The following is a 57,671-nucleotide window of genomic DNA, read 5'->3' on the forward strand; positions in this document are numbered from 1 at the left end:
TCTTGCTGTGACACCTGCGACAAACAGTTCAATGAGTTTATTTTGTTTATGCTGACTTAAGCGACTTTTTCTCATTGGTTTATTCTAACCTAAATGGGATTTTTAGTCGTTATCTAGTACAGCCCCTTATTAAATTTACTCAAAAATAAATATAGTGAATTAACTGTAGAAAATGAAAAAGTCATTCTTGCTGAAATTCAACAGAAAAAAGAGCAAATTATTGCGAAAAGTGGTGTGTTGGAAATGGTGAAGGTGAATGAAGAAATTGAAGATATTGGCGGTTTAGAAAAACTGAAAGCGTGGTTGCAAGATCAAAGCTATATCGTCAAAAATCTTCAAGCTGCAAAAGAGTTTGGCGTAAAAGCTCCAAAAGGGACATTAATTGCAGGGATGCCAGGTTGCGGCAAATCATTGACCGCAAAAGCGGCTGCAGCATTATTCCAACAACCGTTGTTACGTTTAGATATTGGCTCGTTGCTTGGTAAATATGTGGGGGAAAGCGAAACCAATATGCGTAAGGCGTTGGCAATGACGGAAAGCATTAGCCCGTGCGTGTTATGGGTAGATGAACTCGAAAAAGCTTTTGTGGGAATGACGGGCAACAATGCCTCTGAAGTCAGCTCTCGTCTATTGGGTTATTTCTTAACGTGGCTACAAGAGAAAACTGCACCAGTATTTATTATCGCAACTGCCAATGATATTACCGCACTTCCACCTGAATTATTACGCAAAGGGCGTTTTGATGAGATTTTCTACGTAGGTTTCCCAACCAAAAAAGAGCGGAAGAAAATTATTGAAATTCATCTTGTCAAAGCTAAACAAGATGCAAGCCAATTTGATATTGAGGACTTAGCCAAAGAATGTCGAGACTATGCGGGTGCTGATATTGAAAATGCGATTTTTGAAGCCGTAAAAAAAGCCTTTATTCAGCAAGGGGAACTTACTCAAGAGTTATTATTAGAGGCGATTCGTAATACCACACCATTACGTAAAACATTAAAAGATAAAGTTGGTGAATATGAGAAAAAATTTGATGAATTGTATTTATCGCCAGCGTCGAAAAATGATGGCCTAAGTATTGCTCAAATGGTAAAAATGGCAAAAGATCCGAATTATATGATTAGATTGAAAGTAGCCAATGATGAAAATGTAACGGAAGAAATTCTTGAAGAACTATCAATTGATGAAGTTTTTGAGGTTCGTGAAGCTGTTTTCAAAAATATAAATTGTTCAAAACAAGTATTAGATGCTCAATTATCTTCAAATTTAACTGATAATAAATTATTAAATGCTATATATTCTAATAAGAATGTATCGTTTGCTTTAGCATTAGATAAATTGACCGAATATGATTCTACATTGTCTCGAGTTAATGATTTATTTAAAAATAATGATATGGATTTATTAGAAAATCAGCAAGCAGTGTTAAAACACGGTGGAAATTATGCAAGTCAATTATTAGCAGAGTACAAAAATATTTTACCAGAAATCTCTGAAAAATTAGCTGAGCATAATGATCTTAAAGTGAGAAGGGTTTTAGCTAATAATCAAAATATTTCAGTAAAAGCAACAGAAATACTTTCTAAATACGATGATTGGGAAATTAAAAAGAGTGTAGCACAACACTTAAATATCTCCCCTAAAGCCTCTGAAAATTTGGCAAATGATGAATATTGGTATATTCGTTACTTATTAACTCAAAATCCTAATCTTGCGCAAGCAGTTGCAATAAAATTAGCTAAAGATCAGACCATAGAGGTTAGAAAAGGATTAGCTCAAATTAAGCATATTTCAAATGATGTAGCTAATATTCTTGCTATAGATAGTAATGACAATGTTAGAATGATTTTAGCAGCTAATATAAATATTTCGGAAACATGTAAAGTAACCTTGGCTAAAGATCCTAATTCATCAGTAAAAGAAGAATTAATATTGAAACAATATCTTTTAAAGAATATTGAGGGACTTTTATCAAAAGATAGCTATTATGTAAGAATGAAGTTAGCTGCTAGCCCAAATGTTTCAACAGAAATTATGAATATTTTATCATCCGATGATGATAATGTTAGAGCAGGTTTAGCCTCAAACCCAAGTATTACAGAAGAAGTTTCTAAAATATTAGTTTCTGATAATGATTGGCGTGTTAGAAGTAATTTAGCCTCAAACTCGAGTATTACAGAAGAAGTTTCTAAAATATTAGTTTCTGATAATGATTGGCGTGTTAGAGGTAATTTAGCCTCAAACTCGAGTATTACAGAAGAAGTTTCTAAAATATTAGCTTCTGATAATGATAGTTATGTTAGACGTAATTTAGCCTCAAATCCAAGTATTACAGAGGGAGTTTCTAAAATATTAGTTTCTGATAATGATAGTGATGTTAGACGTAATTTAGCCTCAAACCCAAGTATTACAGAAGAAGTTTCTAAAATATTAGCTTCTGATAATGATAGGTATGTTAGAAGTAATTTAGCCTCAAATCCAAGTATTACAGAGGAAGTTTCTAAAATATTAGTTTCTGATAATTATAGTGATGTTAGACGGAATTTAGCCTCAAACCCTAAAATTTCTAAGGAAATTATGGAGGATTTTATGAAAGAGGATTATAGCTATAAAACAGATAATGATTCATATTCAGAGAGAATAGTTTTACCAGTGAAAAACGGGTTGGCTGAGAATCCTAACCTTCCTGAAGAATTTTCTAATATTTTAGCAAAGAAATATAATGTTAGAATCAGTATTCGATTGGCAAAACGTGAAAATATTTCTGATAAAGTAGCTGAAATATTAATTGGAAGTGAACGTTTTCTGCGGGATAGCGATTATAAGGATGTACTAATGGCATTGGTTCGAAATCAAGGTATTTCAGAAAAGACGATGAAATTATTGATTGAACAAGGAGATTACAAAGTTCGAGCTCAGTTAGCTAAACGAGAAGATTTGTCAAATGAAATAATGGATATTTTATCTAGAGATTCTGATCTTGATGTTAAAAAAGAATTGGCTTTAAACCCAATTATTTCAGAATCGGTTGTTAAACGATTACAAGAGGATTCTTATTCAGTTAAAAATAATCTTGAGAAGAATATAGCCTATAAAAGAATGCAAAAAAATGGATTGACTAATTTATTTTTCTATACGTAGTTTCAATTTGAATAAAGTGCGGTGAAAAATTTTTGAGATTTTTTACCGCACTTTTACAGACTGTTCTTTACATTTTTTCTTTTGTCATTTTCATTTTTTTATTTGATTTCATCTTTTTATCAGATTTCATTTTCATATCAGATTTCATTCCCATTTCATCAGACTTCATCATGTGGTCAGAGTGCATTTGCATGTCATCTGATTTCATCATTTTTTTCATTGGGGTATTCATCATCGGTTCTGATTTCATTGGCATGGCGTCAGATTTCATTTCTTCTGCATAAACGGTTGTCACACCAAATAACATAGCCATACCTAAGATTGCACTTTTGAATGTAATATTTTTCATTTTAAATTTCCTTGTTTAAGTGGTAAAAATAGTATTGAAAGAAGTTATTTCTTTCATGCTATTAGACGAAAAACTCTTTCATTTCTTACAAAAATTTTAAAGGAATTAAAATGAATGCTATTTCTGATACGGAACTCCAACAAATTCGTATGCAAATGCTGAAATTTGCAACGTTACAGTTGCACCATGCCGATCTTGCTGAGGATTTAGTACAAGAAGCCTTTTTAAGTGCATTTAACAATCTCGCGAATTTTAAACATCAATCCGCTTTTAAAACTTGGGTTTTTGCTATTCTAAAAAATAAAATTATTGATTACCTTCGCCAGAAAGGACGCTTTGTATTAGAAAGTGAGATTGAAGATAAACAGCCAACTAATACATTTTTTGATGATACAGGCCATTGGAAAATAGAATATTATCCGAGCGAATTACAGGGCGAAGAGGAAACGGTGTATTCTGATGAGTTTTGGTTGATTTTTGAAACTTGCCTGACTTGTTTACCTGCCAAACAGGCAAAAATTTTTATGATGCGAGAGTTTTTAGAATTGTCATCGGATGAAATTTGTCAAGAAACTCAGCTTACCACCTCCAACTTGCATACCACACTTTATCGGGCCCGTTTGCAGTTGCAAAATTGTCTATCAAAAAAACTTTAGGAGAAAATTATGCGTTGTATTCAAGCCACTCGAATAATTTCTGATTCTCATGAGCGATCATTAGAACTGCAAGAAAAAATGGGGTTAAAAATGCATTTGTTAACTTGTCCTCATTGCCGTCGTTTTCAAAGAAATTGCAAAACTTTAAGTATGATGATGAAGAAATTTAAAGATTCACATTAAGAGTGATGAAAGTATTAAAAAACACCGCTATTTTGACCGCACTTTATAGCGGTATTTCTAACTTATCCGTACGGCATTTTATAATCTCAAAGGTTTTATTTCTTCAGCTTCGCCAATAAACTTACTGCCCCCACAATTACAATTGCACCGAACCAAAAATAGAGATGAGGTGTATGATGCCAAAAGAGCCAGTCGAATACACTAGAGAAAATCACACCAGTGAAAGCAAAAGGGGTAATAACATTGGCGGGTGCATATCTGAAAGCACGCGTGAGCAATAATTGGAAAATCAAGCCAAATCCGCCCACTAATAGCAATAAACCAAGCTCATATAAATTAGGGATTTTCCATTGGTTAATAAAGAAGATTGGTAACATGAATGTGCCAATCAGATGAAAATAAAATACGATATTTTTGGGTGTGTTGTATTTATTTAATTCTTGTAAGCCAATAAATGCCATTCCTGCCAATACGGCACCAGATAATCCAATCAGCACATAAATAGGATCAATATTGCCATTGTGATTGGTGAGTAAAATAATAGAAACGCCAAGAAAACCGATTAAGCTACACAAAAGTACATTAAGTGGTGTTTTTTGATGGAAAAAGAGCAATAAAATCGGGATAAATAGGGCAGAGGTATTCATCAATAAGACAGCGATGGAAAGCGGTAAGAACTTCACGACATAAAAGTTAATCAACATACTCGATACACCTGCGGCATTCCGCAGGATTAAAAATTTCCATTGACGAGTATCCACTTTAAAATCGCGATCTTTAATCACAAAAGGCAGTAAGAAAAGCAAGCCGATTAAAAAGCGTGAAAATAAGGTTTCACTGGCAGGGATTGTTTGAGAAGCGGTTTTGACAAATACATTCATCAAGGTAATGGAAAAGTACGCTGATACCATAAAACTAATCGCTTTGTGATAAAGCGAAGGAGTGGAATATGATTGCATATAGATTTTTTACCTTAGAAAAGAGGGAGAAATAGTGTGTTTTAGCTCTTTATTATTGGTTATAACAATGGATTTCAGTCAATTTCTTTAAAAATTTTACAAAAATCTGTAAGAAATCGAATTATCCGCCGTCTAACCTTATGTAACGTTAATTTTCACATCATAAGGAAAAACAATGAAACTATCAAAAACATTTCTATTTATTACCGCACTTTGCTGTGCAGCACCAACTTTAGCAATACAAAATTCAACATCATCATCTGGAGAACAAAAAATGGCAATGGAAAATACACAAAACATTCGAGAAATTTATCTTGCTGGTGGCTGTTTCTGGGGTATGGAAGCATATATGGAGCGTATTCACGGCGTGAAAGATGCGATTTCTGGCTATGCAAATGGTAATACGGAGAAAACCAGTTATCAGATGATTGGTGTAACCGATCACGCAGAAACGGTAAAAGTCACTTACGATGCAAACCAAATTTCATTAGATAAATTGCTTAAATATTATTTTAAAGTGATTGATCCAACGAGTGTAAACAAACAAGGTAACGACCGTGGCAGACAATATCGCACAGGGATTTATTATCAAGATGGGGCAGATAAAGCAGTGATCGAACAAGCTCTCGCCCAGCTTCAAACCAAATATAAAAAACCAGTACAAATTGAGGTGCAACCACTTAAAAATTACATCGTAGCGGAAGAATATCATCAAGATTATTTGAAGAAAAACCCAAATGGTTATTGCCATATTGATATTACCAAAGCAGATGAACCTGTGATTGATGAGAAAGATTATCCGAAACCGAGTGATGCAGAACTCAAAGCGAAATTGACACCGTTGCAATATTCCGTTACGCAAAATAAACATACTGAACGCTCTTTCAGTAACGAATATTGGGATAACTTCCAACCTGGTATTTATGTTGATGTTACCACAGGCGAGCCTGTTTTCTCTTCAAATGATAAATTTGAATCAGGTTGTGGTTGGCCAAGTTTTACGAAACCGATCATTAAAGATGTAGTGCATTATGAAACCGACAACAGCTTCAATATGCAACGTACCGAGGTGTTAAGTCGTGCGGGCAATGCCCATTTGGGTCACGTATTTGATGACGGTCCGAAAGATAAAGGCGGTTTACGTTATTGCATTAACAGTGCATCAATTAAATTTATTCCGTTAGCTGAAATGGAAAAGGCAGGATACGGATATTTGATTCAATCAATTAAAAAATAAGGAGATGCAGGATGTTAGATCAACAACTCCTTATTGGAACTGTATTTTTAGCGGGGCTTGCTTCTTTTCTTTCGCCTTGTATTTTTCCGATTATTCCAATTTATTTTGGTATTTTGAGTAAAGGTGGCAAAAAAGTCCTAAATACTTTTTTATTTATTTTAGGGCTTTCCCTTACATTTGTCAGTTTAGGCTTTAGTTTTGGCTTTTTAGGGAATATTTTATTTAGTAACACCACCCGCATTATTGCTGGCGTTATCGTGATTATTTTGGGTATTCATCAACTTGGCATTTTCAAAATTGGTTTGTTGGAACGCACAAAATTGGTGGAAATAAAAACATCAGGAAAATCAACCGCACTTGAGGCATTTGTGCTTGGTTTAACCTTTAGCCTTGGTTGGACGCCTTGTATTGGTCCGATTCTGGCTTCCGTGTTAGCGTTATCAGGCGATGAAGGCTCTGCACTTTACGGTGCATCAATGATGTTCGTTTATGTTTTAGGCTTGGCAACGCCGTTTGTACTGTTTTCGTTCTTCTCTGACAGCTTGCTCAAACGTGCTAAAGGGTTAAATAAACACTTAGACAAATTTAAAATCGGTGGCGGAATTTTAATTATCGTGATGGGTATTTTATTGATTACGAATAATTTTTCGTAAGGCATAACCTCAACAAAAGAAATCTATAAAAGGAAAAAAGCAATGAAAAAACTACTATCAATATTTCTAATGGCATTCAGCCTAAACGCTTTTGCACAAACTAATTTGGCGGACGTGCAACTCAAAGATTTAAACAATCAGCCAGTTACTTTAAACCAATATAAAGGCAAACCTGTGTATGTAAAAATGTGGGCATCTTGGTGTCCGATTTGTTTGGCAGGATTAGCTGAAATTGATGATTTAAGTGCGGAAAAAGATCGCAATTTTGAAGTGATTACCATTGTTTCGCCGGATCACAAAGGCGAAAAAGACACCGCTGATTTTATTGAATGGTACAAAGGGCTAGAATATAAAAATATTAAAGTCTTGCTAGATGAAAATGGTGAAATTATTGATCGTGTTCATGTTCGAGGTTATCCGTTTAATCTATTTTTAGATGCTGATTTAAATGTGAAGAAAACGGTGCCTGGGCATTTAGGTGAAGAGCAAATAAGTAAGTTTATTGAGAAATAAAATCAAGCGGCTGGTAATTAAAATTTAACCAGCCGCTTTTTTATTTCTGGCATAACGTAGATATTCTTTTATTGGGAATTTGGTAGATTGATAAAAAGTATATATTATAAATAGTGCTTAGATATTGAAATGGTCTTTACTTTTACAGACGAGATAAAAGTAATATTTGTGAAGGATACAATGGAAGAAATAATTAATGGACTACTCATCGTGCTTGTGCCGATGATGTTGGGCTACTTAGTCAAAATACAGAATCAAAATGCGTTGGCATTTATTAATAAAATGGTGATGTTATTGCTTTACATCATTTTATTTATGATGGGTTTTATGCTCGGGCAATTAGAGCATTTAGAACAAAAATTGCCGATTATTGGTATGACCGCTTTGGGGCTATCCGCTATCATTCTGACTTGTAATATCCTAGGCTTGGCTATTTATGACCGCACTTTGCCTAAGCCAGTCAATTACTTACAGGGAGAATTGTCATCTCGTTGGCATTCGTTAATAGACTCAATTAAATTATTAAGTGCGGTGATTATCGGCATTGTTTTAGGTTGGTTATGCAATGATTGGTTGCATTTCCCACATGGTTCCAATCTTTACGTGCTTATTGCTTTGATCTTTTTGGTTGGGATTCAGCTTCGCAATAATGGAATTTCCTTGAAAGAAGTCTTGCTAAATAAGCAAGGTTTAATGATGGGGGCGATTTTTACCTTAAGTTCTTTAGTTGGTGGCGTTATTTCAGCATTTTTTCTAAGTATGCCGATTACTCAAGGTTTAGCCTTTTCATCGGGATTCGGTTGGTATTCTTTATCAAGTGTTGTGCTGACAAATGCTTGGGGGCCGATGCAGGGTAGTATTGCCTTTTTCAATGATTTATCGCGTGAAATTTTGAGTTTATTTTTAATTCCACTGTTTATGCAACATTATCGCTCTACAGCTATTGGGATTACAGGCGCAACGGCATTAGATTGTACATTGCCTATTATTCAAAAATCAGGCGGAATTGAAGTGACGCCTATCGCCATTTCTTTTGGTATGGTGACAAATTTATTACCGCCGTTGTTGTTAGTTTTTTTCTCAAGTTTTCCAATTTGATGGCTTGTTAATTTTAAGCGAAAAGAAAAAGGGAAATCAGATGATTTCCCTTATTTTTACGTTATTGTTACTTTTTCCAAATAACGTGAAATTCGCGATCTTCTTCTCGGTGAGAAATTAAGAATTTAGCAAAGACATCATCCATTTCATCTTGCTCATTGACTAAGCCCACCCACACTTCGGCGTATTCTTCTGGGTCGATTAGTACACCAATTTCTTCTTCCCAATCATCGGCGGTTTCAACAAATTCCACACCACCGCGTTCTTCAAATTGTAAGTTGAATAAAAGAATATCGGCAGGATCTAAATTTTCCCCAGCCATTTCTAAGAAAATATCGTAAGCAATATCAATGGCTGTATCTGGATCAAGTTTTTTAATTTCTGTTGTCATAGTGTTTTGTCGTAAAGGTTATGGCTAATAAAAAGTGCGGTTAAATTTCTTTCTCTTTTAAGCGTTTTATTCCATATTGGTTGGAAGTTTAATTTCTCGGATATTCATCGAAAAACCATCAATCATCAATAAGCGGCCACATAAATTCTTACCGATTTTTAACCGCACTTTAATTGCTTCTAAGGCTTGAATCGTGCCCACAATGCCGACGATTGGCGCAAGCACGCCAGCTTCCACACAGCTTAATACATTTTGTCCGAATAATTTGCTGAGATCACGATAAGTAGGCGTATTCGGTTCATAAGTGAAAACGGAAACCTGACCTTCCATTCGAATTGCAGCACCTGAAATCAGAGGAATTTTTGCATGATTACATTGGCGATCCAATTGATTACGGATTTCCACATTGTCTGTACAATCTAAAACAATATCAAAGTGCGGAATGATTTCAGCCAGTTTTTCTTCGTCTAACTTCGCATTAATTGTCTCGATGTTTATATGTGGATTGATTTGCTTGAGTGCAATTTTGGCTGATTCTACTTTGGGCATATTCAAGCGCGCATCGCAGTGCAAGACTTGTCGTTGAAGATTCGAAAGCGAAACTGTGTCGAAATCCAACAGCGTTAAATTTCCAACACCTGCTGCTGCGAGATATTGGCTGGCTGCACAGCCTAAGCCGCCAAGCCCAACGATCAGCATTTTGCTTGCTTTAAGTTTTTCTTGCCCATCAAAATCTACGCTTTTAAGAATAATTTGACGGTTATAACGCAATTCTTCTTCGTGACTAAGTTCGATCATTTTTTATCCTAATAAATGATTGAAAGGCTCAATCGTCACCGTTTCACCGGCAGAGACATTGCCACGTTCTTGTTCTAAAACGATAAAACAATTGCTTTTTACAAAAGCGCTAAAGAGATGAGAGCCTTGGAACCCCACTGATTGCACTTCAATTTGACCTTGTTCATTGATGTGATAAAAGCCTCGTTGGAAATCTAAACGGCCAGGTGCTTTTTTCAAATTCGTTGTGGCAATGGCTGAAAAGTGCGGTGGTTTTTTCCATTGTTTTTGGCCTTGCAGTTTAGCAATGAGTGGCTGAACAAGCTGATAGAATGTCACTAATGCGGAAACAGGATTGCCTGGTAAACCACAGAACCAAGCGTTTTCTAATTTACCAAAAGCAAATGGTTTGCCCGGTTTGATTGCAATTTTCCAGAAATTTACTTGACCTACTTTTTCCAATACTGCTTTAGTAAAATCCGCTTCACCAACGGAAACACCGCCACTGGTAATCACTAAATCGGCTTGGCTTTGTGCGGCAATAAATGCTTTTTCAAATTCAGTTTCGTTATCAGGTAATAGTCCTAAATCAATGACTTCACAGTTTAGTTTTTCTAGCAGTAATTTTACGGTGAAACGGTTAGTGTCATAGATTTGTCCGCTTTGTAATGGCTTGCCGACTTCTACAAGTTCATCGCCAGTTGAGAGTACGCCGACTTTTAATTGGCGATAGCATTTTACTGCTGCAATGCCTAGAGAGGCTAATAATGGCAAGGAAACAGGGGTGAGTGGTGCGCCTTGTTCTAATACCACATCGCCTTTTTTTACATCTTCGCCAATACGACGGATGTTTTGATTTGGTTTAGGTAATTCACTAAAAGTGACGGTTCCGTCTTCATTGAGTATCACTTGCTCTTGCATTATCACTGCATCTGCGCCTTCAGGAATCATCGCGCCAGTCATAATTCTGACCGCACTTTTTGATGGCCATTCCCCTTGGAATGGATTACCTGCAAAAGATTTTCCTGCTACCGAAATCGTTAAAGATTGTTGTAAATCCGATAAACGTACAGCATAACCATCCATTGCTGAATTATCGAAAGAGGGAACATTAATAGGTGAAATAACATTTTCTGCACAAATTCGATTGGCGGCTTCTTGTAAATTTAGGTATTCAGTTTGAGTCGGGAAGGGAATCTGTTCGAGCATTTTCGAGCGAGCTTGATCCAATGTAAGCATAGAAAATCCTTATTTGATAAAATTTGTCAGCTATTCTATATCTAAAGCCTAATTCATTCAAATTTGCAATTTTTCTCATTTTACCATCCTATTATCCTTTGCTAGAATAGCCGATTATTTTTTTAGGAAAGACTATTATGAGCAAAATTTCACTGGATGCACTGAATGTAAGAAATGCCTTGATTGAAAAAGGTATTGAAACACCTATGATTGATCCAACTCAGGCTAAAGATGAACGTCGAGAAAGCATTGCAAAACATATGCATGAAGTGATAAAGCTGATTGGATTAGATTTGCGAGATGATAGTTTGGAAGAAACGCCAAATCGTTTAGCTAAAATGTTTATTGATGAGATTTTTAGTGGAATGGATTATGCGAATTTTCCTAAAATGACGAAAATCAAAAATCAAATGAAAGTCAGCGAAATGGTACAAGTGAATGACATCACGCTAACAAGCACTTGTGAACATCATTTTGTTACGATTGATGGTAAAGTTTGTGTGGCGTACTATCCAAAAGATTGGGTGATTGGTCTTTCTAAAATTAATCGTATTGTTTCATTTTTTGCTCAGCGTCCACAGGTTCAAGAGCGCTTGACAGAGCAACTTTTGACAGCATTTCAAACAATTCTTGAGACGGATGATGTCGCGGTATATGTGAAAGCGACCCATTTCTGCGTAAAAGCGCGTGGTATTAGAGATACAAATAGTTATACTGTCACATCTGCTTATGGTGGCGTATTCTTAGAAGATAGAGATACACGTAAAGAATTTTTAGCAACAGTTCAGAAGTAAAAAATAGTTAATAAAATAGCCGCACTTTAATATCAGTGCGGCTATTTTTATACTTATCTCGAATAGAAAAGTGCGGGGAAATTTATCCGCACTTTTGGATTGTAGATTATTTAGCTGCTTTTAATTCTTGATAATATTGTTCATAGAATTGAATTGCATCGCCAACGTCATCTTGCCAGTGGCTATTTTTTAATACATCAGCTGGTGGATAAATCGCTGGATCTTCAGTGATTTCTTTTGGTAATGCTTTTTTCGCTTCTAAGTTAGCTGTTGGATAGCCAATTGCTAAGGTTAATTTTTCTGCAGCTTTAGCGCCTAACATATAGTTAATAAGTTTATGTGCACCATCTGGGTTTTTAGCGGTTTTAGGAATTGCTAAAGTATCAACCCAAAGTACAGGACCTTCTTTCGGGAATACCATGTCTAAAGGTGCTTTTTCTTTTTTAGCAATACGTACAGAACCATTCCATAATTGACCAACTTCAACTTCACCTGAGATGAAAGAGTTCGCAGGGTTATCGGAATTGAAAGAAAGTACGTTTGGACGTAGTTTCAACAATTCTTCATAGGCTTGTTTGATAATGGCTGGATCTTGAGTATTTGGATCTTGACCAATTTTCAATAAAGCGATGTTGAATACTTCGCGCGCATCGTCTAATAACTGAACTTTGTTTGCAAATTCTGGTTTCCACAAGTCAGCCCAAGAAGTGAATTGAGCACCTTTATAAGTGTTGGTATTGAATGCAATACCTGGTGCACCTAATAATTGTGGAAGAGAGTATTTGTTACCTTTATCATAAGGTTTATTGAGCCAATCAGGATCTAATTCTTTAATAACAGGTAATTTGCTGTGATCAAGTTCTTTTAACATTCCTTCGCGTGCCATTTTAGACACGAAGTAGTTAGAAGGTGCGATAACATCATAGCCACCAGACTCGCCTTGAGTTTTGAGTTTAGCGTACATTGTTTCGTTTGATTCTAAACTTGCAACAATAACTTTAATACCTGTTTCTTTTGTGAAGTCATCTAAAAGACCATCAGGCACATATTCTGTCCAAGTGTAGAGATACACAGTGTCATTAGCAGTAGCTGGAGCCTTTGTAGTTTCTTGCTTAGCATCTTTATCATTACAAGCAGTTAAAGTTGCAGTTACTAAGCCTGCAGTAATTAAACCTGCGAATTTTTTCATTTTTGTTTGTTCTCCGTAAAGAGTCGTAAAAAAACCACCTGCCGAATGACAGGCATAAAAAAACGCCTTGATTGTGCGTCAAGGCGTATTCTATTTTAAATTCAAAGGTTTGTGAAACCTTTTGTTTCTTAATGGTTATTTTTTCGTGTAATTAGCTGGCTTAAAACGACAAGAGCCAGTGAAAGCACGATCATAATCGTTGCTAAAGCATTAACTTCAGGTGTTACACCAGTTTTCACTAAAGAGAATATTCTCAATGGTAAGATTTCATAACTTACGCCACTGACGAATGATGAAACCACAACATCATCTAATGAAATAGTGAAACTTAATAACCAACCAGATACAACTGCAGGTAATGCTAAAGGAAGGATAATTTTACGTAAAATGGTCACTTCGCTTGCACCTAAGTCTTTTGCCGCTTCTAACATTCTAGAATCAAAGCCATTTAAGCGAGAGAAGATAGTTACGGTCACATACGGTAAACAGAAGGTCACATGAGCCAGTAATAAAGACCAGAAACCTAATGAAATACCCACAATCATAAATAATGCAAGTAAAGATACTGCCATTACAATATCTGGTGACATCATAACGATAAATAACATACCGCTTACCGCTTGTTTACCGCGGAATCGATAGCGGTAAAGTGCGATTGCCGTTAATCCACCTACAATAGTAGCTAGAGTAGCCGCAAAAAATGCAATAGTTACCGAATGAATCGCGGCTTGTATTAAGGTATCGTTATTAAATAAACGCTCATACCAGTTCCAGCTAAAGCCTTTCCAACTTAAACCATAACGATCTTCGTTAAAGGAATTAGTGACCAAAATAATAATTGGGATATACAAATAAGCGTATACCACAAACATAAATGCATTACGTAGTAAACGACTCATTATTCTAACTCCACTTTCTTATTCAATAGTTTGTTCGCGCGGTAGTACACGAAAATCAATAATGCCATTAGAACAGTTAAACCAATACTGATTGCAGAACCAAATGGCCAGTTACGGGAAATTAAGAATTCGCTCTTAATTACGTTACCAACAAGCAATACTTTTGCTCCGCCAAGTAAGTCGGCTACGTAGAACATACCCATTGCCGGTAATAATACTAATAAACACCCCGCGATAATGCCTGGCATGGTTAGTGGTAAAATGACACGGAAGAAACGTTGGAATGCATTTGCACCTAAATCTCTTGCAGCCTCTAATAAGCGACCGTCTAATTTTTCAACCGCAGAGTAGAGTGGCAAAATCATAAATGGCAATAGTAAATAAACTAAGCCAATGATTACCGCAATTTCTGTATTCAAAATGCGAATTGGTTCACTCAAAATTCCCATGTCCATCAACATGGTATTAAGCACACCTTTCACACCGAGAAACACTTTCATTCCATAAATACGGATCAACGAGTTTGTCCAGAATGGTAAAACCACAAGGAACAATAAGAGCGGTCGATATTTAGGATTAATTTTGCTCATCATGAAAGCAAATGGATAGCCAACTAATAAGCAAATAATGGTAGCTATGCCCGACATATACAATGAATTCCACACAACTTGTGCATAAAGCGGATTAAACAAGTTTGTGTAGTTTTCAATGGTGATTGGGAAAGCGTAAAAGTCGCTACCGTCTCTAGTCAGAAAACTTACGGCGAATACCAATAAGTTTGGAATCAACACAAAGAAGATGAGCCAACTGAAGATAATCGCAACAGTAATTTTCTGGAATTTATTATTGATTATCTTCATCGTTGAGAACAACCTCCCAGCCTTCATGCCATGTGATGCCTACGCGTTGACCTACGCTATGATCCATATGTGGATCGTCTTCGTTAAAGAATTCACTTACGAGAACACGCATTCCGTTATGATCAAACTCTACCGTTGATTCTAATGTCATTCCTTTATAAGTGCGGTCAACAATGTGGCCGATAATTGCTTTAGAATGTTCATTTTCATCTAATTCTTCAATCACAATATCTTCAGGGCGAAGGAGTACTTGAAGTTTTTGATCTTTCTCAACAGGCATGTCTGTATAAATATCACAAACTCGACCTTCAACATTAGCTAGTACAACTTGTTCAGACTTACGTTCAATCACCGTTGCTTCAAATACGTTAATTTCGCCAATGAAACGAGCAACGAATAAGTTAGCTGGATCTTCATAGATTTCACGTGGAGAACCATCTTGTGCGATTTTACCTTTACGTAACAACACGATGCGATCAGACATTGTAATTGCTTCCTCTTGATCGTGGGTGACGAAAATAAAGGTAATGCCAAGCTGACGTTGTAACATTTTGAGCTCATTTTGCATTTGTTTACGCAATTTGTAATCCAATGCAGATAAAGACTCATCAAGTAACAACACTTTTGGTTTATTTACTACGGCGCGAGCGATGGCAATACGTTGTTGTTGTCCGCCAGAAAGTTGGGTTGGCTTACGATCTGCCATTTCTTCTAGCTGTACCATACGCAAGGCTTCTAAAACACGCGCTTTAATTTCGTCGTTTGATACTTTTTGCATACGCAAACCAAAAGCCACGTTCTCAAAAATTGTCATATGTGGAAATAGCGCATAGCTTTGGAATACCGTATTAATATGACGTTTTTCCGCTGGCACATTGGTGATATCTTCACCATCTAAAATAATGCTACCTGAATCCAATTCTTCTAAGCCTGCAAGTAAGCGCAAAACTGTGGTCTTACCACAGCCTGAAGGGCCGAGAATAGTGACAAATTCACCGTTATTAATTGTAAGATTGAAATCGTTAATAATAGTGTTAGAACCATAGGATTTTTTGATTGAACGAAGCTCAATAATAGGCTTGTTTTGAAGCTGATTTTCCACTAGCTTTGGTTTTCTCCCTAATTTCACCAATGATTTGGTACTGAGTAGAAATAAAACCTGCAAGACTGCAGGGGCGACATATAAAAATAGACGCCTATGATATAGTGAATTGTTAATAATTAAAAGGACTTAATGCCTTAGAAAGTAAAAAAACTGCCATTAATAAAAATAACGAGAAATTTAACCGCACTTTCGATGAATTTTACCTCATTAATCTTATAAATATTGTTATATATCAAGGTGTTTTCTATTTTTCTCGTTAAACTAAAAAAGATATTTTTAAAAGGAGCGAGAATATGATTTCTCAAATAGATAAAACAGAACTTTTAGAACGATTTTTACATTATGTGTCTTTTGATACCCAATCAAAACCTAACGCTAAGCATTCTCCCAGCTCTGTCGGGCAAATGAAGTTAGCTATACAGTTGCAAAAAGAGCTCATCCAACTTGGTTTAGAGAATGTTGAAGTAAGTAAATACGCGGTTGTGACAGCATTTTTACCCGCTAATGATCCTAACTTAACGAAAACCATTGGTTTAATTGCGCATCTTGACACATCTCCGCAATGTAGTGGTAAAAATGTACGGCCTGAAGTGATAGAGCAATATCGTGGCGGAGATATTGCATTAGGTATTGGCGAGGAGTTTATTAGTCCTGTTTATTATTCTTTTATGCAAAAATTGGTAGGACAGACTCTGATTGTTGCCGATGGAACCACTTTGCTTGGGGCGGATAATAAAGCGGGAATTGCAGAAATTATGACCGCACTTTCCATTCTTCAGAAAGAGAATATTCCTCATTGCAATATTCGCGTTGCTTTTACGCCTGATGAAGAAATTGGTTTGGGAATCCATTATTTCCCAATGGAAAAGTTTTCCTGTGATTGGGCATATACCATTGATGGGGGAGAAGTAGGGGAATTAGAATACGAAAACTTTAATGCTGCAACGGCAAAAGTGCGGTTTTTCGGGCGGAGTATTCATCCCGGTTACGCAAAAGGAAAAATGATGAATGCACTGACTTTAGCTTGTGAATTTCAGCAAGTTTTTCCTGTTGATGAAGTCCCAGAAAAAACGGATGGGAAAGCGGGCTTTTATCATTTAGAAGATTTTTGTGGCGATATTGAGCAAGTAGAGCTCACTTATTTGATTCGTGATTTTGATGAGCAGAATTTCGCACAAAGAAAAGCTTTTATTAAAAGTCAGGTGGAAAAATTTAATGCTAAGAAAGGTTTGAAAAAGCCTATTGAGTTAGAAATTCAAGATAGCTACCAAAATATGTATGATGTGGTAAAAAATGTTCCTCAATCAATTGAACTTGCTGATCGCGCAATGAAAGCGGTAGGGGTTAAACCAAATCATAAGCCGATTCGAGGCGGTACAGATGGGGCATTTTTAGCCTCTAAAGGTTTAGCATGCCCAAATATTTTTACTGGTGGCTATAATTTCCATAGTAAACACGAGTTAGTTTCTTTACAAGGCATGGAAAAGACTGTCCAAGTAATTATCGAAATGTTGAAATGTAAAGATCTGTAAAGAAACGTAAAGATTTGTAAAGAAATGTAAAGATTTCTCTTGCTATTCTTTAGATTAGTCAATATAATGACCCTGTTTTATCGAGATTCCTTTGATAAAGCTAAACTTTAGAGATTTTATTCATAAATTCCTTTTTGATGCCCCTAATGATTTAGGGGCTTTTTTTTATCTATTGTAAATGCGTTGTGTCATTTAGTTTTTCAAGGCTAAAGCCTTTTTTACTGTCATAATGCATGATGCTAATAGCAGTATTTAATAAAGATACTGATTTGTCTTTATCTCGGTGATTTTGCCAAGTTGTGCCATTGAGTAAAGCAATCAATAGACGCAAGGTATGGCCATGCGATACCACTAAAATATTCCCTTCTTGATGAATCTTAATAATATCTTGTAAAGCTGATATGGCTCGTTTGGCTAGTTGTTCATAAGTTTCTCCACCATTCGATTCAGCTTTATAGTTTGCAGGATCATTAATCATTTGTTGGAATTCTGGCAAAGGTCGGATCAGTTCCACATTTGTTCCTTCCCAACTACCAAAATAATGTTCATTTAATCCACGATGTTGGAATAAGGGAATGTCTCGATCGCCAATAATATAATTGGCTGTGTCAATAGTACGTTGTAAACAGCTCGAATAGGCCGCAATAAAATCGACATTTTGTAAAGCTTGCCCAGTTTTTACCGCACTTTGAATGCCTTCTTCTGTTAATGGAGAATCTCCACTGCCTTGCATTAATCCTTGTTCGTTCCAAACAGTGCGGCCATGACGAATAAAATAAAAAGTAAGTTGTTTTTTCATTTTTAGGAATATTTATTGGTAAGGTTTATACCCTAAGTGAGGAGTGTAATATTAAAAAGGGCGCTTAAAAACGCCCTATGTTTGGTTTTATTAACGAGAGTAATATCCCGCCATTGAGCTATATACCGCATTTTCACTTTGCAACACTTGATATTTTGCATTCAAAATTGCAAGTTGTGATGATTTTTCCGTATTGGCTGCAACTAACCATTCACGCAATTCTGATACGCCCGCATTATAGCGATTTCGATAATATTGCGTGATACGCTGATTGTAACTATGGGTTTGCTGTAAATTCCTTAATGTGCTTTGCGCTTGGGTAAAGGCAAAGTAGTTGGTATCCACATTATTGAGAGCGGTGGTAATACGTTGTTCGTAATTTAAACGTGCGGTTTCATAATCCGCTTCAGAAATTTTAACGTTCCATTTTACGCTGTTCCAATTTAAGAATGGCAAGCTAATTCCGACCGTGCCTGCAGCCACAGGATTGTGTAACGCCGTGCCAACAGTACTTGCTGTTGAAGATAGACTTCCACCTAGATTAACCTCTGGGAACCAGCTTTTTTGAGTTGCTTTCGCATTTTTGAATGCACTGCTTAAACGGAATTGTGCTGCTTTTACATCAGGGCGATTTGCAATCACAGAGACTGGTACATTTAAGTTCACCCCAGCTGTTTTCACATTCATAATATGAGGGAACGTGATATTTAACGTATCACTTGGTTTTAGGTTAAGAAGATTACGTAGCGTTTGTTCTGCTGTTTTGCGTTGGGTTTCAAAATTTAATTTGTTATTACGCGCCGTTAATACTGCTTGTTGGGCTTGATCAACGCTGACCGCATCAGCCACCCCTTGTGCTAAACGCGTTTGCATAATATTGCCAATATCAGTGTAATAGTTGATCGTTTCGTTGGTTGTGCTAATTGCATCATTTAAATAAGCAATTTGATAATAAGTTGTTACCACAGAATTGATTAATGATAAACGAGCAGATTCCATGTCTTCTGCGCTTGCTTTGTGCGACCATTCCGCAGCATCAGCGGCATTGGCTAAACGTTGCCAAAGATCCAATGTATAGCTCACATTTAAAGAACCTTTGTGTGAAATGGCAGAGTTTGCACTTGTATCAACTCGACGTTGTGCCGCAGATGAAGTTGAGCCATTAAATGCAGGCACTAAATTTGCACCCACTAAATTTGCACTATAAAGCGCACGGTTTACTGCCACAGCTGCTTTAGCTAAATCTTTGTTGTTTATTAATGCTTGTTCTACTACGCGATTTAATTGCGCATCGTTATATAATGACCACCAATTTTCTTTTACATTATATTGCTTGGTAATTTCTTCATATTGCTTGTAATCTTCAAGGCTAGCTTGATAAGAATCGCCAATATTGGCACATCCCACTAATGCACCAGACATCAACAAAGCAAGCGTGATATTTTTCATTTTAAACATTGAGTTTTCCTTCTTACGAAAATGAGTGGAAAGTGCGGATGATTTTAACCGTACTTTTGTGTTTTACAAAATTATTCCCTTGCGACCCCAATTATAAAACAAACCACTGAACGATTGTTCATAAAAGGACGGCATTGTAATGATTTATTCTATTTTTTGCACGAAAAATCTTGCTGTTAAACAAAAAATGCTGAAAAAGTCATAAGTTATTAAATAGAAAGTGCGGTTAGTTTTGGGATCAAATTCACAAAGCCTTGCTTTTCGTATAGAATGGCAAAATTATTTTTTCTATTTATGAGAAAGTTATGAGCAATACAGAAATTCTAGAAAGTGCAGAAAATACCCGCACTCACAATTTTATTACCCAAATTATTGATGAAGATTTAGCTTCGGGTAAACACAGTAATGTGCATACCCGTTTTCCGCCTGAGCCGAACGGCTATTTGCATATTGGTCACGCAAAATCAATTTGTTTAAACTTTGGCTTAGCCAAAGAATATCAAGGTTTATGTAACCTACGTTTTGATGATACCAACCCTGTAAAAGAAGACGTGGAATATGTAGATTCCATCAAAGCGGATGTGGAATGGTTAGGTTTTAAATGGGAAGGGGAACCGCGTTATGCATCTGATTACTTCGATGCGCTTTATGGCTATGCGATTGAATTGATTAAAAAAGGCTTGGCTTATGTGGATGAGCTTTCTCCAGAAGAAATGCGTGAATATCGTGGTACGTTAACCGAGCCGGGTAAAAACAGCCCATATCGTGACCGCACTATTGAGGAAAACTTAGCTTTATTTGAAAAAATGAAGAACGGTGAGTTTGCAGAGGGTAAAGCAAGTTTACGTGCAAAAATTGATATGGCATCGCCATTTATGGTCATGCGTGATCCCGTGCTTTATCGTATTAAATTCGCTAGCCATCACCAAACAGGTGACAAATGGTGCATTTATCCAATGTACGATTTTACTCATTGTATCTCTGATGCAATCGAGCGTATTACTCATTCGATCTGTACATTAGAATTCCAAGATAACCGTCGTTTATATGACTGGGTGTTGGAAAATATTAGTATTGAGCGTCCATTACCGCATCAGTATGAATTCTCACGTTTAAATTTAGAAGGCACGTTAACGTCTAAACGTAAGTTATTGAAATTAGTGAATGACGGCATTGTGGACGGTTGGAACGATCCTCGTATGCCAACAATTTCTGGTTTACGTCGTCGTGGTTATACCCCTGCTTCGTTACGTGAATTTTGTCGCCGTATTGGGGTGACTAAACAAGATAATGTCGTAGAGTATTCAGCACTTGAAGCATGTATTCGTGAAGATTTAAATGAAAATGCATCACGCGCAATGGCGGTGATTGATCCTGTTCGTGTCGTGATTGAAAACTTTGAAGGTGAAGAAACCTTAACGGCACCAAATCACCCAAATCGCCCTGAATTAGGGGAGCGTCAATTACCGTTTACGAAAGAGCTTTATATTGATCGCGCAGACTTCCGTGAAGAAGCAAACAAACAATATAAACGCTTAGTATTGGGTAAAGAAGTGCGCTTGCGCAACGCTTACGTGATTAAAGCTGAACGTGTCGAAAAAGATGCAAATGGTGAAATCACCACGATCTTCTGTACTTACGATCCTGAAACGTTAGGTAAAAATCCAGCAGATGGCCGTAAAGTAAAAGGTGTCATTCACTGGGTTTCTGCAGTACATAATCATCCAGCTGAATTCCGTTTGTATGATCGCTTATTTACTGTGCCAAATCCAGGTGCTGAAGATGATATCGAAAGCGTGTTAAATCCACATTCTCTCGTGGTAAAACATGGTTTTGTTGAACAAAGCTTGGCTGCTGCAGAAGCAGAGAAAGGTTATCAATTTGAACGTGAAGGTTATTTCTGTGCGGATAGTAAAGATAGCCGTCCCGAACATTTGGTATTTAACTTAACAGTAAGCTTAAAAGAAGGCTTTTAATTTTAATCAACCAAGTGCGGTCAAAATAAATGCGATTTTGACCGCACTTTTTATTTGTATCAACTATGCAACTTGAACCTAATTTTTGGCAAACAAAATCCCTGCTTGAAATGACCGAATCCGAATGGGAAGCTTTATGTGATGGCTGCGGAAAATGCTGTTATCGCAAATATATTCAAGGGCGAGGTAAACGCCAAAAACTTTATTACACCAGAATTGCTTGTAATCTTTTAGATGTGGAAACAGGAAAGTGCGGTAATTATTCAGAGCGTTTTAAAATTGAAACCGACTGCACCAAACTCACCAAAAAGAATTTACCTGATTTTCATTGGTTGCCTGACACTTGCGCTTATCGTTTGCTTTATGAAGGAAAAACACTCCCTGAATGGCATCCACTCATTTTTGGCCATTCAGATTCCTTGAAAAATGCTGATGTTTTAATCAAAAATGGTGTGCATGAACGCGATGTGATTGATTGGTTTGAGTTTATTATTGACGAAGATCACACTTTTAAATAAAGCCAGTTGTCATCACTTTCAGCTTAGTTATAATCCCTAACAAGAGTTATACAGTTGTCATGTGGTGTCTATGCAAGTCTCGGATTCTCTCAAACAAAAAGCAGAAAAATGTGGTATCGCGCTTTCTCATTATGATATTGATGGACATCTTATTTTCGCAGATGAAAAGACGGTTTCAACTTTTGTTGAGCTTTTGCAGCCTCCACCAAAAGCGCAAGAACAGTTTGACGATGTACTGGCATCATTTGAAAATGAACCGATTGATTATCGACTCAATCGTCTAGATTTGTCGCCTGCCGATGAATATCGTTATCAGCTAATTAATGAATTTAATGTCATTCTGTTAGAAAAAACACTTTCAAATTTATCCGCGCTTTCCTTGCCTCCACTTCCTTTTGGCTATTATCAATTATCTATTTTTTCTGATACTGAACAGTACCGCGTTCGTTTACTTATTTCTCCTAAAACAGCTTTTCAACCACCCGTATTAGAAAATAAAAAAGTGTGGGGCGTGAATGTGCAACTTTACAGTTTACGCTCAGAACAAAACTGGGGCATTGGAGATTTTGGTGATTTGGCCACTTTGATCGAACAAAGTGCAAAACAAGGTGCGGATTATGTGGGAATTAATCCATTACATTTGCCATATCCTGCTGTGCCAAACTGGGCCAGTCCTTATAGTTCCTCCTCTCGTCGTTGGTTGAATTTTTTATATTTAGCGATTCCAGCGTTACCAGAATTTAAGCGTTGCCGTTCAGTACAAAATTGGTTTAAGCGTGAGGATATTCAAGCAAAAATTGCTGCTTTACGTGAAAGTGATTGCGTTGATTATTCTTCAATTTTGGCTTTAAAATTAACCGCACTTGAGTTTCTATTTGATTTCTTTCAACGTAGTCAATCCGCTGAAATTGTGACACGTCGAAAAATCTTTGCCGATTATTTAAAAAACAAAGGGGAACCTTTGTTGTTACAGGGCTTATTTAATGTATTAGATTTACAAGAACACGCTGACCATCAAGCAGAAGAAAATACCATCGGTTGGCTTGGCTGGCATAAGGAATGGCAACATTTAAGTGCGGCAAAAAGAAAAGCTCTATTAAAAACACACCATGAGCAAATCCAATTTTTTGCTTGGTTGCAATGGCTCACGGAAGAACAGCTTTCCGCATTACAAAATCTTTGTAAACAGACTGGTATGAAATTGGGGATTTATGGCGATTTAGCGGTGAATAGTTCTCGTGGCAGTGCTGATGTATGGAGCGATCCTGATTTATATTGTGTAAATGCCTCTATTGGCGCGCCACCTGATCCCTTAGGCCCTGTCGGACAAAATTGGAATTTGCCGCCTTATAATCCAACAGTGCTAAAAGCACGTGGCTTTTCACCTTTTATCGATATGCTACGTGCCAATATGCAATATTTCGGTGTGTTACGCATCGATCATGTTATGGGCTTATTCCGTTTGTGGTGGATTCCAGAAGGAAAAACCGCGGCTGACGGTGCTTATGTGCATTATCCTTTTGATGAATTAATGGCGATTCTTGCCATTGAAAGTGTACGCAATGAATGTTTGATTATTGGTGAAGATCTTGGCACTGTGCCCGATGAAGTGCGGTGGAAATTAAACGAGTTTCAAATTTTCTCTTATTTTGTATTGTATTTCGCCCAACGAAATGGCGAATTTCCTCGTATATCTGATTATCCTCGAAATGCTTATGCCTCTATTGGCACGCATGATGTTCCCTCATTACAAAGTTTTTGGCATTGTCGTGATTTAGAATTATTTAATCAACTCGGTATTTTAAATAGGGAAGTGCTCAAGCAAAAATACGATCAACGCGTCATGGATAAACAAGCCTTATTAAATAGTTTACATCGTGATAATTATTTACCGCCGCATTATGAAGGCGATGCGCTTTCTATGGCGATGCACGATCATTTAAACCGAATGATCCATCATTATTTAGCGGAAAGTAACAGCCGATTGATTGGTGTGCAATTAGAAAATTTACTTAGCCAAGAAATCAGTTTTAATTTGCCGGGCACCTCAAATGAATACCCAAACTGGTGCAAGAAACTTGCTCAACCGTTAGCGTTTATTTTTAGCAATGAAGCTTTAAAAACGTTCTTTGTGCAAATTAACCAAGGGCGAAATGTATAAGGAGTAAATATGACAACCGCAGTAACACAAACAATTATTGATGGTTTTTTTGATGCGAGTAATGGCGATCCTTTTGCTACGCTTGGTATGCATGAAACTGAGCGAGGAATTGAAATTCGCACCTTATTGCCAGATGTCAATCGAGTAGTGGTAATAGAGCGTGAAAGTGGTAAAGAAATAACGGAACTGGATTGTGTCGATGAACGTGGCTTTTTTGTTGGTGTTATTCCAAATTGTCGTCAATTTTTTGCTTATCAATTACAGGTTTTTTGGGGCAATGAAGCACAAATTATCGAAGATCCTTATCGTTTTCATCCGATGATTGATGATTTAGAACAATGGCTACTTTCTGAAGGTTCTATGCTTCGTCCGTATGAAGTGCTTGGTGCACACTTTATGGAATGTGATGGTGTGAGCGGAGTAAATTTCCGTTTGTGGGCACCCAATGCAAGACGCGTTTCTATTGTTGGCGATTTCAACTATTGGGATGGTCGCCGTCATCCAATGCGTTTCCACCCCAAAAGTGGCGTTTGGGAATTGTTCCTACCGAAAGTTAGTCTTGGTCAGCTTTATAAATTTGAATTGATTGATTGCCACGGCAATCTTCGTTTGAAAGCGGATCCTTATGCGTTTAGTTCGCAACTTCGCCCTGATACCGCATCGCAAGTCAGTGCCTTGCCAAATGTGGTGGAAATGAGCGAAGTACGCAAAAAAGCCAATCAAGGCAACCAACCTATTTCTATTTATGAAGTGCATTTAGGATCTTGGCGTCGTAATTTAGAAAATAATTTTTGGCTAGATTACGATCAAATTGCTGATGAATTAATTCCTTATGTAAAAGAGATGGGTTTTACCCACATTGAATTTTTGCCTCTTTCTGAATTTCCGTTTGATGGTTCTTGGGGGTATCAGCCACTTGGACTTTATTCGCCAACCAGTCGTTTTGGCTCGCCTGAGGCATTTCGCCGTTTAGTAAAACGTGCTCACGAAGCAGGCATCAACGTGATTTTAGATTGGGTGCCAGGGCATTTCCCAAGCGATACTCACGGCTTGAGTGCTTTCGATGGCACGGCTCTTTACGAACACGCCGACCCACGCGAAGGCTATCATCAAGATTGGAATACCTTGATTTATAACTATGGACGTAATGAGGTCAAAAATTTCCTGTCCAGCAACGCCCTTTACTGGCTTGAACGCTTTGGTGTAGATGGTATTCGCGTAGATGCCGTGGCTTCGATGATCTACCGCGATTACAGCCGTGCCGAAGGCGAGTGGATTCCAAACCAATATGGCGGACGTGAAAATTTAGAAGCCATCGAGTTTTTAAAACACACTAACTGGAAAATTCACAGTGAAATGGCGGGTGCAATTTCTATTGCAGAAGAATCAACTTCTTTTGCAGGCGTAACCCACCCAAGCGAAAACGGCGGATTAGGTTTCAATTTCAAATGGAATATGGGCTGGATGAACGATACGCTCGCCTATATGCAGCTTGACCCAATTTACCGCCAATATCATCACAACAAAATGACCTTTGGAATGGTGTATCAATATAGCGAAAATTTTGTGCTACCACTTTCTCACGATGAAGTGGTTCACGGTAAATGTTCACTTCTTGGCAAGATGCCGGGCGATACGTGGCAAAAATTCGCTAACTTGCGTGCATATTACGGTTATATGTGGGGCTACCCAGGTAAAAAATTGCTCTTTATGGGGAATGAATTTGCCCAAGGCAGAGAATGGAATTACGAAGAAAGTTTGGACTGGTTCTTGCTTGATGAAAATATCGGTGGTGGCTGGCATAAAGGCGTATTGAAATTAGTAAAAGACTTGAATCATATTTACCGAGAAAACTCACCGCTCTTTGAACTGGATTATTCACCTGAAGGCTTTGATTGGCTTGTCGTTGATGATGCAGCAAATTCTGTATTTGCTTTTGAACGTCGCAGCTCAAATTTTGAGCGCATTATTGTCATCAGTAACTTCACACCTGTGCCGCGCCATAATTACCGTATTGGGGTAAATGTTGCAGGCACTTATGAAGAAATTCTGAATACTGATTCTATGTATTATCAAGGCTCTAACGTGGGCAATTTTGGCTATGTAACAAGTGAAGAAATTGAAAGCCATGGACGAGAAAATTCTATTTCGATTTCTATTCCACCATTGGCGACAGTTTATTTGAAATACAATTTGTAAGATATGTTTACGATTTATAACAACGGCAAACCAGCGCCAATGGGCTATTCAATATTCACCGAGAATGGCGTGAAGGTGACTAATTTTGCATTGTTTTCTGCTGCGGCGAGTGGTGTTGAAGTTTGCCTGTTTGATGGCGATAAGGAAACGCGCTTTCCTATGGTTCGCACAAATAATGTATGGCATTTAGCTGTAGCAGGCGTTGAGGTTGGGACAGAATATGGATTCCGCATTCACGGTGAACATGCCAACCCGAATAAGTTAATGCTCGATCCCTATGCGAAAGCCGTGAATGGTAAACCTGATTTAAGTAGCGAAGAAAGCCGTTCTTGGTTCTTAATGAGTGATCATCGCGATAATGCTCATATTGCGCCAAGAGCGGTGATTATCTCTGAAGATTTTGATTGGGAAAATGAAACTGCACCCAATACGCCTTGGGCGGAAACCATTGTGTATGAATTGCACGTTAAAGGTTTTAGCCAACTTAACGACAAGATTCCCGCTGAATTACGGGGCACCTATGCAGGCTTAAGTCATCCTATCAATTTAGCTTATTTAAAAGAATTAGGCGTGACAGCAGTGGAATTGCTGCCTGTAAATTTCCATATAAATGAACCGCACTTACAGGCACGAGGTTTACAAAATTATTGGGGATACAATCCCTTAGCCATGTTTGCGGTGGAACCTAAATATGCGGCAACAAATAATCCATTAGCTGAATTTAAATTGATGGTGAAGGCGTTTCACAAAGCGGGTATTGAAGTTATTTTAGACGTAGTATTTAACCATTCCGCAGAATCAGAGCAAACTTACCCAACATTCTGCCAGCGTGGCATTGATGATCAAACTTACTATTGGCGCAACGATCAAGGGCGTTATATCAATTGGACAGGCTGCGGCAATATGCTCAATTTATCCTCTGATGTTGGGCGAAAGTGGGTCGTAGAGTGTTTACGTTATTGGGCTGAACAATGTCATGTTGATGGTTTTCGATTTGATTTAGCCTCTGTGCTTGGACGTGATACACCAGATTTTAATGTACAAGCTCAGCTTTTTACTGACATAAAAAATGAGCCAAGTTTACAAAATATTAAATTGATTGCAGAGCCTTGGGATATCGGACATTACGGCTATCAAGTCGGGAATTTCCCGAGTTACTTTGCTGAATGGAATGATCGTTTTCGTGATGATCTTTGTCGTTTTTGGTTATGGAAAAGTGGTGAGATCGGCGCATTTGCAGAACGCTTTGCAGGTTCTAGCGATTTATTTAAGAAAAATGATCGCTTACCCCACACAACGCTTAACTTTATTACCGCTCATGATGGTTTCGTCATGCAAGATTTGGTGAGTTATAACCAAAAACATAACGAAGCGAATGGCGAAGAAAATCGTGATGGTCGCAATGAAAATTACAGTTATAACCATGGGGTTGAAGGTTCTACAGAATCCCTTTCTGAACCGCAAAAAAGTGCGGTGGAAAATAACCGCACTTCTGCAAAAAGCGGATTATTAATGAGTTTATTGCTTTCAAATGGCACGCCTATGCTTTTGGCAGGAGATGAGTTCGGCAACACTCAATATGGTAACAATAATGCCTATTGCCAAGATAACGAGATTACTTGGCTTAAATGGGCAAATTTTAACAAGGAATTATTTGAACTTACCAAGCAAACGATTGCAGCGCGTAAGCAAATTGGTAGTTTAAATCGGAATCAATGGTGGTCAGGTGACAATGTGCAATGGCTTAACATTCACGGTAACCAGATGACAGTTGACGATTGGCAAAATCAACAAACCAAAGCATTACAAGTAGTTTTAGATAAGCATTGTCTTTTATTGATTAATGCCAAAGCCGAAGGACAGGTATTTCACTTACCTGATGGAAAATGGAAACCTCAAATCGGCACACATAATTTAACCCTCGATGCACAACAAGCAGAGCTTAGCTCAATGGGCTTTTGTATGCTGAGTGACGAATAACTATAAGACTATGGAGATCCTTATGAAAGCTGGCGACCTTAATAAATATGATTTAGTTAAAAATACTTTGGTGCTTGTTCTCGCAGGTGGGCGTGGTTCACGTTTACACGAATTGACAGATAAACGTGCAAAACCTGCGCTTTATTTTGGTGGTAACCGTCGTATTATTGACTTCGCACTTTCTAACTGTATTAACTCTGGTTTGAACCGAATTGGGGTAGTGACTCAATACGCGGCACACTCTTTACTTCGTCATTTGCAAACTGGTTGGTCTTTCTTACCACAAGAAAAAGGGGAGTTTGTTGATATGCTTCCTGCTCGTCAACAAATTGATGATTCAACTTGGTATCGTGGTACGGCGGATGCTGTTTATCAAAATATGGCGATTATTCGTGATCACTATCGCCCTAAATACGTTTTAATTTTGGCAGGTGACCATATTTACAAACAAGACTATAGCGTCATGTTGATGGATCATGTGAACAGCGGTGCAAAATGTACGGTGGGTTGTATTGAAGTCCCACGCTCTGAAGCACATGAATTTGGTGTCATGGCGGTAAACGAAAATTTAAAAGTCAAAGCCTTTGTTGAAAAACCAAAAGATCCACCGGCAATGGTAGGTAAACCTGATGTTTCACTCGCATCAATGGGGATTTATGTGTTTGATGCGGATTATCTTTACAAAATGTTGGAGAGAGAGGTCAATACACCACAAACTAGCCACGATTTCGGTAAAGATGTATTACCAAAATGTTTAGCGGAAGAAACCCTTTATGCGCATCCTTTCAGCCGTTCCTGCATGGGACGTAATACTGAAGGTGAAATTTATTGGCGTGATGTGGGTACATTAGATAGCTTCTGGCAATCTAATATTGATTTAGTATCTGAAAATCCACAGCTTGATATTTATGACCAAAGTTGGCCAATTCGCGGTAATCCAATTCAAGCTTATCCGTCAAAATTCTTTTACAAAAATTCAAACGTTCATCCAGTCGATAATTCTTTAATTGGCGGAGGTTGTGTGATTACTGATGCCTCTATCAGTAATTCCGTGCTATTCGATCGCGTTAAAATTGATGCATTCTCAAAAGTGGATCATTGCGTGGTATTGCCGCAAGTTAAAATCGGTAAGAATTGTATATTGAAAAACTGTATTCTCGACCGTGAATGTATCATTCCTGATGGCATGGAAATTGGTGTGAATATGGAAGAAGATAAAAAACGATTCCGTATCAGTTCAACTGGTAAAGTAATCCTAGTTACCCCGAAAATGCTGAAAAAATTAGAAGGGGAAGAAGTTGTATCTGAAGAGCATTTAGATTAATGATGAAAAGTGCGGTGAATTTTGACCGCACTTTATAATCCCCTCTTTTCTAAAGAGGGCAGTTGATCGAGCGTTATTTATGTTTTATAGGGAAAATAAAAATTAAATGAAAGTTTTACACGTTTGCTCAGAATTTTATCCGCTCCTTAAAACAGGCGGTTTAGCCGATGTTTTAGGAGCCTTGCCGCAAGCCCAAAATCAAATAGGGCTTGATGCACGAATTTTATTGCCTGCTTATCCAGCGATTTCTGCAGGTATTTCTAATACACAAGTTGTGGCTGAATTTGATAATTTTGCGGGACATGTAGTGTTGCGCTACGGCGAATATAATGGCGTAGGCGTTTATTTAATTGATGCGCCACATTTATATGCGCGTGAGGGGAATCCATATCACGATTGTTACTACAATGATTATGGTGATAACTATAAACGTTTTGCCTTACTTGGTTGGGTTGGTGCTGAATTATCTACTGGTTTAGATAGCTGGTGGCGTGCGGATGTGGTTCATGCTCATGATTGGCATGCAGGCTTATGTGCCGCTTACTTATTTAATAAAGGTCGCCCAGCAAAATCCGTATTTACAATCCATAATTTAGCATATCAAGGGCAATTCCATTATCAGCATTTATTTGAAATTGGCTTGCCAGCAGGCATGTTTAATGTTGATGGTTTAGAGTTATTTGGACAGATTTCCTATTTAAAATCAGGCTTGTTCTATTCTGATGCAAGCACGGCGGTGAGCCCAACTTATGCAGAAGAAATCACGACACCAGAATTTGCCTATGGTTTGCAAGGCTTGCTTTCTGGCTTAAAAGCTCAAGGTCGTTTGGTGGGGATTTTAAATGGCGTGGACGAAAATATTTGGCATCCGAACGTGGATCAATACATTCCGCACCATTACAAACTGAAATATATGGCAGGCAAAAAGAAAAATAAAGCCGAACTGCAGGCGTATTTCAATTTGCCACAAGATGAAAACGCGTTAGCTTTTGTGATGGTTACCCGTTTAACCGAGCAAAAAGGTGTCGATTTATTAATCGAAAGTGCGGATGAAATTGTTAAACAAGGCGGGCAGTTGATGATTTTAGGTTCAGGTGCACCGCACTTGGAACAAGGTATTCGTGAGCTTGCAGTGCAATATCCTAACAATATTGCGGTAAAAATCGGCTATGATGAAACCCTTTCGCATTTAATGGTGGCAGGTGGCGATGTGATTTTAGTGCCAAGCCGTTTTGAGCCTTGTGGCTTAACACAACTTTATGGTTTGCAATATGGCACACTTCCACTTGTTCGTAAAACGGGTGGTTTGGCGGATACGGTGGTGGATAGCACCTCAGAAAGTATTAAAGCTCGCACCGCAACAGGTTTTGTATTTGAAAGTGCAACTCCTGAAGCTCTCCGCCATTGCTTGCAACGTGCCTTTGCCTTATGGCAAAAACCGCGTGCGTGGGCGATGGTTCGCACCGATGCAATGGAACAAGACTTCAGCTGGCGTAAAGCTGCAGAGCAATATAGAACGCTTTATGAACGCTTGTAGTTTTATTCGTAAACTTTCTTAACAATCACACCGCTTGTGAAAGAATCTTTTGCAAGCGGTGTGATTGGGCTTGTTTTTTACAAAGATAAGCATAAAATTCGAACTACTTTTGTAGGTTGTGTAAACAACATTCACGCACGCAAAGAGCGGTCAAATTTTGATTGATTTTTGCAAACGTGCGAGAATTTTGTAAATTCACACACCCTACGTTAATCATTTCTTAGCATTCTAATAGAGGTTTTACCTATGATAATGGATAACTTTGATTCTCCATTCCAATATAATCGTCCTGAAATGACCGTTGAAGCGATTAAAAAATCAATCGTTTACAAACTCATTTTCTTAATCGGTCGCTCTCCACGCGAAGCCAGCCAACGCGATTGGCTCAATGCAACACTTCACGCTGTGCGTGACTTAGTAACAGAGGGTTGGATCACTACTGCTCGCCAAGCTCGAGCAGAGGATTCCCGCCGTGTTTACTACCTTTCAATGGAATTTTTAATCGGACGTACGCTATCTAATGCAATGATTGCAGAAGGTATTTATGGATTAGCACAAGAAGCCTTGTCTGAATTAAATGTGGATTTAGAAGAGATTTTAGAAAAAGAAGTTGATCCAGGCTTGGGTAATGGCGGTTTAGGTCGTTTAGCCGCTTGTTTTATGGATTCTATTGCGACCCTTGGCTTACCAGGTATGGGCTACGGTATTCGTTATGAATATGGTATGTTCCGCCAAAAAATCGAAAATGGTCAGCAAGTCGAGCGCCCAGATGCATGGCTTGAAAAAGGTGCGCCTTGGGAATTCATTCGTCCATCTAAACGCTTTACCGTAGAATTTGGTGGAAACATTCATTTCGAAGGAAAAAAATGTATTTGGCAAGATACCGAAAAAGTGACCGCACTTGCTTACGATCAAATGATTCCGGGTTATCAAAATAATTCTGCTGCGACATTACGTTTATGGTCTGCTCATGCGGGAGAGGTTTTTAATCTCGCAGATTTTAACCGCGGTGAACACCTAGCGGCATTAGAAGAACACTCCGCAAATAAAAACTTATCTCGCGTGCTTTACCCTGATGATTCTACTTGGAATGGTCGCGAATTACGTTTACGTCAAGAATATTTCTTAGTATCTGCATCACTTCAAGATATTTTACGCCGTCACAAACGCACCCACGATAGCCTTGAAAACTTGGCTGATAAAGTGGCGATCCACTTAAACGATACCCACCCAGCTTTAGCTATTCCTGAATTAATGCGAATTTTAGTGGACGACGAAGGTTTTGAATGGAAAAAAGCGTGGGAGATGACGCGTAACATTTTCTCTTACACCTGCCATACTTTAATGTCCGAAGCGTTAGAAACTTGGCCAGTGGAAATGATGGCGAAAATCTTACCGCGTCATTTACAGATGATTTTTGAAATTAATGATCATTTCTTAGAGTATGTTCGTTCTTACGTCACCACCGATAACGATTTTATTCGTCGAGTTTCATTGATTGAAGAAGGTTATCAACGTAAAGTGCGTATGGGATGGCTATCTGTTGTGGGTTCACACAAAATAAACGGTGTCGCAGAAATTCATTCTGATTTAATGGTGACTTCAACCTTTGCAGATTTTGCTCGCATTTTCCCAGAACGCTTTACCAATGTAACGAACGGTATCACACCGCGTCGTTGGTTAGCCGTGGCGAACCCACAATTGGCAGACTTATTCGATAAATACATTGGTTCAGAATGGCGTTGTGATTTAAGTCAAATCGAAAAACTTAAACCATTTACGCAAGAAAAAGCATTTAAAGAAGCGATTGCGGATATTAAATTTGCGAACAAAGTGAAATTGGCGGAATATGTGAAATCTGAATTAGGTGTTGAACTTGATCCACATGCGTTATTTGATGTTCAAGTCAAACGTATTCACGAATATAAACGTCAAATGTTGAACGTATTGCATATTATCGCTCGCTACAATGAAATGCTTGCCAACCCTGAAAAAGATTGGCAACCGCGTGTATTTATTTTAGCAGGTAAAGCAGCTTCAGCTTATTATGCTGCTAAACAAACCATTCACTTAATCAATGATGTTGCTAATGTCATCAATAATGATGAGCGTTTGAAAGGCCGTTTAAAAGTTGTATTTATTCCAAATTACAGTGTAAGCCTTGCACAGCTTATCATCCCAGCAGCAGATATTTCTGAGCAAATCTCCCTTGCTGGTACTGAAGCATCAGGCACAAGTAATATGAAGTTTGCCTTAAATGGCGCATTAACACTCGGTACACTTGACGGTGCAAACGTGGAGATCTTGGAAAACGTGGGTGAAGATAACATCTTTATTTTCGGCAACACTGTGGAACAAGTTGAGCAACTTCGTCGAGAAGGGTATCGATCATTTGAATACTATCAAAATGATGCTCAATTACGCACAGTCGTGGATCAAATTATTGAGGGTAAATTCTCACCAGAAGATCCTCAACGTTATCATCAACTATTACAAGGCTTGCAATACCATGATTATTATCAAGCTTTTGCTGATTTCCGCAGTTATGTAGAAACTCAAAAAGCCGTAGATGAAAAATATAAACAACGAGATCAATGGATTGAAAGCACCATTCAAAATATCGTGAATATGGGCTTCTTCTCATCTGACCGCACGATTAAAGAGTACGCAGAGAGAATTTGGAAAGTTGAGCCTGTTCAATTAGGTGATTAATTTTATATTAATGGCCAATAAATAAATTATCTGCATCAAGCCCGAGTTTGATGCAGATTTTTTTATATTTAAACTAATGAAAAATAACAGAAATTACTGATATAAACTTTATGGTTTTTTTAAATAGATTTTGATATCTTATCAACCATAATTCATTAATAACTTTATCTTTAGGGTAACAATGAAAAAATCCTCACACTTTTTTCTTTCTAGTTTATTATTTATTTCACCTTTTGGTTTTTCAGCGCCAAGCTCACCAAATGCCAATTTAGAAAAACAAATCGATGCCAAACAACAGAGGCAACAAGTGGAACAAGATGCGGCTATCTTAGCCCAGCAAACGCAATCCGCAAATGTGCGTTTAGAGGGAGAAAAAGAAGCCTCTCGTAGCTTTCCCCAAAATGAATCACAATGTTTTCCTATCAATCAATTGGTGCTGACCGATTATCAAGCTGAAGAAAGTTCATCAGCCTCTTCCCTTAAATTAATCCAACCAAGCCAATTTTCTTGGGCATTAAAGTCTGCTTATGCTGAGCGTGATTTTGCGCTGCCTGCTTGTATAGGTTCTGAGGGGATTAATGTATTACTTCGCCGTATTCAAAATCGTTTAATTGATTTGGGATATGTCACTACCCGCGTGGTGGTCGAGCCACAAGATTTGCGTTCAGGCATACTCGTACTCACCGTGATTCCGGGTAAAGTGGGTCGTATTCAATTACAAGACCAAAGTGCGATTCCGTTTGCCACCCGTGGTACCTTATGGTTTGCCATGCCAATGGCGCAGGGGGATATATTAAATATTCGCAATATTGAACAAGGTTTAGAAAACTTAAAACGCGTACCGAGTGCTGATGCGAATATGGAGCTTGTGCCAACGGATGCAGTCGGTGAAACAGATGTGGTGATTGCTTATAAGCAACGCTTACCTTTTCATTTAACCTTGGGATTAGATGATTCAGGCAGTAAAGCTACTGGTCGCTTACAGGGCTCGGCCACGTTTTCTTGGGATAACGTGCTAACCCTCAATGATATGTTCTATATCAGTGGTACGCGTAGCTTTAAGCGCGATAGCGATGATGCGGAAGGGGATTATGGCAGCAAAAACATCAGTCTCTATTATTCTATTCCTTGGAAGAATTATCTCTTAACGCTTTCCGGTTCAAAATATTCTTATCACCAAACGGTAGCGGGTGCATTTGAGTCTTATACCTATTCAGGTGAAAGCCAACAAATGAAAGCGAACTTAAGTCGCTTATTATCTCGTGGAAGTCTTTATAAAACCTATGTGAATGCCGCGTTATGGACGAAAAAATCGCATAACTATATCAATGACACCGAAATTGAAGTGCAACGTCGTCGAACAGCAGGTTGGGAAGTGGGCTTAAATCACACCCAATACATTGGTGAAACCGTATTACAACTGTTTGCGAACTATAAACGCGGTACGGGTGGGAATAAATCCTTACCAGCACCGGAAGAAGCGTTTGGTGAAGGGACTTCTCGCATGCAGATTTTTACTGCAGGCGTTGATTTTACCTATCCTTTCACTATCGGCAATCAACCTTTCCGCTTTAACACCAGTTGGAGTGGACAATGGAACGGGACACCTTTAACACAACAAGATAAATTGAGTATTGGTGGCCGTTATACCGTGCGAGGGTTTGATGGCGAGCTATCACTTTCCGGTGAAAAAGGTTGGTTATGGCGAAATGAGCTCGGTTGGAATATCGCCAATAAGGAACATGAGCTTTATTTAGGGATTGACCGAGGTAAAGTGCACTCTAGCCAAGAAGAGCTTCAAATTGGTGACAGCCTAATGGGGGGCGTAATTGGACTTCGCGGTAAATTATGGGGCATTAACTATGATTATTTTGTGGGTGTTCCAATTAAAAAACCGGAAGGATTTAGAACCAGTCATGTCACAACTGGATTTAATGTGAGCTACCGTTTTTAATGCTCACGCTTTTAGATGAATAAATTGATTAAAATCAAACAGAATTTAAAACTTAAAGGAAATTAAAAAATGAATAAACGTCATTATAAAGTGATTTTTAGCCGTGTATTAAATCAGCTTGTGGTAGTATCTGAGCTGGCAAAATCTCAAGGTAAAGCACAAAGCGAAAATGTGAGTCCGGAACAAGAAAAAACAGGATTATTTTCAACCGCACTTTCCTTCTCCCTCAACTCCATTCATTTCAGCTTAATGTTAGCATTAGGCTTTGTGTTCTTATCGCCTTCTGCTCATGCACAAGATATGGCGATTCGTGCAGATAAATCAGCACCAGGTAATCAACAACCCATCGTACTTCAAACAGCGAATGGTTTACCGCAAGTAAATATTCAAACACCAAGTGCAGGTGGCGTATCACGTAACCAGTATTCACAATTTGATGTGGCAGAAAAAGGCGCTGTGTTAAACAACGCCCGTAAAGCGGCACAAACTCAAATGGCGGGTTGGGTACAAGGTAACCCGAATCTTGCTCGCGGTGAAGCGAAAGTCATTCTTAACGAGGTAAACTCTGCCAACCCAAGCCGTTTAAAAGGTTATGTGGAAGTCGCAGGCAAAAAAGCAGATGTCGTCATTGCCAACCCAAGTGGTATCCAATGTGATGGCTGTGGTGTGATTAATGCGGGGCGTACAACGCTAACAACCGGTAAAGCAGAAGTAGAAAATGGTGAATTGAAAGGCTATCGCGTAAAAGGCGGTAAGGTGACTGTTGGCCAAAAAGGGATGGATAACAGTCAATCTGATTACACTGATATTATCGCTGATAAAGCGGAAATCAATGGTGGCGTTTGGTCGAAAAAAGGCATTAAAGTTACTACAGGTAAAAACAACGTTGACCGCACCAATGATTCGGTTGTGTACGTGGGCGATAAAAATACCGACAACACTGACCGCACTTCTGATACGCAAAGTGAAAACCAAAGCTATAGTGTGGATGTAAGCCAATTGGGTGGGATGTATGCCGAGAAAATCTATTTAGTGGATAACGGCCAAGGCCTTGGTGTACGTAATGCGGGACATATTGGTGCATCGGCTGGAAGTGTGAAAGTTGACAGCCAAGGTAAGATTGTCAATGAAGGCTTTATTGGGGGGAGCGAAAATGCCCAACTCAATGCGAAAAAGAATATTGAGAACCGTGGTACCGTTTATGCCAAAGCTCAGACACAACTTAATGCTCAAAATATTGATAATAAACAGGGTGTGATTGTTGGTAAACAAGTTCAGCTTAACGCGAACAACGTGGATAACCGCAAGCAATCTGATAAAGGCTCTTTAATTGTTGCTTCTGAAAAAGTGGAGATTAAAGCGAACAGCTTAGATAACAGTGGTACTAAATCAAGCAGTCAAAATGTTCAAGGGATTAAAGCTGGGCAGTTAAATGTTGTTGCTGATACAGTGAGCAATCAACAAGGTGCAATTAATGTAAGTGAAGAAGGACGAATTAAAACTGAACAACTTAGTAATCAACAAGGTGATATTCTCTCTGTAGGCAAACTTGTTGTAGAGGGAGATAAAGCTTCAACTGTAGTGGATAATACTGGTGGTCGTTTGCATTCTGATTCACAGTTAGATTTAACCGCAGAAACGTTGGTAAATGAAGGAAATATTAGTTCTAGAGGTAATGCTAATATTGCTTTAAAAGATGGTTTGAATTTAAAAAATGCCTTTAAAGTGGATGGTACGTTGAATTTTTCTACTGAAGGAAAATTGACAAACAATGTTGCATTAAGAATTGGTCAAGCAGCAATCATTCACGCAGCAGAAGTAGAAAATATAAAAAATGCAGAAATTTCTGCTGAAGCAACTCAAATTACCACAGAACGTTTAACTAACCGTGGACTAATTGATGGTACAACTACACGTTTAGATGCTTCAACATTAAATAATCTAGGTACTGGTCGTATTTATGGTGATCATCTTTCTATTGCTAGCCGTGAGTTAATAAATGATAAAGAGGGTGAACATTCGGCCACAATCGCTGCTCGTCGGCGTTTGGATTTTGGTGTAGGAACTTTAGTTAATCGAGATCATGCTTTTATCTTTAGCCAAGATAAACTTTATATTGGTAGTGAGCTAGATGATAAAGGATATACTGTAGGTAAGGCGACATTTATTGATAATGCGAGTGCTAGTATAGAAGCATTAGGCGATGGAGCAATTAATACACACCGTTTATGGAATCATGATATTCATCTAAAAATGGGCGAAGTAGTTTCTTATGAGAATTTTTCTTTATTTCGTTTACCTGGATCTTCCGAGTCTTATCGTGGAGGTGTAGATGGTTATATGAATTGGAATAATAAAAATCGTCATGATAATAATGCCTATTATACATTTTATGATCAATCCAAAGGGAGAGTCGGTTCCCCAAACTGGCATACTGAATATTTTACCCGAAAAACAATTACACCCACGATTGAGCATCAGGAACCAGCAAAGATTACTTTTGGCGGTAATCTGACCTTACAAGGAGATGATATTGAAAATAATGCCTCTAAGTTTTTAATTGGTAAACGCCTTACTTTAGGCGAGCAGATTGTTGAGTCAAATAAAACTAATGGTGATATCGGTCATGCTAGTGGCATTCAGTTAAGAAATAAGGATGTCGTTGCAAATATTCTTAAATTTGATAATGGTGAGGCTCAAGAGATTGGCGCTGAAAAACACCATTGTGGCAGACACCGCTGCTGGGGACATTATAACCATGGTACAACTGCAATAACTAATCGTCCTCTTCCTCCAATTCCTCACTATTTTAAGGTGGTTGATAACACAATTGGTAAATCTATTTCATCAACAGGCTCAGTGGGGACTTATCATAAGTCTGGAAGCGTGGCTTCTATTGATATTAGTGCTAATTTACCAACAGAAAATCTTTATCAAGTTAATCCTAATGCTAATAGCCACTATCTTGTAGAGACAGATCCTAAATTTACTGATCGTAATAAGTGGTTGAGTTCTGATTATATGTTTAAGCAGTTGAGAAATGATCCTCAAAATATGCTTAAGCGTTTGGGTGACGGTTTTTATGAACAGCGTTTAGTGAATGAGCAAATCAATCAACTCACGGGCAGACGTTTCCTTCAAGGTTACTTATCTGATTATGAACAGTATAAAGCCTTGATGGATAATGGTGCGCAATATGCGAAGAAACTTAATTTGATCCCTGGCGTGGCATTAACGGCTGAGCAGATGAAACAGCTCACCTCAGATATGGTTTGGATGGTAAAACGTGAAGTGACGTTAAAAGATGGTTCGAAAAAAGAAGTACTTGCACCACAGGTTTATGTAGTGGGTCGTAATGCTGATATTGATAGCCGAGGCGCAGTGATTTCAGCCAACGATGTAATTGTCAATATTCAAGGAGACATTCAAAACAGTGGAGTTATTTCGGGGCGTAATTTGACCCATTTGGCGGCAAATAATATAGAAAACCTAGGCGGGAAATTGCAAGGGCGTGAGCTTTACTTAAAAGCGAAAGAAACTCTTAATAATCTCGGTGGAGAACTCAATGCAGAAGATCGTTTAGTGGCTCAAGCTAAAAACATTAACATAGAAAGCCGCACGAGTGAAACCAAGGATACTGGCAATTTTTACCGCAAATCCCTTGTTCAGCAAGCCTCAATTAGTGTGGGTAGAAAAGATGCAGCTGACAAGGGGCAAAAAGGCACCGCTCTTTTAATGGCAACGGAAAATATCACAGTAAAAGGCGCTAACTTTAATATTAAAGGTGATGCGGCATTGCAAGCGGGTGATAAATTAAATCTCGACACGATTGAAACCCAAAACAAAGAGCATTATGTATCCAACACCGATAATTATTACAAGCTTGATCAAAAACAAGAAGTGGGCAGTCAGTTAAATGTCACTGGAAATCTTGATGCTGTGGGTAAAAGTGCGGTTGAAATGCGAGGCGTTTCTGTAACCAGTAATGGCACCATGAATGTGATGTCTGAGGGGAATATTACTATCCAAGAAGCTCGTTATAAAGAGCAGCTTTCTAGTGGTTCAAAAAGTAAATCTAGAGGTTTAACAAGCTCAACGACAGAGGTTTATCGACATAAACACGATTATGATGTTGCGGAAGCCTCAAATTTAGATGCAGATAAGATTTATCTTCATTCAAGCAAAGGTAATGTCACTATTCAGGGCTCAAATGTAGCAGCTGGTAATGGTTTGACGGTGAAGGCCAAAAATATTGATATTCGTGAAGCTGAGAACCGAGTTTATTCTGATGATTTTTATAGCAAGAAAAAATCAGGCATATTGGGAGGTGGTATTGGCGTAACCGTTGGTTCTCAAAAACAAACCACGGAAAGTGATCAGACTAAGCTTTATGCACAAGGTAGCCAAGTAGGCAGCTTAAACGGCAATACGACGATGATTGCAGAAAACACTTATACTCAAACCGCTAGTAAGGTGAGTGCAAGCAAAGACGGCGATGTGAATATTCTGGCAAAGAAAGTCGATATTAAAGCGGCAGATGATAAATATGAAATGCACACCAAACAAACCTTTGAGCAAAAAGGGGTAACCCTTGCCGTTACTTCTCCTGTTATTTCTGCTATTCAAGCAGTACAAAGCACAGTGCAATCAACTAGACAAGTAGGTGAGAGTAAGCATGGTCGTGTAAATGCGATGGCAGCAGCTAATGCTGGTTTTGATGCTTATCGTGCAGCTGATAGCGTAATGAAAGCTGGCGACGCTATTCAAAAAGCAATGAGTAATAGCGATGTGGATTCCGTAGTAGGGGTGCAAATCACTTACGGCCAACAAAAGAGCGAATCACGTACTCATACTGAAGGAAAAACCGCAGCCAAATCTCAAGTTAATGCTGGCGGCAAAGTGAATATTATGGCGACAGGCGCAGGAAAGGATTCGAACATTAATATTGAAGGTTCAGATGTTTCTGGTAAACAAGGCACGTTTTTATCGGCTGATAATCAAGTGATTATTAAAGCGGTTGAGCAGAATCATAAAGAGCGTAGTACCAATAAATCGAGTGGTTTTAATGCAGGGGTAGCCATTAAAGTGAGTAATGGTGAGGCTGCTGGGGTTACTTTAGGCGGTAATTACGGAAAAGGTTATGGTAATGGCGATGAAACCACTTATATCGCTAGTCATGTAGGTGATAGCCAAAGTAAAACTGTGATTAATGCAGGTGGTGATGCCAATATTATTGGCAGCCAAGTAAAAGGCAAACGAGTAGAACTTAATGCTGAAAACCTGAATATCGAGAGCTTACAAGATAAATTTCGCTACCATGGTAAACAAATGAATGCAAGTGGTAGTGTGACAGTAGGCTATGGTTTTGCTGCGGGTGGTAGTTTCAATAAATCGAAAGTCAATACAGACTATGCGAGTGTAAATGAACAGGCAGGAATTTTTGCAGGTAATGATGGGTATGATATCAATGTAAAAAATAAAGTTTCTTCTGTTGGTGGCGCTATTCTTTCAAGTGCACCAAAAGAGAAAAATCAAATGACAGCACAAGATTTCGAATATTCAAATATTCAAAATTATTCTAACGCGAAATCATCTGCGATGGGATTGATGGGCGGTTTTTCTGTAGATCGTGATCAAACTTCTGATGAGGATAAAGCTTTAAATAGAACTTATCGTAAGGATAGAACGAATGAAACCTTTGAGCAGGCAAATCCAAATAAAGCAAATCAATCGCCGGTAAAATTTGGTTTAGGTACAAATGATGTTCATAGCACAGATTTATACGCTGCAGCAAAAATTGGTCTAGCTAATTTAGCGAGCAATAGCAGTCAAAGTGAAAATAATCAGAGTACAACCAATGCTGTGATTAGTGATGGTAACTTTAATATTGCGAGTATACAGGGTAAACAGAATATTCAGACAATCAAGAAATCCACTGAGCAAGAAGTAAACAAACTTGAAAAAGTGGATCATGCGAAAATGCAAAAAGAAGTTGAGCAGGATGTTGCAACGATTCAAGCGTTTGCGAAGAATATTGGTGGTGTTACGGATGAGGCTTATCGAACAATGTTTATCGCAGAACATCGGATGTTTACTCATAAAGTGGATACAAAAGGAGACCCTATAGAGGATCCTGAAATTCTGAAAAAAATAAATGAAGAAGCGGATGCTAAGGGGTTAGATAGAACAAAATACCTTAAGCAGCAACTAGAAAAAGGACGCAATATTTATTTATTACATGAGTTATCAGATCAAGAACGCAATCAATTACAAAAAGTTACTTATACTGATCCAAAAACAGGGAAAACAGAGAGTAAATATGTCGTTGCATTTAATGGCATCTTTAATGATCGTAATTCCGCCGCAAAATTTGCGGTACAAAACTATATTGCGGGCAGGGATGATAAAACAGGCAATATAGATCAAAAGGTATATAAAGATGTTTATTTTGTTCACCATCCTAAAGCGAAAAATGGTTTGTCAGAGCTCTTAGTGGCGGGTTATGAGAAAATGTTTGAAACTTCTTTTGGAAATCTATTAGGTATGGATAATTCAAGTTTACAAGCGATGAACATCATGAAGCAATATGGTAAAGATGATTTATACGTTGGTGCTCATAGTCGTGGAACATTAACTGTTAGTAATGCATTAAAAGCGTTAAATACAGAAGATAACCGAGAGAAAAAATTGCTTTCAAACACCTCTGTTAAAATGGTGGGTCCTGCAGCTGATATAACAAGAGCGGATGGCTATTTAAGTCAATTGCAAACGGGTAAGGAAAGAACCACTTCAGATGGTTCAATTCGGATTGAGAATCATGCTAGTGACCCAGTAGGTAGTATGCCGATTTTATTGGGAGGAAACCCTGCAACGACATCTGAAAATAATCTCAATAAAGGTTGGATTGCACGTATTAGCGATATATTTGGTGACAATTCATCAGTACATAATTGCCATGGCTTAGGACAACGACAATGTATTACTGATGGATATCGAACTGAGGGAGATCTTAAAATGGGAAATGAAAGAACTATTTTTGAATTAAATAAAGCGAAGGAGAAATAAAATGAAAGTACTATTTTCTATATTTTTAATATTAATTCTAAGCGGGTGTTCTTTTGGAGGATTTCAACCTCCACCACCACATGATCATTGGCAGCTACATAATGAGACAGCATTATTTCCGAACTCAGATCCTGATGTTTTAACTAAATATCTTGCTAGAAGAAAAAAAGATATGAAGGATTGCGGTATGGATTTTGTCATTGGTGAAAGTGATAATCCAGAGGTCAATCTTTGTTTAGAGAAAAAAGGCTGGTATTTAGAAGGTGGACCAATCTGTGAAGAAAGAACAATGTGGAATAGACCTCCATGTATCCAATGGCGAAAAAAACATAGCAAACCTGATGCTAAGCCTTGGCAGTAATTAACAAAGGTGCTTAAAAGTGCGGTCAATATTCAGTGAATTTTAGAATCTCTTGAATATTGACCGTACTTTTCTAAAGGCAAGAGTTGTCGCTAGATAACGAGCGTCTCCTGACGCGTTCTTGAATCTAACTAAAATAGACAAACTGAATAAAGTTGTTAATGAAAATAGTAAAAATCTGAATTGTGAAATTTATGTTTTGGGATCGCGTTAGGAAACGCGCGCCATCGTAGGGGGCGGGTTATGAGAAAATGTTTGAAACTTCTTTTGGAAATCTATTAGGTATGGATAATTCAAGTTTACAAGCGATGAATATCATGAAGCAATATGGTAAAGATGATTTATACGTTGGTGCTCATAGTCGTGGAACATTAACTGTTAGTAATGCATTAAAAGCGTTAAATACAGAAGATAACCGAGAGAAAAAATTGCTTTCAAACACCTCTGTTAAGATGGTGGGACCTGCAGCTGATGTAACAAGAGCGGATGGATATTTAAGTCAATTGCAAACGGGTAAAGAAAGAACGGCTTCTGATGGTTCAATTCGGATTGAGAATCATGCTAGTGACCCAGTAGGTAGTATGCCGATTTTATTGGGGGGAAATCCTGCAACAACATCTGAAAATAATCTCAATAAAGGTTGGATTGCACGTATTAGCGATATATTTGGTGACAATTCATCAGTACATAATTGCCATGGACTAGGGCAACAACAATGTGTTACTGATGGATATCGAACTGGAGGAGATCTTAAAATGGGAAATGAAAGAACTATTTTTGAATTAAATAAAGCTAAGGAGAAATAAAATGAAAGTACTATTTTCTATATTTTTAATATTAATTCTAAGCGGGTGTTCTTTTGGTGGTTTTAAACCAGCTCCTCCATACTATCATTGGCGTTTGCATAATGCAGATGCATTATTTCCTGACTCAGATCCTAATGTTTTAACTAAATATCTTGACAGAAGAGAAAAAGACATGTCGGATTGTGGTATGGATTTTGTTACTGGTGAAAGTGATGATCCGGAGGTGAATCTTTGTTTAGAGAAAAAAGGCTGGTATTTAAAAGGCGGATCTGTTTGTGAAAATATACTAATGTGGAATAGATCTGCATGTATTCAATGGCGAAAAAAACATAGCAAACCTGCTGATGCTAAGCCTTGGCAGTAATTAACAAAGGTGCTTAAAAGTGCGGTCAATTTTCAAAGAGTTTTAAAACCTCTCAAAAATTGACCGCACTTTTACAAGTAAAACGTATCACGATAATATGAATAGCTTTGGTACATGTAGCAGCATTTTTATAATTTAGAACCAGTCATGTGATAACTGGATTTAATGTGAGCTACCGTTTTTAATGCTCACGCTTTTAGATGAATAAATTGATTAAAACCAAACAGAATTTAAAACTTTAAAGGAAATTAAAAGATGAATAAACGTCATTATAAAGTGATTTTTAGCCGTGTATTAAACCAGCTTGTGGTGGTCTCAGAGCTGGCAAAATCTCAAGGTAAAGCGCAAAGTGAAAATATGAGCTCAGAACAAGAAAAAACAGGATTATTTTCAACCGCACTTTCCCTTAATCCAATCCATTTTAGCTTAATGTTAGCATTAGGCTTTGTCTTTTTGCCTTCTGTTCATGCAGAAGATATGGCGATTCGTGCAGATAAATCAGCACCAGGTAATCAACAACCCATCGTACTTCAAACAGCGAATGGTTTACCGCAAGTGAATATTCAAACACCAAGTGCAGGAGGGGTATCACGTAACCAATATTCACAATTTGATGTAGCAGAGAAAGGCGCCGTATTAAACAATGCCCGTAAAGCAGTACAAACGCAACTTGCGGGCTGGGTGCAAGGTAACCCAAATCTTGCTCGCGGTGAAGCAAAAGTCATTCTTAACGAGGTCAATTCAGCGAATCCAAGCCGTTTAAAAGGTTATGTAGAAGTGGCGGGTAAAAAAGCGGATGTGGTCATTGCTAACCCAAGTGGTATCCAATGTGATGGCTGTGGTGTGATTAATGCAGGGCGTACAACACTCACCGTTGGCAAAGCGGAAGTAGAAAATGGCGAGTTGAAAGGCTATCGCGTAAAAGGCGGTAAGGTGACTGTTGGTCAAAAAGGGATGGATAACAGTCAATCTGATTACACTGATATTATCGCTGATAAAGCCGAAATCAATGGTGGCGTTTGGTCGAAAAAAGGCATTAAAGTTACCACAGGTAAAAATAACGTTGACCGCACGAATGATTCGGTTGTGTACGTAGGTGAGAAAAACACCGATAAAACCGACCGCACTTCTGATACCCAAGGTGAAAACCAAAGCTACAGTGTGGATGTAAGCCAATTGGGTGGGATGTATGCGGAGAAAATCCATTTAGTGGATAACGGTCAAGGTCTTGGTGTACGCAACGCGGGGCATATTGGGGCATCAGTGGGTGAGGTGAAGATTGATAGTCTTGGGCGTATTGTTAATAATGGGTATCTTCAAGCGGAACAAAGGGTGCAATTAACCACTCAGAAACAGATAGAAAATCAGGCAGGAGGGAAAATACTTGCTCATGAAGGGGATATCTTGATTCAGAGCAAACAAGATATTGCGCAATCGGGTGTGATGAGCGCCAAACGAAATGTGGCAGTGAAAGCAAAAGCGTTGAAACAAGTGGAGCAAGGTGAAATCCAAGGGGGAGCGATTGAGCTTAAGGTTCAAGAAACGTTAACAAACCGAGGATTGATAAATAGTAAAGGTGAATATTCTGAAGGGAAAAAGCCAGACTTGCATATTCGAGCTATGTCTGTTGAAAATATAGGCTCAGGGCGTATTTATGGTAATCGTGTGGTAATTGGGGCAAAGCTGATTGAAAATAAAGATGAACTTACACCTGAGAATGGGCGTCAAGATGCGGTGATTGCTGCGCGTGAATATTTAACGCTAGGTGCTGAGGAGATTCGAAATCAAACCCGCCATTACATTGCAATGCAACAGGGTAGTTCAACCCTATACGGTGAAAAGGGCGTTACAGTGGGAGGTGAGATAGATGAAGATTATCAGGCTCAAGGTAAAGCAAAAATGTTGCTTAATCAAAGTGGGACGATTGAATCACCAAGTGGTGCTATTCAACTTAGCGCAGAAAAGGTAAATAATGAAAATTTGCACTTTCATGCAGAGATAGAGAATCAATCAAATGAAGTGATTGATGAGCAGTATATTATTCCACAAGGGTATAAAACAGAGGCGCGTATTGATTATGGGCTTTTAAAATGGATTTCATTTAGTCGAGCGGGGAAATTGGCTTATCGAAGAGATAATATTAATCCTCTTAAAGAAGGGGAGCCGATTCACGCAGAACACTTATTACCTGAAGTCAATGAAATCACTTGTCAGGATTATGTTAATCAACGTGGTTGTCATATTAAACCTGAATCTATTTATAACGCGAATCATCCTGCTTGGGATTATTTTGGTATTCAACCACCGACTGATATGCCTGCGGGTTTAGCGGATATCAACATGCCTGAAGAGCCGATAAAACCAAAGGAAGTCGAAAAGCCGAGAAAAAATAGAAGAGAAACGGCAGAAAGTTATGCGGCTCGCTTAGTCGATTATGAGAAAGCGGTTGCTGATTATCGCATCGCATTGGCAAGTTATGAACAGGAGAAATCCACTTATGAAACGCGTTTAAAGGCGTATCAACAGGCTATTGCGCCATTTAAAAGTTGGATTGATGCTAACGAAGTTGCGTTTGATGCGTTGCAGGCTAAAATTACCGAGCATAATCGACACTTACTGGGTAAAACCTTTAGTGATTTTTGGATAACCAAGCTTAATCGACGAGTCATTGATGAAAGTGTTGTAAAAACGACCTTGCCAGGTCAAATTTTGGCAAGCGGAGATATTTCTATCAACGCAGCGCAAGTGCTTAACAACCGCAGTCAGATAATATCTGGAGGGCAGCTTGGCTTAAGTGGTGATGTGCATAATGAAGATGAAACGGGTTATCATATACTAAATGAATATGGGACGAGTCAGTGGACTTATTCCCGTTGGCGCGGTGGGCTTAAGCGTTATCATCAACGCAATTGGGGTGCGGTGAATGCGTATAACCGAAATGTGGAAAGCGCTTATCAAATGGGGATTAATCACTATAAAGCGCAGACAGATTATCGCACACATCAACAGACGCAAGCTTCTCAAAGTGGGGAGTTATTAGCAAAAGCGCAGGATGTCTTATTACCAAGCTCTTCACTCTATCGTCTTAACCCTGAAGCAGGTGGCGTTTTAATTGAAACAGATTCAGCGTTTACTGATAAAAAGCAATGGCTCAGTAGTGACTACATGTTCAACGCACTTCGTCGTGATCCACAAAATATCTTGAGACGCTTAGGTGATGGCTATTACGAGCAACGTTTAGTGCGAGACCAAGTTAATCAGTTGACGGGACGAATGTTCTTAACGGGTTATCAAGATTTAGAGGCTCAATATAAAGGGTTAATGGATAATGGTATTACCTTTGCGAAACGCTTCAACTTAACCCCGGGTGTGGCTTTAAGCCCAGCTCAGGTTGCACAACTTACGTCAGATATTGTCTGGTTTGAAGAAAAAGAAGTAACGCTACCAAGCGGAAAACAAGTCAAAGTGATGGCGCCTCGTGTCTATGCCATGGCGCAGAAAGGAGACTTAAATGGTGAAGGTGCGTTGATTTCAGCGGATGTGATTGATTTGAGGAGTAACCGTTTAACCAATAGTGGCACCATTGCGGGGCGTAAGCTGACGTTATTAAATACCGAAAGCTTATTCAACGAAGGCACCATTACGGGTGATAAAGTAGGCATCAACACCACGAATAACTTCGATAATATTGGTGGTAAAGTGGAAGCCGAGCGAGCCCTCTTGGTGGAGGTGGGCGGTGACTTAAATCACGAAAGTACCACGATGACAACAAAGGTGGATTTATCTCATTTCCAACGTAGTGAAACGACACTGGCTCGTAAAGCACTTTTCCATGTAAAAGGAGAAGATGGCCAGTTACAACTCTCATCAAATAATCTGAACGCTAAAGGGGCAGATATTATTAACGATGGCAATGGCAGCACGCTTGTTCAGACCAAAAATAACGTGAATCTCACCGCACTTTCAGTGGGCTTTGATGAGAAGATGGGGAAAGGCAATCATTACCGTCATGAGAAAGTGGAAGAGGCGGTAGTAAGCCGCATAAAAGGCAAAGGTGATGTTGCGCTAACCGGTAAAAATATTTTATCCGAAGGGGCACAGCTAGAGAGTGAAGCGAAGTTAATGGCCATCGCGGAAAACGACCTTGTGTTGAATGGTGCGAAAGAAAGCCGAGATTTTGAAGAGTTTCACAAAACGAAAAGCGGCAGCCTTGCTAGAACGACCAAAACCAGCCTAGACCAACAACAATCCGTTACTCAAGTCGGCACACAGGTGAGCGGTAAAGACGTGGTTCTTTCAGCAGGTCATGATGTGAAGGCGAAAGGCATTCAGGCTATTGCGGATGATAATCTGCATATTCAAGGCGGACATGATGTTGATATTGCAGCAGATACCAATCATTTCAAAAATAAGCGCGTGGAAACCAAGAAAACCAGAGGTGTGTTCACAGGTGGCGGTATTGGTCTTACCTTTGGCTCCAAATCAGAAAAACATGATTATGAAACAGAAGGTTGGACACAGTCTGATGCACGTAGCACACTAGGTTCAATGAATGGCAATATCAGGGTGAGTGCGGGTAATCATACAAATGTTCTTGGAACGGATATGATTACGCCAAACACGAATCGCATTGATATTGAGGGTGCAAGTGTTAAGGTCGAAGCGGGAAAAGATATCATTGAACGTAAAGAGGGGCATGAGTATAAACAATCTGGCGTGACGATTGCCTTGAGTACCCCGGTGACCGATATGGCACAAGCTGCTTATAACAGTGTAAAACGCAGCCAACAAGTCACCAATGGAAAACTCAAGGCACTTTATGCAGTGAAAGCCGCGGAAGAAGTGGGCATGGTAGCTCAAAATTTGGGTAAGGTAGCGGAAACCTTAGATGCCTTACGTGCTGGTAATATGCAGAATACGGGGACGACATCCAGCCCAAGTGTGAAGATTAGTCTTGGTTATGGCAGCCAAAAACAAACGCAAAGTAGCGAAAGCCAGAGTATTAGCCATCAAAAATCAACGGTGAGCACGGGTACGTTTAATGTAAAAGCCCGCGATGAAAAACTCACCTTTGAAGGCGTCGATGCGAATGCGAAATTGATGGCATTATCAGGTAAAAAAGGGATTGAGATAAAAGGTGTAAAAGACGAGGAGCATCAACATACCAAAAATAAATCAGTAGGGGGCAGTGTAGGCGTTTTTGTTGGAACCAATGGTAATAGTTATGGAATTGGTATTGAGGGTTCGGTGAATGTGGCGAAGGGCAAATCTAACTCGGATAGCGAGCGTTGGCAAAACAGTCACTTGCAAGCGGATAAGCTCATCACAAATAGCGAAGCAGGAAACCTCAGCCTTGATGCAGCGAATCTTAAAGCGAAACGTTGGGAAGCGGATATTCAAAATCTGACGATAACGAGCCGTCAAGATACAGAGAAATATGAATCCAAACAAACGAGTGCGAGTGCAAGTGGCTCGGTAGCGTATGGTTCAGGTGGCGGAGCTTCGGTGAGTGCCTCCTATAACAAAGCGAAAGTGGATTATGCGCAAGTCAATGAACAAGCGGGTATTCGTGTAGGTGAGGATGGCATGGAAGCTAACATCCACAACCATACCCAACTGAATGGTGCCATCATTGAAAGTGATGCTGAGGCAAGTAAAAACCACTTCAAAACAAAATCGCTCACGCATACCGATATTGAAAATAAAAGCGAGATTAAAACCGAAAGTGCGAGCATGGGGGCAGGCAGTGGCGGAGTGAATCCAATGCAGGCGCTTAGCAATGCCTTGAGCTTATTGGGTAACACCAATGAAAGCGCGCGCAGCACCACCCAGTCAGCTATCAGCGACAACATTCAGATAGACACCGAAACACCGGAAAAACTGACCGCACTTTCACGTGACACAAAAAATGCGAATCAACGTGTTGAAAAGCAAGATTTACAAAAAGTGCAAGAACGCCAAGAAATGGCGAAAGTGATAGGTGATATCAGCACCAACGCGATAAGCATCGCCACGTATAATGAGCGTGAGAAGATTAATAAACTGTCATTAGAAAAATTTAAAGCGGAAGAAAAATACGGTAAATCAAGTACGCAAGCGCAAGAAATCGGTAAACAAATTACCGCTATTCAAAATGACATAGACGGCACTTACGGCATTGGAAGTAAGACTGGCATGGCGATTCGCGCCGTGACGGCGGCATTACAAGCGGCGGCACAAAATGATACTGCAGGCAGTCTTGTTGCACTGGCTTCACCTTATCTCAACAAAACCATCCACGAGATGACGGCGGGTGACACCGCAAAAGACAAAGCTGCGAATCTTATGGCGCATGCTCTTCTTTCCGCGGTGGAGTTTCAAGTGACAGGTAAAGACCCATTGACGGGTGCTGTGGCTGGGGTGACAGGAGAAGTGACTGCACAAATCCTCACACAGGCAATCTATAATAAAACGCCAAATCAACTTGCAGCAAATGAGAAGGAAAACATTAGTACGTTAAGTCAATTGGCGGGCGGATTGGCTGCAGCATTGACAGCGAAAGCGAATGGCACCACAGCGGAACAAGGGGGGAGTTTCCTTGCTGCGACTTCTGGAGCAGAGACGGCTAAAAGGGCGGTGGAGAATAATTTCTTGAGTGAGGCTTCAAGAGCGAGATTAAATGCGTTAAAAACAAAATATCATCGTGGAGAAAAATTAACAAATAAAGAAAAATTGGAGTTTAGAGATTTAATTGAATCAGATCAGCGTAGTGACGTTCTCTTGGATAAATTTAGAAAAGATCCAAATTCCTTAAATAGCAAGGAAAGAGAGGCATTTTTAAGCTATGTAGATCGTTATTATATAGAAACTGTTACGGGGAATACCGCATCTGGTTATAAATTGGCGTCATCAACATCGCCAGTTAATGCTCAAAATCGTTTTGAATCAGAATATTTAATAAACGATCCTGTACCAAAACGAGATTATGGTCATTTCCCTTTTGCAGGTACGGATGTACAAAGATCGCAAGCAGTGAATACCTTGCCAGAAGAGAGCAAGAACTGGCTAGGTTGGCGTTCTGAAAAACATTCTCGTGATGAAGAGATGTATTATACTGTCAAGAATGAACTTGATGCTCCTGAGAATTATAAAAATTCATCGAATGGGAAAATAGCTTATTCAGTTAAGGATGGACTGGAACTTGGTTCGACTATTTATGGTGGATTGGGTGTATTAAAAGGTGCTAAAAAAATCAATGATGTGATGTCTAATTCAACTAAATTTACTTTAGGCATTGCTGGTGCAGGAAGTGTGGGCGCACAGCTAATGTCTGACGGAACAGTCGATCCGAGAAGTTTAGCAATTGATTTGGTTACGGCATATGCACTTAAAGGGAAGGGATTTGGTTTGACGGTGGGTGGTAATGCTGCCTCTGGGGCGCTAAATAACTACATTACAGATAAATCCATGTCTCAAGGAGCAATAAGTAGCGGTATTGGTTCAGCTATTGGTTACGGTATGGGTAAAGCGATTGAAGTACCGTTAGATAAGAAGATTAACCTGGATCGCACGTGGGCTAAATATAACCTTCAGCCTTTAAATGATAAGATTCCTTATGTTGATGTATATAGAAGAAATATTATACCTAGTATCTCTGGTTCAACAATGAGTGAGATAGGTAATAGAGTTTTTCAGAATTACTATACAAAACCTAATGAGGAAAAATAATGAAAAAGATTATTTATATTCTTATTTTTTCTCTAGTATCTGGAGTCGTTTTTATGTTTATTATGTTTTTGGCTGCAAGGTTACTCTATAACATAAATAATAGTATTAGTTTCTATTGTATTGATATATTGTCTTTTTTTAAAAGCATGAATAAAAAGGAGGTGGGCTTTATTATCCTTATATCATCAATAAAATTTGTAATAACATGTCTTCGTTATAGAGATTACTAAAGGTTACGCTAGGTATTAATATGACTGGCTTAGATATTTAAGCTATTAATGAAGAAATGAAGATAAAATACTCCTTAAAGATAGTAATATCGGAGGAGCTTTAGGTGGAGAATCAAGTAATAGATGGTTTCAATATGAATATAGTAATTGGAAAGGTAAAAATAATGAAAAATAAATTTTTATCTATCTTAATAATAATTATTTTGGGAAGTTTTCTATTAAGTATCTCAATGTTTTTGATTGCCAGAATTCTTTATAATTTTGAAAATAATATGGATTTATTTAATATACATTTCTTGGATTATTTTAATGATGGTTTTATTGAGCGCTTAAAAATGATTTTTATGCATGTTTTTATATTTTTTGTTTCAATTTTATGTTTCTATAGAAAATAATCCTCAGATAACACAAGCCCTCAAGATAGCGCGCGTCTCCTGACGCGTGCTTATATCTAACTAAAAATAAACAAAATGAAGTTATTAATAAAAATAGTGAGGACCTGAATCAAATGAAAGGGATGTTTTGGGCACGCGTTATAAAACGCGCGCCATCGTGGGCCTTCACAGGAGAATGATTAATGAAAGTTATCTACCTTATTTTATTTTCTCTACTTTCTAGTGTTTTTGTTTCTTTTACTATGTTTTTATTAGCTAAGTTTATGTATAACATAGAGAATAATATGCCTATTTTTGATATAGATTTAGTATCGTTTTTTGTACAAAAAACAGCCAGAGAAATAAAAATGATAATTTTCTTATCTGTAATTATATTTGTAGTTTTTTATATGTATTATAAGAAAAATGATCTATTGCAATAAGATTTATATTAATACACCCTAGCCCCTGACACATACTTGTATTTATCTAAAAATAAACAAAATGAAGTTGTGAATGAAAATAGTAAAAATCTGAATCAAATGAAATTGATGTTTTAGGCACGCGTTAGGAAATGCGCTCCATAGTGGGCTATGGAATAGGTAAAGCTATTGATATTTCATTAAATAAAAAATACTTAGATTTAACTTGGGTTAAATATAATCCTCAGCCTTTGAATGATAAACTCTCTTATGTTTATACATATAGAAGAAGTATTGTTCCTAGTATTTCAGGAAGTTTAGGAAGGGAAAGTTTGAATAGAGGCGTCCAATATATTTATAATGAGTCTCAAAAAGGAAGTAAATAATGAAAAGAATCATGTTAGATATTCTACTTTCTATTTTTATTGGAGTTTCTTTTTCATTATTATCGTTGATAGTTGGTGGATTGCTTTACAATATTGATAATTCAATATCTATTTTTGAGCTAGAATTGATTGATTTTGGTATAAAAAAACTTTCATTTTTAATCAAAATGACATTGTTTGTATCAAGTATTTACTTTATTCTTTTTTTCTATGGTAGGAATTTAAAGTAGCAAGATAATGTACTTAAATAATTATTTACTCACAATCTTAAATTTTGAAACAAAAATAACAGATGAAGATATGTATTATACTGTCAAGAACGAACTTGATGCTCCTGAGAATTATAAAAATTCATCTAATGGGAAAATAGCTTATTTCAGTTAAGGATGGGCTGGATGCGGGTTCTATGCTTGCTTTAGGTAGTGGAACTACTGTTGTAAGAGGTGTTGCCCTTATGGAGAAAACCGCCGCAACAGTTGGAGGTGAGGCTATTACTCTAGCTAATAAAGGGGGGCAAGTGTTACGTCTTGGTAAAGATGCGGCAACAAAAGCTTACATTGATGGTCAGCTAACCTATATTAATTTAGTTGATAAGGGAATTAAAGCCTATAATACCGCTTCAACAAAAGCAGCAAATGCCTATATCAACGGACAGCTTGCGTATGCGGATGCTATTGCGAAAGGAGTTAATACAGCTAAAATAGCGGCACGAGAAGGTATTGAAGGAACCCGAGAATTAGTGAGTCAAGGAATTTATTATTCTTATAATCCTACACAGGCTAAAGTAGTTCAAACAGCTGTCCAGGGAATTGAGCATGGTTTGAAACCTATAACTGAAATAACATATAAGCAATATGCACAAGGAGTAGCGATGGGAGCTACAGCTAGTGCAATAACTCAATATGCTGCAACAGGTGATATTGATGTAAATAAAACTGTAAGAACAGGGTTACTTGCTCCATATCTATTAAATGCTCCTTTAGGAACTTCAGTTTTAATTGGTTCTGTTGATACTGCAGTATCAACAATATCTGATGGTAAATCTCATGTGAATGAACAGGTAAAATATGCCGAAAGCACCTTAGGAGGTTATACTATGGAAAAAATATCTCCTCCTGTGTTAAAGCCTGTATCTCCATTCATAGGGGGTGTTGTTGGTGAGATTATTAATCAAGTGAATGATAAATTAGAAGCAAAAGAAAGGAAGAAATAGATATGAAATATTTTTTAATTATATTAAAGAGATCTTTTTTAATGACTATAATTCTACAAATTATTTTTTATATAAATGCCTACTTTATTACTGGGTATATTGATCAGGGCGATTTTTTTTTAAGTGAAGAGCATTTATTTTTTAGTTTAAAAGTATGGGGGGGGCTATTTGTATTATTTTTATTAATATATGCAGCTGATTATAACAAGTGGCGAAGAGGGTGAGGAATTAAAAATACATAAATTTGATATTTTAATGGTATAAAATTTAAAATATCTAGATATAAAGTGCGGTCAATTTTTAAATAGTTTTAAAACTTCTCAAAAATTGACCGCACTTTTGTATTTTAAACGATGCTTGTTTTAATCAAACCTTATAATTTTACATTCAATTTCTCGTAGTAACCTTACCAAGCGGAAAACAAGTCAAAGTGATGGCGCCTCGTGTCTATGCCATGGCGCAGAAAGGTGACTTAAATGGCGAAGGTGCGTTGATTTCAGCGGATGTGATTGATTTGCGGAGTCATCGTTTAATCAATAGCGGCACCATTGCGGGGCGTAAGCTTACGTTATTAAATACCGAAAGCTTATTCAACGCAGGCACCATTACGGGTGATAAAGTAGGCATCAACACCACGAATAACTTCGACAATATCGGCGGTAAAGTAGAAGCCGAGCGAGCACTTTTGGTGGATGTGGGCGGTGACTTAAATCACGAAAGTACTACGATGACAACAAAGGTGGATTTATCTCACTTCCAACGTAGTGAAACGACACTGGCTCGTAAAGCACTTTTCCATGTAAAAGGAGAAGATGGCCAGTTACAACTCTCATCAAATAATCTGAACGCTAAAGGTGCAGATATTATTAACGATGGCAATGGCAGCACGCTTGTTCAGACCAAAAATAACGTGAATCTCACCGCACTTTCAGTGGGCTTTGATGAGAAGATGGGCGCAGGCAATCATTACCGTCATGAGAAAGTGGAAGAAGCGGTAGTAAGTCAAGTAAAAGGCAAGGGGGATGTGACGCTTACGGCAAAAAATCTCCGAGCCGAAGGGGCACAGCTGGAGAGTGAAGCGAAGTTGATGGCCGTCGCTGAAAACGACCTTGTGTTGAATGGGGCGAAAGAAAGTCGTGATTTTGAGGAGTTCCACAAAACGAAAAGTGGAAGTGTGGCGAAGGTGACCAAAACCAGTCTAGACCAACAACACTCCGTTACTCAAGTCGGCACTCAGGTGAGTGGTAAAAACGTCGTGCTTTCAGCAGGTCATGATATGAAGGCGAAAGGCATTCAGGCTATTGCGGATGATAATCTGCATATTCAGGCTGGGCATGATGTCGATATTGCAGCAGATACCAATTATTTCAAAAATAAGCGCGTGGAAACCAAGAAAACGTCAGGGGTATTCACGGGTGGCGGTATTGGCATTACCTTTGGCTCCAAATCAGAAAAACATGATTATGAAACAGAAGGTTGGACACAGTCTGATGCACGTAGCACGCTAGGTTCAATGAATGGCAATATCAGGGTGAGTGCGGGTAACCATTCGAATGTAATGGGAACGGATATGATGACACCACGCACAAATCGGATTGATATTGAAGGGGCAGCCGTGAAAGTGGAAGCAGGAAAAGATATTATTGAACGTAAAGAGGGGCATGAGTATAAACAATCTGGCGTGACGATTGCCTTGAGCACCCCAGTGACCGATATGGCACAAGCAGCTTATAACAGTGTGAATCGCAGCCAACAAGTCACCAATGGAAAACTTAAGGCACTTTATGCAGTGAAAGCTGCGGAAGAAGCGACAATGGCGGCTCAAAATGTGGGTAAGGTAGCGGAAACCTTAGATGCTTTGCGAGCAGGTAATATGCAGAATACCGGAACGACATCCAGCCCAAGTATGAAGATTAGTCTTGGTTATGGCAGCCAAAAACAAACGCAAAGTAGCGAAAGCCAGAGTATTCATCATCAAAAATCAACGGTGAGCACAGGTACGTTTAATGTAAAAGCCCGCGATGAAAAACTCACCTTTGAAGGCGTTGATGCGAATGCGAAATTAATGGCATTATCAGGTAAAAAAGGGATTGAGATAAAAGGTGTAAAAGACGAGGAGCACCAACATACCAAAAATAAATCAGTAGGGGGCAGTGTAGGCGTTTTTGTTGGAACCAATGGTAATAGTTATGGAATTGGTATTGAGGGTTCGGTGAATGTGGCGAAGGGCAAATCTAACTCGGATAGCGAGCGTTGGCAAAATAGTCACTTGCAAGCGGATAAGCTCATCACAAATAGCGAAGCAGGAAACCTCAGCCTTGATGCAGCGAATCTCAAAGCGAAACGTTGGGAAGCGGATATTCAAAATCTGACGATAACGAGCCGTCAAGATACAGAGAAATACGAATCCAAACAAACGAGTGCGAGTGCAAGTGGCTCGGTAGCGTATGGTTCAGGTGGCGGAGCTTCGGTCAGTGCCTCCTATAACAAAGCGAAAGTGGATTATGCGCAAGTCAATGAACAAGCTGGGATTAGTGTGGGAGAGGATGG

The 57,671-nt window shown here is 38.5% G+C and carries 39 protein-coding genes and 1 pseudogene (1 of these 40 running past the window's edge); 28 read left to right on the forward strand and 12 right to left on the reverse strand.

Features of this window, described 5'->3' with window-relative positions; translation table 11 throughout:
- Positions 1-75: pseudogene (locus tag DV434_RS06100) on the reverse strand (IS1595 family transposase); the annotation flags it as partial.
- Between the two features lie 168 nt (positions 76-243).
- Between DV434_RS06100 and DV434_RS11005 the strand changes: the two are divergent.
- A complete protein-coding gene (locus DV434_RS11005) occupies positions 244-3,141 on the forward strand; it encodes an AAA family ATPase (RefSeq protein ID WP_239992784.1) in 2,898 nt (965 codons plus the stop codon).
- 67 nt (positions 3,142-3,208) lie between these two features.
- On the opposite strand, the gene DV434_RS06110 is transcribed toward DV434_RS11005, so the two are convergent.
- Positions 3,209-3,490: a hypothetical protein gene (locus DV434_RS06110; protein ID WP_118785941.1), complete on the reverse strand. Its 282-nt coding sequence runs from the start codon at positions 3,488-3,490 to the stop codon at positions 3,209-3,211.
- 110 nt (positions 3,491-3,600) lie between these two features.
- Here DV434_RS06110 and DV434_RS06115 point away from each other — a divergent pair, with 110 nt between their 5' ends.
- Together DV434_RS06115 and DV434_RS06120 are read left to right on the forward strand one after the other, a co-directional pair.
- Entirely contained in the window at positions 3,601-4,146 is a 546-nt protein-coding gene (locus tag DV434_RS06115; protein WP_118785942.1) for a sigma-70 family RNA polymerase sigma factor, read from the forward strand.
- Between the two features lie 9 nt (positions 4,147-4,155).
- Complete coding sequence (locus DV434_RS06120; RefSeq protein ID WP_048952589.1) at positions 4,156-4,329, forward strand: anti-sigma factor family protein; 174 nt, start codon at positions 4,156-4,158, stop codon at positions 4,327-4,329.
- A 95-nt stretch (positions 4,330-4,424) separates the two neighbouring features.
- Here DV434_RS06120 and DV434_RS06125 read toward each other — a convergent pair whose 3' ends face one another.
- Positions 4,425-5,288 carry a DMT family transporter gene (locus DV434_RS06125; RefSeq protein ID WP_118785943.1) on the reverse strand — a complete coding sequence of 288 codons (864 nt, stop codon included), beginning with the start codon at positions 5,286-5,288 and terminating at the stop codon, positions 4,425-4,427.
- Between the two features lie 175 nt (positions 5,289-5,463).
- Here DV434_RS06125 and msrAB point away from each other — a divergent pair, with 175 nt between their 5' ends.
- The 4 genes from msrAB (at position 5,464) to DV434_RS10795 (ending at position 8,789) form a co-directional block, all read left to right on the forward strand.
- On the forward strand, positions 5,464-6,525 hold the full coding sequence (gene msrAB / locus DV434_RS06130) for a bifunctional peptide-methionine (S)-S-oxide reductase MsrA/peptide-methionine (R)-S-oxide reductase MsrB (RefSeq protein WP_118785944.1): 1,062 nt from the start codon (positions 5,464-5,466) through the stop codon (positions 6,523-6,525).
- An 11-nt stretch (positions 6,526-6,536) separates the two neighbouring features.
- Positions 6,537-7,178: a cytochrome c biogenesis protein CcdA gene (locus DV434_RS06135; protein ID WP_005628783.1), complete on the forward strand. Its 642-nt coding sequence runs from the start codon at positions 6,537-6,539 to the stop codon at positions 7,176-7,178.
- A 42-nt stretch (positions 7,179-7,220) separates the two neighbouring features.
- Positions 7,221-7,691: a redoxin family protein gene (locus DV434_RS06140; protein WP_118785945.1), complete on the forward strand. Its 471-nt coding sequence runs from the start codon at positions 7,221-7,223 to the stop codon at positions 7,689-7,691.
- Between the two features lie 180 nt (positions 7,692-7,871).
- On the forward strand, positions 7,872-8,789 hold the full coding sequence (locus DV434_RS10795) for a LysO family transporter (RefSeq protein ID WP_192881518.1): 918 nt from the start codon (positions 7,872-7,874) through the stop codon (positions 8,787-8,789).
- A 67-nt stretch (positions 8,790-8,856) separates the two neighbouring features.
- On the opposite strand, the gene DV434_RS06150 is transcribed toward DV434_RS10795, so the two are convergent.
- The 3 genes from DV434_RS06150 to moeA form a co-directional block, all read right to left on the reverse strand.
- Positions 8,857-9,180: an HI1450 family dsDNA-mimic protein gene (locus DV434_RS06150; protein WP_005628170.1), complete on the reverse strand. Its 324-nt coding sequence runs from the start codon at positions 9,178-9,180 to the stop codon at positions 8,857-8,859.
- A 66-nt stretch (positions 9,181-9,246) separates the two neighbouring features.
- Positions 9,247-9,978: a molybdopterin-synthase adenylyltransferase MoeB gene (gene moeB / locus DV434_RS06155; RefSeq protein WP_011962122.1), complete on the reverse strand. Its 732-nt coding sequence runs from the start codon at positions 9,976-9,978 to the stop codon at positions 9,247-9,249.
- A gap of 3 nt (positions 9,979-9,981) precedes the next feature.
- Positions 9,982-11,196, reverse strand: a complete 1,215-nt coding sequence (gene moeA / locus DV434_RS06160; RefSeq protein WP_118811546.1) for a molybdopterin molybdotransferase MoeA — start codon at positions 11,194-11,196, stop codon at positions 9,982-9,984.
- Between the two features lie 137 nt (positions 11,197-11,333).
- On the opposite strand from moeA, the gene folE reads away from it, so the two are divergent.
- Complete coding sequence (gene folE, locus DV434_RS06165) at positions 11,334-11,990, forward strand: GTP cyclohydrolase I FolE (RefSeq protein ID WP_118785947.1); 657 nt, start codon at positions 11,334-11,336, stop codon at positions 11,988-11,990.
- A 106-nt stretch (positions 11,991-12,096) separates the two neighbouring features.
- Here folE and DV434_RS06170 read toward each other — a convergent pair whose 3' ends face one another.
- The 4 genes from DV434_RS06170 to potA all read right to left on the reverse strand — a co-directional run bounded on the left by DV434_RS06170 (position 12,097) and on the right by potA (position 16,040).
- On the reverse strand, positions 12,097-13,179 hold the full coding sequence (locus tag DV434_RS06170) for an extracellular solute-binding protein (RefSeq protein ID WP_118785948.1): 1,083 nt from the start codon (positions 13,177-13,179) through the stop codon (positions 12,097-12,099).
- 128 nt (positions 13,180-13,307) lie between these two features.
- Positions 13,308-14,078, reverse strand: a complete 771-nt coding sequence (gene potC / locus DV434_RS06175) for a spermidine/putrescine ABC transporter permease PotC (RefSeq protein WP_048955133.1) — start codon at positions 14,076-14,078, stop codon at positions 13,308-13,310.
- Positions 14,078-14,938: a spermidine/putrescine ABC transporter permease PotB gene (gene potB, locus DV434_RS06180; protein ID WP_118785949.1), complete on the reverse strand. Its 861-nt coding sequence runs from the start codon at positions 14,936-14,938 to the stop codon at positions 14,078-14,080. Before potB ends, potC begins: the two co-directional genes overlap by 1 nt.
- Positions 14,922-16,040, reverse strand: coding sequence for a spermidine/putrescine ABC transporter ATP-binding protein PotA (gene potA / locus DV434_RS06185; protein WP_192881519.1), 1,119 nt, complete (start codon positions 16,038-16,040; stop codon positions 14,922-14,924). Before potA ends, potB begins: the two co-directional genes overlap by 17 nt.
- 296 nt (positions 16,041-16,336) lie before the next feature.
- Between potA and pepT the strand changes: the two genes are divergently transcribed.
- Positions 16,337-17,575, forward strand: a complete 1,239-nt coding sequence (gene pepT / locus DV434_RS06190; protein ID WP_118785950.1) for a peptidase T — start codon at positions 16,337-16,339, stop codon at positions 17,573-17,575.
- A gap of 169 nt (positions 17,576-17,744) precedes the next feature.
- Here pepT and DV434_RS06195 read toward each other — a convergent pair whose 3' ends face one another.
- Together DV434_RS06195 and tdeA are read right to left on the reverse strand one after the other, a co-directional pair.
- Complete coding sequence (locus tag DV434_RS06195) at positions 17,745-18,374, reverse strand: histidine phosphatase family protein (protein WP_118785951.1); 630 nt, start codon at positions 18,372-18,374, stop codon at positions 17,745-17,747.
- Between the two features lie 90 nt (positions 18,375-18,464).
- Positions 18,465-19,832, reverse strand: coding sequence for a toxin/drug exporter TdeA (gene tdeA / locus DV434_RS06200; RefSeq protein ID WP_118785952.1), 1,368 nt, complete (start codon positions 19,830-19,832; stop codon positions 18,465-18,467).
- A gap of 305 nt (positions 19,833-20,137) precedes the next feature.
- Between tdeA and glnS the strand changes: the two genes are divergently transcribed.
- From glnS to DV434_RS06310, 19 genes are all read left to right on the forward strand, one after another.
- Positions 20,138-21,808: a glutamine--tRNA ligase gene (gene glnS / locus DV434_RS06205; RefSeq protein WP_118785953.1), complete on the forward strand. Its 1,671-nt coding sequence runs from the start codon at positions 20,138-20,140 to the stop codon at positions 21,806-21,808.
- A gap of 65 nt (positions 21,809-21,873) precedes the next feature.
- Positions 21,874-22,326, forward strand: coding sequence for a YcgN family cysteine cluster protein (locus tag DV434_RS06210; protein ID WP_118785954.1), 453 nt, complete (start codon positions 21,874-21,876; stop codon positions 22,324-22,326).
- 70 nt (positions 22,327-22,396) lie between these two features.
- Entirely contained in the window at positions 22,397-24,487 is a 2,091-nt protein-coding gene (gene malQ / locus DV434_RS06215; protein ID WP_192881520.1) for a 4-alpha-glucanotransferase, read from the forward strand.
- Between the two features lie 9 nt (positions 24,488-24,496).
- Positions 24,497-26,686, forward strand: coding sequence for a 1,4-alpha-glucan branching protein GlgB (glgB, locus tag DV434_RS06220; RefSeq protein ID WP_118811547.1), 2,190 nt, complete (start codon positions 24,497-24,499; stop codon positions 26,684-26,686).
- Positions 26,687-26,689: 3 nt separating this feature from the next.
- Complete coding sequence (gene glgX / locus DV434_RS06225; protein ID WP_118811548.1) at positions 26,690-28,666, forward strand: glycogen debranching protein GlgX; 1,977 nt, start codon at positions 26,690-26,692, stop codon at positions 28,664-28,666.
- Positions 28,667-28,688: 22 nt separating this feature from the next.
- Positions 28,689-29,990, forward strand: a complete 1,302-nt coding sequence (glgC, locus tag DV434_RS06230) for a glucose-1-phosphate adenylyltransferase (RefSeq protein ID WP_192882522.1) — start codon at positions 28,689-28,691, stop codon at positions 29,988-29,990.
- Positions 29,991-30,096: 106 nt separating this feature from the next.
- Entirely contained in the window at positions 30,097-31,527 is a 1,431-nt protein-coding gene (gene glgA, locus DV434_RS06235; RefSeq protein ID WP_118811550.1) for a glycogen synthase GlgA, read from the forward strand.
- A 246-nt stretch (positions 31,528-31,773) separates the two neighbouring features.
- Entirely contained in the window at positions 31,774-34,239 is a 2,466-nt protein-coding gene (locus DV434_RS06240; RefSeq protein WP_118811551.1) for a glycogen/starch/alpha-glucan phosphorylase, read from the forward strand.
- 181 nt (positions 34,240-34,420) lie between these two features.
- Positions 34,421-36,193 carry a ShlB/FhaC/HecB family hemolysin secretion/activation protein gene (locus DV434_RS06245; RefSeq protein WP_118795226.1) on the forward strand — a complete coding sequence of 591 codons (1,773 nt, stop codon included), beginning with the start codon at positions 34,421-34,423 and terminating at the stop codon, positions 36,191-36,193.
- 69 nt (positions 36,194-36,262) lie between these two features.
- Positions 36,263-43,258, forward strand: a complete 6,996-nt coding sequence (locus DV434_RS06250; RefSeq protein ID WP_118811552.1) for a two-partner secretion domain-containing protein — start codon at positions 36,263-36,265, stop codon at positions 43,256-43,258.
- A gap of 1 nt (position 43,259) precedes the next feature.
- Positions 43,260-43,619, forward strand: a complete 360-nt coding sequence (locus DV434_RS06255; RefSeq protein ID WP_118785962.1) for a hypothetical protein — start codon at positions 43,260-43,262, stop codon at positions 43,617-43,619.
- 251 nt (positions 43,620-43,870) lie between these two features.
- Positions 43,871-44,425, forward strand: coding sequence for a hypothetical protein (locus DV434_RS11010; protein ID WP_239992783.1), 555 nt, complete (start codon positions 43,871-43,873; stop codon positions 44,423-44,425).
- Between the two features lies 1 nt (position 44,426).
- Positions 44,427-44,789 carry a hypothetical protein gene (locus tag DV434_RS06265; RefSeq protein WP_118785963.1) on the forward strand — a complete coding sequence of 121 codons (363 nt, stop codon included), beginning with the start codon at positions 44,427-44,429 and terminating at the stop codon, positions 44,787-44,789.
- 255 nt (positions 44,790-45,044) lie between these two features.
- Positions 45,045-52,496, forward strand: coding sequence for a two-partner secretion domain-containing protein (locus tag DV434_RS06270; protein WP_118811553.1), 7,452 nt, complete (start codon positions 45,045-45,047; stop codon positions 52,494-52,496).
- A gap of 334 nt (positions 52,497-52,830) precedes the next feature.
- The gene (locus DV434_RS06280; RefSeq protein WP_053466522.1) at positions 52,831-53,121 is read left to right on the forward strand and encodes a hypothetical protein; all 291 of its coding nucleotides are present in this window, start codon (positions 52,831-52,833) and stop codon (positions 53,119-53,121) included.
- 553 nt (positions 53,122-53,674) lie between these two features.
- Positions 53,675-53,908, forward strand: a complete 234-nt coding sequence (locus tag DV434_RS06290; RefSeq protein ID WP_053466520.1) for a hypothetical protein — start codon at positions 53,675-53,677, stop codon at positions 53,906-53,908.
- Positions 53,908-54,138, forward strand: coding sequence for a hypothetical protein (locus DV434_RS06295; protein ID WP_118811554.1), 231 nt, complete (start codon positions 53,908-53,910; stop codon positions 54,136-54,138). Before DV434_RS06290 ends, DV434_RS06295 begins: the two co-directional genes overlap by 1 nt.
- Positions 54,139-54,314: 176 nt before the next feature.
- Positions 54,315-55,121: a type 1 periplasmic-binding domain-containing protein gene (locus DV434_RS06300; RefSeq protein WP_118811555.1), complete on the forward strand. Its 807-nt coding sequence runs from the start codon at positions 54,315-54,317 to the stop codon at positions 55,119-55,121.
- A 433-nt stretch (positions 55,122-55,554) separates the two neighbouring features.
- Positions 55,555-57,671 carry the 5' portion of a hemagglutinin repeat-containing protein gene (locus DV434_RS06310; RefSeq protein ID WP_118811556.1) on the forward strand. The gene runs 1,951 nt beyond the window's last position, so 2,117 of the gene's 4,068 nt are visible here — the first part of the coding sequence; it begins with the start codon at positions 55,555-55,557; its stop codon lies off the right edge, out of view.

This window comes from Haemophilus haemolyticus, assembly GCF_003493685.1.
In the GTDB taxonomy this organism is placed as follows: Bacteria; Pseudomonadota; Gammaproteobacteria; order Enterobacterales; family Pasteurellaceae; genus Haemophilus; species Haemophilus haemolyticus_O.

Coding starts and splice junctions, on each gene's coding strand:
- DV434_RS11005 (WP_239992784.1), top strand. CDS start 244: ATGGTGAAGGTGAATGAAGAAATTGAAGATATTGGCGGTTTAGAAAAA.
- DV434_RS06110 (WP_118785941.1), bottom strand. CDS start 3,490: ATGAAAAATATTACATTCAAAAGTGCAATCTTAGGTATGGCTATGTTA.
- DV434_RS06115 (WP_118785942.1), top strand. CDS start 3,601: ATGAATGCTATTTCTGATACGGAACTCCAACAAATTCGTATGCAAATG.
- DV434_RS06120 (WP_048952589.1), top strand. CDS start 4,156: ATGCGTTGTATTCAAGCCACTCGAATAATTTCTGATTCTCATGAGCGA.
- DV434_RS06125 (WP_118785943.1), bottom strand. CDS start 5,288: ATGCAATCATATTCCACTCCTTCGCTTTATCACAAAGCGATTAGTTTT.
- msrAB (WP_118785944.1), top strand. CDS start 5,464: ATGAAACTATCAAAAACATTTCTATTTATTACCGCACTTTGCTGTGCA.
- DV434_RS06135 (WP_005628783.1), top strand. CDS start 6,537: ATGTTAGATCAACAACTCCTTATTGGAACTGTATTTTTAGCGGGGCTT.
- DV434_RS06140 (WP_118785945.1), top strand. CDS start 7,221: ATGAAAAAACTACTATCAATATTTCTAATGGCATTCAGCCTAAACGCT.
- DV434_RS10795 (WP_192881518.1), top strand. CDS start 7,872: ATGGAAGAAATAATTAATGGACTACTCATCGTGCTTGTGCCGATGATG.
- DV434_RS06150 (WP_005628170.1), bottom strand. CDS start 9,180: ATGACAACAGAAATTAAAAAACTTGATCCAGATACAGCCATTGATATT.
- moeB (WP_011962122.1), bottom strand. CDS start 9,978: ATGATCGAACTTAGTCACGAAGAAGAATTGCGTTATAACCGTCAAATT.
- moeA (WP_118811546.1), bottom strand. CDS start 11,196: ATGCTTACATTGGATCAAGCTCGCTCGAAAATGCTCGAACAGATTCCC.
- folE (WP_118785947.1), top strand. CDS start 11,334: ATGAGCAAAATTTCACTGGATGCACTGAATGTAAGAAATGCCTTGATT.
- DV434_RS06170 (WP_118785948.1), bottom strand. CDS start 13,179: ATGAAAAAATTCGCAGGTTTAATTACTGCAGGCTTAGTAACTGCAACT.
- potC (WP_048955133.1), bottom strand. CDS start 14,078: ATGAGTCGTTTACTACGTAATGCATTTATGTTTGTGGTATACGCTTAT.
- potB (WP_118785949.1), bottom strand. CDS start 14,938: ATGAAGATAATCAATAATAAATTCCAGAAAATTACTGTTGCGATTATC.
- pepT (WP_118785950.1), top strand. CDS start 16,337: ATGATTTCTCAAATAGATAAAACAGAACTTTTAGAACGATTTTTACAT.
- DV434_RS06195 (WP_118785951.1), bottom strand. CDS start 18,374: ATGAAAAAACAACTTACTTTTTATTTTATTCGTCATGGCCGCACTGTT.
- tdeA (WP_118785952.1), bottom strand. CDS start 19,832: ATGTTTAAAATGAAAAATATCACGCTTGCTTTGTTGATGTCTGGTGCA.
- glnS (WP_118785953.1), top strand. CDS start 20,138: ATGAGCAATACAGAAATTCTAGAAAGTGCAGAAAATACCCGCACTCAC.
- DV434_RS06210 (WP_118785954.1), top strand. CDS start 21,874: ATGCAACTTGAACCTAATTTTTGGCAAACAAAATCCCTGCTTGAAATG.
- malQ (WP_192881520.1), top strand. CDS start 22,397: ATGCAAGTCTCGGATTCTCTCAAACAAAAAGCAGAAAAATGTGGTATC.
- glgB (WP_118811547.1), top strand. CDS start 24,497: ATGACAACCGCAGTAACACAAACAATTATTGATGGTTTTTTTGATGCG.
- glgX (WP_118811548.1), top strand. CDS start 26,690: ATGTTTACGATTTATAACAACGGCAAACCAGCGCCAATGGGCTATTCA.
- glgC (WP_192882522.1), top strand. CDS start 28,689: ATGAAAGCTGGCGACCTTAATAAATATGATTTAGTTAAAAATACTTTG.
- glgA (WP_118811550.1), top strand. CDS start 30,097: ATGAAAGTTTTACACGTTTGCTCAGAATTTTATCCGCTCCTTAAAACA.
- DV434_RS06240 (WP_118811551.1), top strand. CDS start 31,774: ATGATAATGGATAACTTTGATTCTCCATTCCAATATAATCGTCCTGAA.
- DV434_RS06245 (WP_118795226.1), top strand. CDS start 34,421: ATGAAAAAATCCTCACACTTTTTTCTTTCTAGTTTATTATTTATTTCA.
- DV434_RS06250 (WP_118811552.1), top strand. CDS start 36,263: ATGAATAAACGTCATTATAAAGTGATTTTTAGCCGTGTATTAAATCAG.
- DV434_RS06255 (WP_118785962.1), top strand. CDS start 43,260: ATGAAAGTACTATTTTCTATATTTTTAATATTAATTCTAAGCGGGTGT.
- DV434_RS11010 (WP_239992783.1), top strand. CDS start 43,871: ATGTTTGAAACTTCTTTTGGAAATCTATTAGGTATGGATAATTCAAGT.
- DV434_RS06265 (WP_118785963.1), top strand. CDS start 44,427: ATGAAAGTACTATTTTCTATATTTTTAATATTAATTCTAAGCGGGTGT.
- DV434_RS06270 (WP_118811553.1), top strand. CDS start 45,045: ATGAATAAACGTCATTATAAAGTGATTTTTAGCCGTGTATTAAACCAG.
- DV434_RS06290 (WP_053466520.1), top strand. CDS start 53,675: ATGCGCTCCATAGTGGGCTATGGAATAGGTAAAGCTATTGATATTTCA.
- DV434_RS06295 (WP_118811554.1), top strand. CDS start 53,908: ATGAAAAGAATCATGTTAGATATTCTACTTTCTATTTTTATTGGAGTT.
- DV434_RS06300 (WP_118811555.1), top strand. CDS start 54,315: ATGCTTGCTTTAGGTAGTGGAACTACTGTTGTAAGAGGTGTTGCCCTT.